Raw genomic sequence first — 55534 nt, forward strand, 5'->3', positions numbered from 1 at the left:
CCGCTTTACGCGGCCTATCACGCGCTGGTCGAGGCGCGGCAAAGGCGCCAGCCGCTTGATCTGGACCTGCCCGAGCGCAAGGTGGTTCTGAGTGACGAGGGCAAGGTTCTGTCGGTCAATTTCGCCGACCGGCTGGATGCCCACAAGCTGATCGAGGAATTCATGGTGCTGGCCAATGTGGCCGCCGCCGAGACGCTGATCGCGCGCAAGTCGCCGCTGCTGTTCCGGGTGCATGAGGAACCGTCACCCGAAAAGCTGGAGACGTTGCGCGACGTGGCCGAGGCAGCGGGCCTGACACTGGCCAAGGGGCAGGTGCTCAAGACCGCGCATCTCAATGCACTGTTGCACGCGGCGGGCAATACCGATCACGCCGAGGTCATCAACATGTCGACCTTGCGCGCGATGATGCAGGCCTATTACGCGCCGTCGAATTTCGGGCATTTCGGACTGGCGCTGCAGGCCTATGCGCATTTTACCTCGCCGATCCGGCGTTATGCCGATCTGGTGGTGCACCGCGCGCTGATTTCGGCGCATGGCTGGGGCGATGACGGGCTGCGGCCTGCAGATATCGAGCAGCTGGATGGCACCGCGCAGCATATTTCCGAAACCGAGCGACGCTCGATGGTGGCCGAACGCGACACCAATGACCGTTACCTGGCGGCGTTCCTGTCGGAGCGCGTGGGTGAGGAATTCACCGGCCGGATCAGTGGCATCGCCAAGTTCGGCGCCTTCGTGCGGCTGGACGAGACCGGGGCGGATGGGCTGATTCCGGTGCGCAGCCTCGGGCGGGAATTCTTTCATTTCGACCGCGATGCCGGGACGCTGATGGGGTCGGATACCGGGCTTACCATCGGGCTTGGCCAGCGGGTCACGGTCAAGCTGTCCGAGGCAGCCCCGGTCACGGGTGGGCTGGCCATGGAGCTGGTCAGCATCGAGGGGGAAACCGTGCGCCGAGGGCCTTCGGGTGCGCGCGGCAAGCCGCCCCGACGCAAGCATGTCAAAGCCAAGCGCAAGGCCGACAAGGTGAAACGCAAGGTCGAACGCAGCCGCCGCTGAGTGCCGCGCGGGCGTTATCGGCGATTCCCCGCATCCCTTGCGCGCACCGCTTCCGATTCGGGCAAATTCAGGCTAGGATCGTCGCAAAACAAACAAAGGCCCGAGCAATGCGTATCCGTCTCCTGACGCTCCCGATTGTGGGGCTTCTTTCAGCAACCCAAAGCCCTGCAGCAGCACCCGAGACATCGCTGAGGCCGCAGCCACGACCCGCGGCGGCGATGATCGAAACCGTTGTGCCGGTGCGCGTGGCGCAGCCGGTTCCGGTGCGCAGCTTGCGCCCGGTGCTGCGACCTGCCGAGCTGCAGAGCGATGCGCAGCTTGTCCGTGTCTCGACCGCAAATGCGTCTTTCGACCGGTGGGTCGCCGGTTTCCGGGGACGGGCATTGGCACAGGGGATCAGTCCACGTGTGTTCGATGCCGCCTTTCGCGGTGTGAGCTACAATAGCGAGGTCGTCCACAAGGACCGCAATCAGGCCGAATTCAAGCGCCAGATCTGGGATTACCTCGACAGTGCGGCGAGCCCTGACCGGGTCCGCAACGGACAGGCGGCCTTGCGCCGACATGCCCGGGCCCTGGCGGCGATCGAACGGGCCTACGGTGTCGAAAAAGAGGTTGTGACCGCGGTCTGGGGCCTTGAGACCGCCTATGGCGAGCGGCGCGGCACGCTTCCGCTTATCGAATCGGTGGCGACATTGGCCTATGACGGGCGGCGTGGTGCGTTCTTTGAGAAACAGTTGATCGCGGCCTTGCAGATCATCCAGGCGGGCGATGTCGATCCGCGCGACATGAAGGGATCCTGGGCTGGTGCGATGGGGCATACCCAGTTCATTCCGACATCCTATCTGGCCTATGCGGTGGATTTCACCGGCGATGGCAAGCGAGACATCTGGTCGGACGATCCCACCGATGCCTTGGCGTCGACGGCGGCCTATCTCAAGCGGTTCGGCTGGACCAAGGGGCAGCCCTGGGGTGTTGAAGTGCGCCTGCCGCGTGGGTTCAATGCGGCGACGGCAAAACGTGACAACCGCAAGATGCCCTCGCAATGGGCGGCGCAGGGCGTGGTCGGGATCGATGGCAGGCCGGTGCCGGATTACGGGCGCGCGGCGATTTTGCTGCCTGCGGGCACGCAGGGCGCGGCCTTCATGATCTTCGACAATTTCCGCGTGATCGAGCGGTACAACAACGCCGATGCCTATGTGATCGGGGTCGGGCATCTGTCGGACCGGATCAAGGGCGGCCCGGAAATTCAGGCGAGTTGGCCGCGTGGCTATGCGCCGCTGAGCTTTGACGAGCGCAAGGAGATGCAGCGCCGTCTCAAGGCCAAGGGATTCGCGCTCGAGAAGATCGATGGCATCATCGGACCGAACACCACGAACGCCATTCGCGCCTATCAGCAGTCGGTCGGAATGGCGCCCGATGGCTTCCCCTCGCAGGACGTTCTGAAGCGTTTGCGCGGGGGCTAAGCACAAAGCCGGCAAAGCACTCGACATTCCCCGGCGCGGCAGTGTTAATGCCGCCATGACCATATCTGCGGCACGTCCCGGCTGGGGCATTTTCTGGATGATCGTAACCGGTGGCTGTTTCGTGACGGTCACGGCTCTCGTCAAGCTTCTGGGGACGCGGATACCCGCGCCCGAGGCGGCGTTTTTGCGGTATCTCCTGGGGCTGGTTTTCCTGATCCCCGTCCTTGGACAGTTGCGCCGGATCAAGCTGGATCGAATGGAATGGACCCTGTTTGCAGGGCGCGGCGTGGTGCATACCATCGCGGTGGCGCTTTGGTTTTTCGCGATGGCGCGCATTCCGATCGCCGATGTGACGGCGATGAATTACCTCGCGCCGATCTATGTCACGCTTGGGGCGGCGTTGTTTCTGGGCGAAAAGCTGGCACTGCGGCGGGTCATGGCTGTGGGTGTCGCGCTGTTGGGGGCGCTCATCATCCTGCGGCCCGGTCTGCGCGAAGTGGGGCCGGGGCATCTGGCGATGCTGTTCACGGCGGTGTTCTTCGGCGCCTCCTACCTGATCGCCAAGCGGATGACCGCCACTGCGAGCCCCGGTATCGTGGTGGCCATGCTGTCGATCACGGTGACGATCGGACTGGCGCCTCTGGCGGCCATGCAATGGGTTACGCCGACATGGGGTGAATTGGCGATCCTGATGGGCGTCGCCTGTTTCGCGACCGCCGGTCATTACACCATGACGCTGGCTTTTCGTGCCGCCCCGCTGGCCGTGACCCAGCCGGTCACCTTCCTGCAGCTCGTGTGGGCGGTTCTTCTGGGCGCGCTGGTGTTTGACGAAGGGGTGGATATCTTCGTGGTTCTAGGCGGCATGGTGATCGTGGGGGCCGTCAGCTTCATCAGTTGGCGCGAGGCTGTGCTGAAACGTCGGGCGATCACGCCCAACGTCTCGGCCACCAAGGTCTGAAGCCGCGCCAGACTTAGCAGCGTGGGTCCAGAAGCTTGGCGAGGATCCGGTTGCGGGTGATCTGCCCCACAAGCGCGCCGTTTTCGATCACGCCGACGGGGGTGTCATGGCCCTGACTGGCCGCCATCACGTCGCGGATCGTCGCCAAGGGGCCAACGGAATGTTCCGGCGTGCCTTGTGCGTCTTCCATGATGTCGCGGGCGCATAGCACGCCGAGCGGGTTCATATGAGCCACGAATTCGGCCACGTAATCGGTCGTGGGGTTGGTGAAGATGTCCTGTGGCGTGCCGCATTGCACGATGCGCCCGCCCTCCATGATCGCGATCCGGTCGCCCAGCTTGAACGCCTCGTCCAGATCGTGACTGACGAAGATGATGGTGCGGTCCAGCTTTTTCTGAAGCTCCAGCAATTCATCCTGCAGATGGGTGCGGATCAGCGGGTCGAGGGCCGAGAACGGCTCGTCCATCAAAAGGATCGGGGCCTCGGTCGCAAAGGCACGCGCGAGGCCGACGCGCTGCTGCATCCCGCCCGACAATTCGGACACCTTACGGTCGGCCCAATCCGACAGGCTGACCAGATCGAGCTGCTTTTCGATGCGCGCCTTGCGCTCAGGGGCGGGGACACCGGCCAGTTCCAGTCCGAGACCGACATTTTCGCGCACGCTGCGCCACGGCAGCAGGCCGAATTGCTGAAAGACCATCGCCACGTGCTTTTGCCGCATCCGGCGCAGGGTGGCGGGGTCGGCATGGGTGACGTCGATCATGCCGGTGCCGTCATTTACATGCACAGCCCCCCGGGTCACCGGGTTGAGGGCGTTGACCGCTCTCAGGAGCGTGGATTTGCCCGATCCGGACAGACCCATCAGCACCACGATCTCCCCTTGCTTCACAGTCAGGTCGCAATCGTGCACGCCGAGCACCTGACCGGTGCTGGCCTGAATCTCTCCGCGCTGTTGTCCCTGATCCATCAGGGGCAGGGCACGCTCGGGATGATCGCCGAACACGATCGAGACAGTGTCGAAATGGACGGCATCGCTCATTGGTCACGCTCCAGTCGCAGCATGCGGTCAAGGATGATGGCGACCACCACGATCATCAGCCCGGATTCGAACCCGAGGGCAATGTTGACCGAGTTGATCGCCCGCAGCACCGGCACTCCAAGCCCGTCGGCGCCGACCAGCGCCGCGATCACAACCATCGACAGCGACAGCATGATCGTCTGGTTCAGCCCGGCCATGATCTGTGGCAACGCATAGGGAAGTTCGACCTTCCATAGAGTCTGACGGGGTGTCGCGCCAAAGGCCTGTGCCGCTTCGAGCAGGGGTTTGGGGGTGGACGAGATGCCCAGATGTGTCAGCCGGATCGGCGCAGGCACCACGAAGATCACGGTCGCGATCAGGCCCGGCACCATGCCGATCCCGAAGAACACGATAGCCGGGATCAGATAGACGAAGGGCGGCAGCGTCTGCATCAGGTCCAGCACCGGGCGCAGCCCCCGATAAAGGCCCGGACGGTGCGCCGTGGCGATGCCGATGGGCACGCCGATCGCCATGCAGAACACGCAGGCCGAGAGGACCAGCGTCAGGCTTTCGGTCATTTCCTCCCAGTAATCCTGATTGAGCACGAACAGGAAACCGAGGGCGACAAAGAGGCAGGTTTTCCAGTTGCGCTGAAAAAGCCAGGTCAGGCCGACAAAAACCCCGATCAGGATCAAGGGATGCGGGGTTTGCAGCACCCACAGAAAAGCATCGATCAGCCCTTCCATCGCCACGGACAGCGCATCAAAGAACAGCGCCGCATTATCCTGAAGCCAAAGAAAGAATATTTCGGCGGCGTCGCCGACGGGAATCTTGTTTTCGGAAAGCCAGTTCACCTGAATCCCTCGTTACTGATGATATCCGGGAGGTGTGGGGGCGGCTTGTCGCCGCCGCCCCCGCCTGTCCTGCGTTTGAATGGGACAGGTCCGTGTCGTTATCGGTGCGATGTCAGAGGCCCAGATCGGCCTTGACCGCGGCCATGGCATCGCCACCGTCAATCGTGGTCACGCCGTCCAGCCATGTTTCAAGGATGCCGGGATTGGCCTGAAGCCACGCGGTCGCCGCCTCGGCGGGATCGGTGCCGTCATTGAGGATCGCGCCCATGATCTCATTTTCCATGGCCAGCGTGAATTCGAGATTCTGCAGCAGCTTGCCGACATTCGGGCATGTCTCGACATAGCCTGCGGAGGTGTTGGTGTAGACCGTCGCACCGCCCAGATCGGGGCCGAACCAGTCATCGCCGCCGGTCAGGTAGGTCATCTCGAAATTGGCGTTCATCGGGTGCGGTTCCCAGCCAAGGAAAATGATCGGCTCGTCGCGGCGTGTGGCGCGGGCGACCTGTGCCAGCATCCCCTGTTCCGAGCTTTCCTTGACCTCGAAATCCGTCAGGCCAAAGGCGCCATCGGCGATCATGTCCATGATGAGGCGGTTGCCGTCATTGCCCGGCTCGATGCCGTAGATCGTGTTGTCCAGTGCCTCGGCATGCTCGACGATCTTGGCGAAATCCGTGATTCCGAGGGCCGCGCCAGCGGCATTGGTGGCAAGCGTATACTTGGCCCCTTCCAGATTGGCGCGCACGGTGTCCACGGTGCCGGCTTCGCGATAGGGGGCGATGTCGCCTTCCATCGTGGGCATCCAGTTGCCGAGGAAAACGTCGATATCGCCCTGCGCCATCGAGGTGTAGGTCACCGGAACGGACAGCACCTTGATGTCGGTCTCATAGCCCAGAGCCTGCAGGACGGTCGTTGTCGCGGCGGTCGTGGCGGTGATGTCGGTCCAGCCGACATCCGAGAATGTGACCGTTTCGCAATTGGCAAGGACGGGTCCGGCTGCAACGGCAAGGGTCGCAGCTGCCAGCGTTGTCTTGAATGTCATCATGTCTTTTCCCCTTCGTTTCGGTTTTCACCAACCGTTCTAAAGTCAGCGCCGGCGCGTGTGGTCGCGCCGGCGCATTTCCGGATCAGGCGGGCCTTTGCGAAAAGGCCCGAGCAGCCGTCAGGCCATCCACCAGCGTTCCATCCAGCGTTCGCCGTCCATCTCCCAGTTCGATGCCATCTCGCCATGCATCACGTCGTCGGATTTGGCCGAGACGTAATTGGCGAACATCGGGATGACGACGCCACCTTGGTTGGAGACGAGATCCTGCATCTCCCAGTACATCTGGCGGCGCTTGTCGTCGTCCAGTTCGGCACGCGCCTTGACCAGAAGTTCGTCGAAGCGCTCGTTGCACCAGAAGCTGTCGTTCCACGATGCGCCGCACTGATAGGCGGTCGAGAACATCTGGTCTTCCACCGGACGCCCGCCCCAATAGACGGCGGTGAACGGCTCTTTCATCCAGACGTCGGACCAGTATCCATCCTTGGGCTCGCGGACGACGTTGACGTTGATCCCTGCCGCCTTGGCCGAGTTCTGGAACAGAACGCCCGCATCCACGGCGCCCGAGAAGGCCGCCTCGGAGGTGTGCAGCGTCACGTCCAGACTGTCGAGACCGGCCTCCTTGAGATAGAACTTGGCCTTGTCCGGATCATAGGTCTTCTGCTCCAGCTCGCTGTTGTAATAGCGCTGTCCCTGACCGATCGGATGGTCATTGCCGACCGAGCCGTAGCCGAACAGGATCTTTTCAACCAGCTCTTCGCGGTTGATGGCATATTTCAGGGCCTGGCGGATGTTGTTGTCCGTGTAGGGATCCTTGTTGGTCGACATGGCGAAGGTGTAATGCTGCGTGCCCGCAAGTGTTTCGACCGTGATGCCCGGCCGGCGCCCCAGCAGATCGGCGGCCTTGAGGTCCACCCGGTCGATCGCGTGCACATCGCCCGACACCAGCGCCGTGGTCCGAGCGTTCTGATCGACGATGGACAGCATTTCGCAGCTGTCGATCCATGCCACGTCGTCGCGCCAATGGTTCGGATTGCGCTCGAAGCTCGAGATCACGCCGGGCTGGAAATTCTTCAGCACATAGCTGCCGCACCCATTGCCGGACTGCCAGTCGATCCCGTCAGCAGTCGCCGGGTGGATCGTCAGGTGATAATCCGACAGAATGAACGGGAAGTCGGCATTGCCGCTCGACAGCTTGAACACGACCGTATCGCTGCCATCCGCCGTAAGCTCGGTGATCGGTGCGACAAGCGGACCGGCGGCCGAGGTCGAGTTCTCGCCGCGATGATGATTGATCGACGCGATCACGTCCTCGACGGTCAGCGGCTTGCCATCGTGAAACGTGACGCCCTGACGGATCTTGAAGCGCCATTCGGTGGCGTCGGCAGAAGCCTCCCAGCTTTCGGCGAGCTCGGGTGCCAGGGTGCCATCGACCGCCACTTCCGTCAGGCGACCGTGGACCGCAAAGCCAAGAGCCAACACGTAGCCGTTGGACCACTGGCCGGGGTTGAGTGTGTCGGTCGTCTGACCATGGCCCTTGGCCACACGCAGGTGACCACCGCGCTTGGGTGCCGCCATAGCGCCGCCCATGGGCAGCGTTGCCAAGAGTGCGCCGGCTGCCGTGGTTTTCATGAATCCGCGACGGTCCAGCATGCCGCCTTTGATGAGTGTCATTTTGTGTCTCCCTGTTTTGTTGCGTCTTGACTGTCGGTCGGGGCGCGTTGGTCCCGTTCCCTTTGGACTTGCCGCTGTTGATCCGACTTCTCCCAAGCCTCAAAGCGACATTCCGCATACATTTCCGACGTTAATATGTCGGTATCATGTAGTGCAACGTGATTGTTCCGGTTTTCGTGTTTTGCGATGTCGCCTTTGATTTTTTATTGATTGACGAGTCAATTAAACACGAATAGGCCTGTGGGGCAACAGCAATTCACAAGTATTGGGGGCGCAGCATGCCCAAGATCGGAATGGAGCCGATTCGTCGGTCTGCCCTGGTCGAGGCGACGATTCATGAAATCGGCCTGCAGGGAACGCTGGACGTGACGGTCAGTCAGATCGCCCGCCGCGCCGGCATGTCCAGTGCGCTGGCGCATCACTATTTCGGGTCCAAGGAGCAGATGTTCGTGGCCGCGATGCGCCATATCCTGACGCTCTACGGAGCCGAGGTGCGTGGTGCGCTGGTGATGGCGAAAACCCCGCGCGATCGGGTCGAGGCGATCATCCGCGCCAGCTTCGCACCGGCGCAGTTCCGCTCCGAGATGGTCTCGGCATGGCTCAACTTCTATGTGCAGGCTCAGAAATCCGAAGATGCCCGACGCCTTTTGCATATCTATCAGCGCCGGCTGCGCTCGAACCTGCATCACGCCATTCGCCAGATCGCGCCGGACAATGCTGCGCGCTTGACCCGTGGGTTGGCGGCGATGATCGACGGGCTCTACATCCGGCAGGCCCTGCGCGTCGAGCCGCTCGAGCCCGAGCGCGCGATCAGCGTGCTGCTGCATTATCTCGATACCACACTCAAGGTCGAAACCGCATGAGCACCCGCCCCAACATCCTGATCTTCATGGTCGATCAACTGAACGGCACGCTGTTTCCGGACGGTCCGGCGGACTGGCTGCATACGCCGAATCTGCGCGGGCTTGCCGACCGGTCGACCCGTTTCGCAAATGCCTATACCGCGTCACCGCTCTGTGCGCCGGGCCGCGCCAGCTTCATGTCCGGGCTCTTGCCGTCGCGCAGCCGGGTCTATGACAACGCGGCCGAATTCGCCGCCGACATCCCCACCTATGCGCATCACCTGCGGCGCGCGGGCTATCACACCTGCCTTTCGGGCAAGATGCATTTTGTCGGACCCGATCAGTTGCACGGGTTCGAAGAGCGCCTGACCACGGATATCTATCCGGCCGATTTCGGCTGGACCCCCGATTACCGCAAACCCGGGGAACGCATCGATTGGTGGTATCACAATCTCGGATCGGTCACCGGCAGCGGCGTGGCCGAGATTTCCAACCAATTGGAATATGACGACGAAGTCGCCTTTAACGCCAGCCGCAAGGTCTATGATCTGGGCCGTGGCCATGACGCGCGGCCCTGGTGCCTGACAGTCAGCTTCACGCACCCGCATGACCCCTATGTGGCGCGGCGCAAATACTGGGATCTCTACGAGAAGAGCGACCATCTTCTGCCCACCGTGCCGGCCATGGCCTACGAGGATCACGACCCGCATTCCAAGCGCATTTTCGACGCCAATGACTGGCGCTCCTTCGACATCACCGAGGCGGATATTCGCCGCTCGCGGCGGGCCTATTTCGCCAATATCTCCTATCTCGATGACAAGATCGGCGAGGTGCTCGCGGCGCTGGACGGCACGCGACAGACCGACAACACGATCATTCTCTTCGTGTCGGATCACGGCGACATGCTGGGCGAGCGTGGATTATGGTTCAAGATGTCCTTCTACGAAGGCGCGTCGCGTGTCCCCTTGATGATCGCGGCGCCCGGGATGGCGCCGGGGCTGGTGCACACCCCGGTCAGCACGCTCGATGTCTGCCCTACCTTGTGTGATCTCGCCGGTGTCTCGATCGACGAAATCGCGCCATGGACCGAAGGATACTCGCTCGTTCCCCTGGCGCAGGGCGGCGCGTCGCGTGCACCCGTGGCCATCGAATATGCCGCCGAGGCCTCGTATGCGCCGCTGGTCTGCCTGCGCGAGGGGCGTTGGAAATTCACCCGTTGCGCACTCGACCCCGATCAGCTCTTCGACCTCGAGACCGACCCACATGAGCTGACCGATCTCGCAGGCGATCCCGCCCATGCGCAGACGCTGCAGCATTTCAGCGACATGGCCGATGCCCGCTGGGATCTTGCCGCGTTCGATGCGCAGGTTCGTGAAAGCCAGGCGCGCCGCTGGATCGTCTACGAGGCGCTGCGTAAGGGCGGCTATTACCCGTGGGATTACCAGCCGCTGCAGAAGGCCAGCGAGCGTTACATGCGCAACCACATGGATCTCAACGTGGTCGAGGAAAATCAGCGATTCCCCCGTGGGGAATGACCCTTTCACTGTTCCCGAAATACTCCCGCCGGAGGCGATATGACATTTGCGACCCAACCCAAGGCCAGCCATTTCGTGAATGGCGCCTATCTCGAAGACACGGCCGGCACGCCGCTCGAGGTGATCTACCCTGCAACCGACACTGTCATCGCGACCCTGCATGAGGCAACGCCGCAGGTTCTGGATCAGGCGATTGCCGGTGCGCAGGTCGCACAAAAACACTGGGCGCGCCTGTCGGGGATGGAGCGTGGCCGCGTCCTGCGCCGTGCCGCTGATATCATGCGCGACTGCAACCACGACCTGTCGGTGCTCGAAACCTATGACACGGGCAAGCCGCTACAGGAAACGCTGGTGGCCGATGCCACAAGCGGCGCGGATGCGCTGGAATATTTCGGCAGTATCGCGGCTGGCTTGACTGGCGAGCATGTTCAACTGTCCGGCGGTGACTGGGCCTATACCATCCGCGAGTCTCTGGGTGTCTGCGCGGGGCTTGGCGCGTGGAACTACCCCACCCAGATCGCCTGCTGGAAGGCGGCACCTGCCTTGGCCTGTGGCAATGCGATGGTGTTCAAACCGTCCGAAACAACCCCGCTTTTGGCCCTGAAAGTGGCTGAGATCCTGATCGAGGCCGGCGCGCCTGCGGGGCTGTTCAACGTGGTGCAGGGGGCGGGTGGCGTCGGCGGGCCGCTGGTGGCCGATCCGCGCATCGCCAAGGTGTCGCTGACCGGATCCGTGCCGACGGGGCGCAAGGTCTATGCCTCGGCGGCGGAGGGCATGAAGCATGTGACGATGGAACTGGGCGGCAAATCGCCCCTGATCGTGTTTGACGACGCTTCGATCGAAGATGCGGTGAGCGGGGCCATACTCGGCAATTTCTACTCCTCGGGTCAGGTCTGTTCCAATGGTACGCGGGTTTTCGTGCACCGCGCCATCAAGGAGGCGTTCGTGACACGCCTTGGCGAGCGTACGGCCAAGGCGGTGATTGGCGATCCGCTGGACGAGGCGACCAGCTTCGGCCCAATGGTCAGCGAGGCGCAATTGCAGATCGTGCTGGGCTATATCGAGAAGGGCCGCGCCGAAGGCGCGCGGCTGATCTGTGGCGGCAACCGCATCGACAAGCCGGGGTCTTGGATCGAACCCACGGTCTTCGCCGATGTCACCGACGACATGACCATCGCCCGCGAGGAAATTTTCGGCCCGGTGCTCAGCGTGCTGGATTTCGACGACGAGGACGAGGTGATCGCCCGTGCCAATGCCACGGACTACGGGCTGTCGGCTGGCGTCTACACCCGCGATCTGCAGCGCGCGCACCGGGTGATCGCCCGGCTCGAGGCGGGCAGTTGCTTCATCAATTCGTATAATGATGCCCCGGTCGAGGTGCCCTTTGGCGGGGTCAAGGCATCGGGCGTGGGGCGCGAGAATTCCAAGGCGGCGATCGCGCATTATTCGCAGCTCAAGTCCGTCTATGTGCGGATGGGCGAAACCGAAGCGCCGTTCTGAGCCCTTGCCGGGTCAGCGCCATCCGGCCCGGACCAAACCGAAAAGATCACGGAGACACCCACCATGGAAGCCGATTACGTCATCGTCGGAGCGGGCAGCGCGGGATGCGCCATGGCCTATCGGCTGAGCGAGGCCGGCAAATCCGTTCTGGTGATCGAACATGGCGGCACCGATGCGGGGCCGTTCATCCAGATGCCCGGCGCCTTGAGCTATCCGATGAACATGAAGCGCTATGACTGGGGCTATCGCACCGAACCCGAGCCGCATCTTAACGGGCGCCGTCTGGCCTGTCCGCGCGGCAAGGTGATCGGTGGCTCCAGCAGCATCAATGGCATGGTCTATGTGCGCGGCCACGCGCGCGATTACGATCACTGGCGCGATCAGGGCGCCGAGGGCTGGGGCTATGCCGATGTGCTGCCCTATTTCAAGCGGCTCGAATCCTGGGATGATGGCGGCCATGGCGGCGATTCTTCATGGCGCGGTCAGCATGGCCCCTTGCATGTCGGGCGCGGGCGCATGGCCAATCCTCTGACCCGCGCCTTCATCGAGGCAGGCGGGCAGACCGGTTATCAGCTGACCGATGATTACAACGGCGCCAAGCAGGAGGGGTTCGGCCCGTTTGAGATGACCGTCTGGAAAGGCCAGCGCTGGTCGGCGGCGAATGCCTATCTGAAACCGGCGCTCAAGCGCGAGAACTGCGATCTGCTGCGCGGTCTGGTGCAGAAGGTGGTGATCGAGAATGGCCGCGCCACCGGGGTCGAGGCGATCATCAAGGGCCGCCGCGAAGTTGTGCGTGCGCGCGCCGAAGTGATCCTTGCGGCGTCCTCGATCAACTCTCCCAAGCTGCTGATGCTGTCGGGGGTCGGTCCGGGGGCGCATCTGGCCGAGCATGGCATCGCATTGGTCGCCGACAGGCCCGGTGTCGGTGCGAACCTGCAGGACCATCTTGAGCTCTATATCCAGATGGCGGCCAGTCAGCCGGTGAGCCTTTACAAATACTGGAACCTCTTTGGCAAGGCATGGGTCGGGGCCAACTGGTTGTTGAACAAGCAGGGGCCGGGGGCATCGAACCAGTTCGAAAGCTGCGGCTTCATCCGGTCGCGTGCCGGTGTGGACTACCCCGATGTGCAGTTCCATTTCCTGCCGATTGCCGTGCGCTATGACGGTCAGGCCGCCGCCGAAGGGCACGGCTTTCAGGCGCATGTCGGCCCGATGCGCAGCCCGTCGCGTGGGTCGGTCACCCTGCGCAGCGCCGATCCCGGCGACGATCCGGTGATCCGCTTCAACTACATGAGTCATGAAGACGACTGGCGTGATTTCCGCACCTGCATCCGACTGACCCGCGAGATCTTCGCGCAGCAGGCGTTCGCGCCTTATGCGCGGCACGAGATTCAGCCCGGCGCCGATGTCCGGAGCGATGATGAGCTTGATGGCTTCATCCGCGAGCATGCCGAAAGCGCCTATCATCCCTGTGGCACCTGCCGCATGGGGCGGCGTGACGATCCGGGCGCCGTGGTCGACAGCGAGGCGCGGGTGATCGGCGTGGATGGTTTGCGCGTGGCCGACAGCAGCATCTTTCCCCGGATCACCAATGGCAATCTCAATGCGCCGTCGATTCTGGTGGGGGAAAAGGTGGCCGATCACGTCCTGGGCCTCCCGCCTCTGGCGCCCGACAATTCAGAGCCTTGGATGCACCCCGATTGGCGGACCTCGCAGCGCTAAAGCGTTTCGCCCAAGTCGAAAAATCGCCCGGTCGCGTGGTCTGGCTTGATCCGTGTCAAGGCCGTTGCGGGGGCGCTGTGCGTATCGTGGAGCGCATATCAGGAAAAGGAGCGCATCCATATGTCTCACACCCCGCACGAACTGCATGAGGAATTTCCCGACAAGGCCGAGAAAATCTCGGCACTCAAGCAAGCTGATGCGCATTTCGCACGGCTGGCCGAGGAATATCACGACCTCAATCGCAAGGTTCACCGTGCCGAGACCAATGTCGAACCGGTGGCCGAACTGGTCGAGGTGGAGATGCGCAAGAAGCGCGCCGCCCTGAAGGATGAGATCTATCAGATGCTGTCAGCCTGACGGGCCGACACCGCAGACGATAGGACACATCCCCTGGCACTCGAAGCGGTCGGCCCTGCCGACCGCTTTTCCATGCGGTCAGCCCACCCTGTAGGGCAGCACATCGCGTTCGTCGGGCATCACCTGAAGCCGTCTTTCCAACGGCGGCACCGAGCGTTGATGGCAGTCGGTCCGCTCGCAGATGCGGCAGGAAATCCCGATCGGCTCAAAGGCGCGGGCGTTGGTCAGGTCCAGATCATCGGCATAGACCAGCGCATCGGCATGTTTCACCTCGCAGCCAAGCGCAATGGCAAAGCGGCGCACTGGTGCGCCGAAACTGCCCCCCGGTTTGCTGACATCGCGCGCAAGGCTGATATAGCGCACCCCGTCCGGCGTTTCGGCCAGCTGCCGCAGGAAGCGACCCGGCGTCTCGAAGGCGCGATGCACGTTCCACAAGGGGCAGGCGCCGCCGAAGCGGGCGAATTGCAGGCGCGTGGCGGAATGGCGCTTGGTGATGGTGCCGGCCTGATCGACGCGCACGAAAAAGAACGGGATGCCCTTGGCGCCGGGGCGCTGCAGGGTGGAAAGCCGGTGGCAGACCTGTTCGATGGATGCGCCGAACCGGTTCGCCAGAATCTCCAGATCGTGCCGCGTGTCCTGTGCCGCCTGCAGGAACGGGCCATAGGGCATGAGCGCTGCCCCGGCAAAGTAATTGGCCAGCCCGATCTTGGCGATGGCGCGGGCCGCGTCCGATTGGAACCGCGCCAGATCCAACGTCGCCTCCAGCAGCTTGTCCTGCGTCAGCAAAGCGACCTGCAGCAGCATCTGGAAGGTGCGTGTCTGTGGCTCGGTATGCGAGGATAGATAGAGCACCTTGGCCTCGCGATCGAACAGTCGCAATTTGCCGCTATCGACCTCGGAGACGGTGATGCCAAGCCCCGCCAGTTTTTCGGTCGCGATGTCGCGCACAGGCCGCCGGGCGCCGTCGGGGAGCGCAAAGCGTTCGGCGGCGCGGTCCATCGCGTCGATGTAATTGTCGCAGTAATGGAAGAAATCGCGCACCTCGTCCCATGGGCTTGGCTGGGTGCGCGAATCCTCGCGGCCAAGAGCCTCGTCCAGACTGGCCAACCGCTCATGGGTCTGGCGATAGGCGCGGTGCAGTTCCAGAAAGGCGCGCGCAAGGGCCGGGGCGTTCGAGGCGGTCAGCCGCAGATCGGCCAGCGGCGGCGGATCATCGGCAAAGACCGGATCGGCCAGCGCCTCGCGCATGTCGCTGACCATGCGTTCGGCATCCCCGGTGCTCAGCTCGGTCACGTCGAAACCGAACTCCTGCGCCAGTGCCAGGACCACCGTGGTGCTGACCGGCCGGTTGTTGTTCTCCATCTGGTTCAGATAGGGCAGCGACACGCCCAGCTTCGTGGCGAAATCCTTCTGCGTAAGGCCGAGCCGCTGACGCGTCTCGCGCAGTTTGGCCCCGGCATACAGCTTTTGCGTGGGCATCCTGGTCTCCGGGATTTGCAGCTTTGCGTTCCTGGCAGGTTAGGTTTGCAAAGCGATCCGCGCAAGAGGGATCAGCCCGCGCCGGGCGGGGTCAGAGCACTGCGCAGCAGCGCCAGCGGATGGGCCTTGAGCGACAGGCGCATCGCGACGTAATCCTCGACCACCTCCTCGCCCAGGGTCATGGCGGGCAGGTGGGCGGCGGGTTCGGTCAGACCTTCGCCATCCATATCGCCTGCAAAAAGCGGCAGCGGCCGGTCACCGGCCAGCGCCTTGGCCTCCCACAGGGCGTCACGGCGGCTGAGCCCAAGCCCTGCGAAGGCATCGGCCTCGGCCAGCCGGGTGACGGTGGCGGGCGGCACACCGGCCCTGCGCCAGACATCGCCCACCTGAAGATATCCGTTGCCGCGCGCGCCGGTGATCCATGCGGCGTCCTCCTCGGCCAGCCCCTTGACCTGCCGGAATCCCAGACGCAGCGCCAGCCCGCCATTGCCATCGGGTTCCATCACGTTGTCCCAATAGCTGGCGTTGATGCAGACCGGGCGCACCGTAACCCCGTGCTCGCGCGCATCGCGCACGATCTGGGCCGGGGCGTAAAAGCCCATCGGCTGCGAATTCAGCAGCGCACAGGCGAAGATGCCGGGGTGGTGGCACTTGATCCATGCGCTGGCATAGACCAGCAGCGCGAAACTGGCGGCATGGCTTTCGGGAAAACCGTAGCTGCCAAAGCCCTCGATCTGCGAAAAGCAGCGCTCGGCGAAATCCATGTCATAGCCGTTGCGCTTCATCCCGCGCAGGAACCGGTCGCGGAATTCGCTGACGCTGCCGTGTTTCTTGAACGTGGCAAGGCTGCGGCGCAGGCGGTCGGCCTCGTCCGGGGAAAACCCCGCGCCGGTGATCGCGATCTGCATCGCCTGTTCCTGAAACAGCGGCACGCCAAGCGTCTTGCCCAGAACGGCGCCCAAGGCGTCTGATGGAAACGAGACCTGCTCCTCGCCGTTGCGGCGGCGGATATAGGGATGGACCATGTCGCCCTGAATGGGACCGGGGCGGATGATCGCCACCTCGATCACCAGATCATAGAAACAGCGGGGCCGCATGCGAGGCAGGAAATTCATCTGCGCGCGGCTTTCCACCTGAAACACGCCCACGCTGTCGGCACGGCACAGCATGTCATAGACGCGCGGATCCTCGGGCGGCAGGGTGGCCAGCGTATGCTCTTGCCCGTGATGCCGGGCCAGCAGCTCAAAGGCCTTGCGGATGCAGGTGAGCATCCCGAGGCTGAGGACATCCACCTTCAGGATGCCAAGCGTGTCGATATCGTCCTTGTCCCAGCAGATCACGGTGCGCTCGGCCATGCTGGCGTTCTCGATCGGCACCAGCTCGTCCAGCCGCCCTTCGGTGATGACGAAGCCGCCGACATGCTGCGACAGATGCCGGGGAAAGCCCTCGATCTCGTCGACCAGTTCCATGGTCTGGCGCAGGCGGCGGTCATCGGGATCAAGGCCGATCTCGCGAATTCGGTCGCGCGCCACCTGCCCCGAGGAAAAGAACCCCCAGAGCTGCGAGGACAGCGCCGATATGGTGTCCTGACTGAGCCCCATGGCGCGGCCCACCTCGCGGATGGCGCGCTTGCCGCGATAATGGATCACCGTGGCGCATAACCCCGCGCGCTGCCGCCCATAGCGCTCATAGATCCACTGGATCACCTCTTCGCGGCGCTCATGTTCGAAATCCACGTCGATATCGGGCGGCTCGTTGCGCGCCTCCGAGACGAATCTCTCGAAGACCATGGTGCCGATTTCCGGGCTGACCGAGGTGACGCCAAGGCAATAGCAGACCACCGAATTGGCCGCCGATCCGCGCCCCTGACACAGGATGTCGCGGGATCGCGCAAAGGCCACCACGTCATGCACGGTCAGGAAATAAGGCTCGTATCCCAGCTTGCCGATCAGGGTCAGTTCATGCTCCAGCATCGCGCGGACCTTGTCGCTCGCCCCATGCGGATAGCGCCAGTCCAACCCCTTCAGCGCGAGCCGCCGCAGACGCTCGGCGGGGGTTTCGCCATGCGCCACCTCGCTGGGATATTCGTAGCGCAGCTCGTCCAGCGAAAAGGCCAGCCGTGCGGCGACCTCACCGGCCTGATGCACCGCGGCCTCGTGCCCGGCGAACAGCCGCAGCATCTCGGCCTCGCTGCGCAGGCGGCACTCGGCATTGGCCAGCGCCGCCCGGCCCAGCTCGTCCACCCGCACCCCCTTGCGGATCGCGGTCATCACATCGGCCAGTTTGCGCCGCCGCCCGTGATGCATCCTCGGACAGGCCGAGGCGAGGGCCGGCAGGCCCAGCCGGTCCGCCAGCTTGGCCAGCCTGTCGAAGCGCGTAGAATCCTGCCCGTCATATTCCGGCGCCATCAGCAGATGCATCTGCGCCCCCAGCCGCCCGACCAGCCGCCGCGCCTGTGCCAGCCAGTCGGCGGCTTGCGCCGGGCCGGGCGGGTGCAGCAGCAATTCCAGCCCCTCGGCGCCCTGCAGCACATCGTCCAGCGTCAGGTGGCAGGCGCCTTTTTCCGTGCGTCGTCTGCCCGTGGTCAGCAATCGGCACAGACTGGCCCAGCCGGTGCGGTCTTGCGGCAGGGCTGTCAGGGTCACGCCCTCGGTCAGGCACAGCCGCGCGGCGGGAATCAGGCAGGGGATATTGGCCCAGTCCGGCCCGTCAGCGGCCAGCCCCTCCGGTGCGGGCGGGCCGATGGGGCCGTCACGCGCCTCAAGCGCCTGCCGCTCGGCCACCTGTCGGCCGATTTCGCGGGCGGCGGCATGGGCGCGCACGATCCCCGCCACCGAATTGTCATCGGCGATGGCGATGGCGGGCAGACCCAGACAGGCGGCACGCTGCACATACTCCTCGGGGTGCGATGCCCCGGTGAGAAAGGTGAAATTCGATGTGATGGACAGCTCGGCAAACATGACAGGACAAGATTATATTCACGTTTTGTTCTTTTGCGAGTCCTGATCTGTCTCATCCCGGCCTTTCAGCCGCTCATCTTCTTAAAGCGTTTCGCGAAAAACCTGACTCACAGATTTTCGCGAAATGCAGTGCTCCGTTCAATCATTGCACGCGTTCCGCCTGTCGCTGATGCCTCAGGTTAAAGGCGGAACGCTTTAGGGAACGGTTTCATTGAAAGGTTTCGGGCGCGCAGGGGCCACCGCGAAAACAGCTCTGCACCCGCTCCAGCGTTTTTTCCGATGGCTCGGGAAAGCCGAAACCGCCGCAGGGCGTGACAGTAAGGCCATAGCCCTCGCCGGTCTGTTCCAGAAATCCCAGATACTTGATCCCCGAACGCGCCCCGGCGCACCACGGGCCAAAGCATTGCGCGTTCAGCGTAATGGGCTGGTCGAAGGGCAGGGTGAAGCCGTCCCGCGTCAGAGCCTGCCCTGTAAGCTGCGCAGGGATAACGGTGTTTGGCGGGGTCTCGTGCTGGCGGTCCATGTCGGCCACTGGCAGCGCCGTTTCGTCGAACACCAGAACGCCGCGCACGATGACATAGGTCTCTTCGGCCTGATCGGCTTCGGCATAGCTGCGCGCGATGTCATGCGGCAGGCAGGACAGCGCCAGCGCCGGACCGGCCATCGCCGTCAGCAGCGCCAACCCCGCCAGCTCGCGGATCACAGCCGGTCTCCGAAGGCCGCAAGCACCCGTTCATAGACGCCGCGCTTGAAGGGCACGATATTGTCCAGCAGCTCTTCGGGCGCCATCCAGCGCCATTCCGAGAATTCCTGATGATCGTCGGCATCGATCCGGACCTGATCGTCGGTGCCGTGAAAGCGCAGCAGGAACCATTTCTGCTCCTGGCCCCGGAACTGCCCTTTCCACAGGCGCGGCACAAGCTCATGCGGCAACTCGTAGAGCAGCCAGTCATCGGTCTCGGCCTCGATGGTGACCAGATCGCGGGTGACGCCGGTTTCTTCCTCCAATTCGCGCAAGGCGGCCTCGCGCGGGTCCTCTCCGGCATCTATGCCACCCTGCGGCATCTGCCACGCCGGGGGCTCATGCGGCTGGCGGTCGATGCGCTGGCCGACAAAGGCATGGCCATTTTCGTTGACCAGCATGACGCCCACATTGCGGCGATAGGGCAGGCGGGCGATGTCTTCGGGTGTCATATCCGGGCCTTTCATTTCGGGCGCCACTTTTGCGAAACCGCGGGCTGCGGGTCAAGCGGGGGCGTAACGCAAACCGCCCGCCGGGCGGGCCGGCGGGCGGATCGTTGGACATCAGCGGCGGCTTACTGTGCCGGGCCACCCAGTGTGGCCAGACCTTTGAGGATGTCGATGGCATAGGCCAGCTGGTAGTCGTCTTCGCGCAGCTTGGCCGAGGCTTCGGCGCGGGCGCGCTCCTCTTCGATCTGCTTGCGCTCGTCCTCGGACAGGCTGTCATTGTCCAGACGCCCGCGCAGATCGGCTTCGAAGCGCGTGCCGCGGGGATTTTCCTCGGTCTCTTCGGTGTCGGGGCTGCGGCGCGGCTGTTCCACGACGATGTCCGGCGAGACGCCAAGCGCCTGAATCGACCGGCCCGACGGCGTGTAGTAGCGCGCCGTAGTCAACCGCATGGCGCCATCGCCGCGCAGGGGCATGACCGTCTGGACCGACCCCTTGCCGAAGCTTTTCGTGCCCACGACGATCGCTCGGTGATGATCCTGCAGCGCACCGGCCACGATCTCGGAGGCCGAAGCAGAGCCGCCGTTGATCAGAACGACAATCGGCTTGCCATTGGCCAGATCGCCCGCCGTGGCGTTGAAGCGCTCGCCATCCTGGGGGTCACGGCTGCGTGTGCTCACGATCTCGCCCTTGTCGAGGAACGCATCCGACACCTTGATCGCCTGGGTCAGCAGGCCGCCGGGATTGTTGCGCAGGTCCAGCACGATGCCACTGACCTTGTCGGCCCCACCGGCCGCTTCGATCTGTTCGGCAAGACCTTCCTCGAGGTTCTTGTAGGTCTGATCGTTGAAGGTCGTGACGCGCAGGATGACCGCATTCTGCTCGGTCCGCGTGCGCACGGCAGTCAGGGTGATCGTGTCGCGGATGATCGACACGTCGAACGGTTCCGCCTCGCCTTCGCGCACCACGGTGATGATGATCTCGCTGCCGACCGGGCCGCGCATCAGGTCGACCGCCTCATCCAGCGTCAGTCCCAGAACGCTTTCACCGTCGACATGGGTGATGAAATCCCCTGCCTCGATCCCGGCATTGTCGGCGGGCGTGCCGTCTATCGGCGAGACGACCTTGACGAAACCGTCTTCCTGCGTGACCTCGATGCCAAGGCCGCCGAATTCGCCACGGGTCTGCACGCGCATGTCAGCGGCATCCTGCGGCGACAGGTAGCTCGAATGCGGATCGAGCGAGGTCAGCATGCCGTTGATGGCCGCCTCGATCAGCTCGCCCTCGTCCACCTCTTCGACATATTGCGAGCGGATACGCTCGAATATGTCGCCGAACAGGTCCAGCTGCTCGTACACATTGGTTTGCTTTTCCGCTTCCTGGGCCAGCAGGGGGGCGGCCACTTGGGTGGTCACAACGATCCCGGCCAGCGTTCCGGCAGCGGCGGCCATAAGGAATTTCTTCATCAATCAGTCATCCTTGTCTGTCCTGAACCACTCCAGAGGATTTACCGGAGTGTTGTTTTCTCTCACTTCAATATAGAGCGTTTCCGTCTGTCTGGCACCCGTCTCCTGACCGGTCCCGGTCAGGATCACATCATCCATATCGGTCGCCCCGCCCATCAGACCAACCGGGCTGCCCCCCGGGATGACCTGTCCGGCTTCACCATAGACCACGTCGAGACCGGCAAGCACCAGCAAAATTCCGGCCTGAGGTTCCAGAATAATCACGTTTCCGTAATCCAGCAGCGGGCCGCGATAGCGCACCGTCGCGGCGGTGGGCGTCGTGACCAAGGACCGAGGCCGCGTCACCATCACAATCCCGGGACGGGTGATTCCGGCGGCGTCGGCCTCTCCGGCGCGTCGCAGGATGCGGCCATCCACCGGCAGGTTGAGTTGCCCCTTGCGGTCCTCGATCCCCGGCAGGCTTCCGGGCACCTCATCCTGGGCGATCTCGTTCAAGCCGCTGGCGAACCCCTCCAGCGTCTCGGTCGAGGCGATCAGCAAAGCGGTCTTGAGCGGGTCTTCGGTAAACCGCCGCGGCAGATCGGTGCGATCGGCAATCGCCTTGCTCAGGGCCGTGCGCGCCTCCTGCACCCCTTCCAGACCGTCGCGCAGCGTGTTGACGGCGCTTTGCTGCAGCGCGCGCAGGATGGTCACCTCTTCCAGTGTCTGGCGCAGATCGGCGGCGCGGGCATTGAGGGCCGGTGTCACGTCCGCCACGATCATCCCCGAGCGTGCCGTGCCCACCGGCCCTGACGGATGCAGCAACAGGACCGGTGCGGGCGTGTCGCCCATGGCCATCAGCACACCCAGAAGCTGGGCCACCTCGTCTTCGCGCGATTGCAGGTCACGGCTCAGGGTTTCTTCGCGGATCGCGGCCCGGCGCAACCCTTCGCGCATTGCCTGCAAACCGTCCTGATAGGCCTGGATGGTCTCGGTCAGTGCCTTGACCCGGTTGCGTGCGCCATCGGCCGCTTCCAGCATCTCGCTGGCCTCTGCAAGACGTTCGGCGGCGGCGCGCGCCGCGTCGGCGGGATCGGTCTGGGCCAAGGCGCCACCGGCTACGAAAACCCATGCCAGCGCCGCAAGCCACCTCATGACAACAGGCTCTTTCCGGTCATTTCCTCGGGCTTGGGCAGGCCCATCAGCTCGAGGATCGTGGGCGCCAGATCGGCCAGCCGGCCCTTGCCAAGCCGTGCCTCCTGCGGTCCGCCCACAAGGATCACCGGCACCGGGTTCAGCGTATGCGCGGTATGCGGCCCTCCGGACTCGGGATCGACCATGACCTCGCAATTGCCATGATCGGCGGTGACGATCATCGCGCCGCCATGGGTCTCGAGCGCGTCCAGAACTTGCCCCAGACCACGATCCACCGCCTCGCAGGCCGCCATCGCCGCCGCGAGATCGCCGGTATGCCCGACCATGTCGGGATTGGCATAGTTGACCACGATCAGATCGTAGCCCTCGGCGATGGCCGCAACCAGATGGTCGGTGACTTCGGCGGCGCTCATTTCAGGTTGCAGGTCGTAGGTGGCCACCTTGGGAGACGGCGCCATGTAGCGGTCTTCGCCGGGTTCGGGGGCTTCCTTGCCGCCGTTCAGGAAGAAGGTGACATGAGGATATTTCTCGGTTTCGGCCAGATGAAACTGCCGCTTGCCCTGTTTGGCGACCCATTCGCCAAGCGTGTTGACGATCTCTCGCGCGGGGAACACGGTCTGCATGAAGGTGTTGTGCAGGTCGGAATATTCGACCATGCCCAAGAGGGCCGCCCAATCGGGACGGGTGCCCGGATCGAAAGCGTCAAAGCCCGGTTCGGCCAACGCACACAGGATTTCGCGCGCGCGATCCGCCCTGAAATTCAAGCAAAAAAGGCCGTCGCCATCCTGTGCGCCGGGATAGTCGCCGATCACGGTGGGTGTCACGAATTCGTCGGTTTCCGAGCGGGCATAGGCGTTGGTCACAGCCGTGCGGGCGGTGCGGGCGCGCGCGCCCTTGGCGTGGATCATCGCCTCATAGGCTTCCTGCACGCGGTCCCAGCGATTGTCCCGGTCCAGCGCGAAATAGCGCCCGATCACCGTGGCGATCCGGACGCCCGGGGCCATCTCGGATTCCAGCCGTTCCAGAAAGCCGCGGGCGGATTTGGGCAGCACGTCGCGCCCGTCCGTGATGGCGTGCAGGGCCACAGGCACACCGGCCTCGGCAATCGCGCGGGTCGCGGCAAGGATGTGATCGAGATGCCCATGCACCCCGCCATCCGATACCAGCCCCATCAGATGCGCCGTCCCGCCCGAGGCTTTCATCGCCCCGATGAAAGCCTTCAAGGACTTGTTTTCAAAGAAACTTCCATCCTCGATCGCAAGGTCGATCTGACCCAGATCCATCGCAACCACGCGGCCTGCGCCAATGTTTGTATGGCCGACTTCGGAATTGCCCATCTGCCCCGTAGGCAAGCCCACATCGGGGCCATGGGTGATCAGGGTGGCATGCGGGCAGGTCTGGATCATCCGGTCGAAATTGGGCGTATCGGCCAGAACGGGCGCGTTGGCCTCGGTCCGGTCGGACAGGCCCCAGCCGTCGAGAATGCACAGGACAACGGGTTTTGCGCTACTCATGTTCTTTGCCTGCTTCCGCCTTGATGAGGGCGTTCTAGCGTTTGTGGGCGGCGGGGTGAAGCGCCGAAAAGCCGCGCCGGGCGCGAATCGGGTTAAATCACTGGGGAAAAGCCAAGCTGCGGCCCTCGGTATCGTGTCGGTATAACGTCGGTATCGCGTCGGTGCTCCTGCGCGGGATAACCGCGATTAATACGGCGCGCGTTGCGCGGCACCCCGTCAGACCCGGTAATTCAGGCCCGGTGATAGGGGCTGCCCGCCAGAATGGAGGCCGCGCGATACAGCTGCTCGGCCAGCATCACCCGCACCAGCATATGCGGCCAGACCATCTTGCCGAAGGACAGGCTGAAATCCGCCCGCTGGCGCAGCGCGGGGTCCAGACCATCGGCGCCGCCGATCACGAAGGCCACATCGCCGCGCCCCTCGTCGCGCCAGCGCGCCAGCAGGTCGGCGAAATCCGGCGAGGGCATCACCTGCCCGCGTTCATCGAGCACCGCGCAGAGCGCGCCTTTGGGCAGGCTGCGGTCCAGAAGCGCCGCTTCGGCCTCCATCCCGCCGCCCTTGCGGTCCTCGACCTCATGCAGCTGAAGCGGGCCAAGCCCCAAGGGCCGGCCCGTTCTGTCGAATCGGGTCTGGTAATCGTCGATCAATGCGCGTTCCGGGCCGGTTTTCATCCGGCCCACCGCGCAGATATGGACGCGCATTCAGCTGTCTGCAGTGGCAGCGGCCCGCGTGGGCAACCACATTTTCTCGAGCTGGTAGAAGTCGCGCACTTCGGGGCGGAAGACATGCACGACAACGTCGCCCGTGTCGATCAACACCCAGTCTCCGGTTTCCTTGCCTTCGATCTTGCTCGACACACCGAATTTCTGCTTGAGCCGTTCGGCCAGCTTTTCGGCGATCGACGAGACCTGACGCGATGACCGCCCCGAGCAGATCACCATGTAGTCGCACATGGCGGATTTGCCGCGCAGGTCGATCTGCACGATCTCTTCGGCCTTGTCGTCGTCGAGTGAGGTAAGGATGCAGTCAAGCTGTGCTTCGCTTGTCACGTCCAGAATGGGCGCCATCAGAGGCCCCCCTTGTTCAGCGGCTCCAGCCGCATCAACCGTAAAAGACAGGACATGGTCCTCCTTCGTTGCACACCGTTGAGCCCCGGTGCCGGGCGTAAGTCAAATCTAGCAACAGAAAGGGGATATTTCAATGAATGCATTGCAGGGCCGGGTGCATCGGCCAAGCGATGCCTGCCGGGGCCGACCCGGAGTCAGTCCGAGCCGCCATGCGCGGTGGTTGTCCTCACCTCGGACCCTTCGAGAAGTGTCACCTCGCGCTGCGGGAACGGGATCGAAATGCCGTTGTCGCGGAACGCATCCCAAAGCGCCAGAAAGACATTGCCCCGGATGTTGGTCAGCCCGCCCGTCGGGTCCCTGATCCAGAAGCGCAGGATGTAATCCACACTGCTGTCGCCGAAGCCCACGATATGGCAGACCGGCGGCTTGAACTCGAGCACACGGTCCACGCTCTTGGTGGCCTCCACGGCGATGCGCCGGACCTTGTGGGGATCGTCGGAATAGGCGGTGCCGAAATGGATATCCAGCCGCACGTATTCATCCGAATGCGACCAGTTCACCACCTGTCCGGTAATCAGATCCTCGTTCGGAATGAGGTATTCGCGGCCATCGCGGGTGGTGATCGACACATAGCGCGCCCCCAGGCTGTTGATCCAGCCGAAGGTCTCGCCAAGTGAAATCACGTCGCCCGGCTTGATCGACCGATCCAGCAAAAGGATCACGCCCGACACAAGGTTCGACACCACCTTTTGCAGACCAAAGCCAAGCCCCACGCCAATGGCACCCGACAGCACCGCAAGCCCGGTGAGGTCCACGCCCACGGCGCGCAGCCCGATGAAAAACGCTGCACCATAGAGCATGACCTGCAGCAGCTTCACGGCCAGCACTTGCATCGAGGGCGAAATCTCGTCGTTGCGGCGGATTTGCGCGGCGGTGACCCGCGACACGAAGCGCGCTGCGAACAGCAGCACGGCCACCACCGCGACCGCCTGCAGCACCATCCACAGCGACAGGCGCATTCCCGCCAGTTGAATGGCGGCACTGTCCAGCAGGCCGCGCGCCTCGTCGGTCAGGCCCAGAATGCCAAGCGTCACCCATGTCCAGGCGGCATAGCGCACCACGGCGCGCAGAAACCCGTTGAGGATGAACCGCGTGATGAGCGCGATCAGCAGCCATGCCAGCGCCAGTTCGCCCGCGATCGACAGCAGGTAGGATCGGCTGGGCCATGTGGTCAGTTGCAGCACGAAGACCAGTGGCCAGATCATTAGCACGAACAGGATCAGCCGCAGGCGCCGATGCATCAGGACCAGAAACCGCATCCGCCATTTGGGCCAGCCCTCGCGGCCGCGCATCCAGGCGTGCAGATATGGCCCGAGCAGCCGCGCCATCAGATGCGCGGTCACGAACAGCCCAAGCGCGATACCCACCTGATAGGTGTTCGATGGCCGCATCAGGTGATCCAGAAGGGTCTGGGCCTGATCCCAAAGACCTATCGCGATGTCCTGAGGTGCCGGAAGCGTTTCGGGTTCCATTCCGGCAAGACTGCCACGGGGGCGGGTCCGGCGGCAAGCCTGCTCTGGACAAGCCCCCCCAAGCACGGTCATTTTCGCGCCACACCAGAGGGAGACTGTCATGACCACCGCGCTTTTCACCCATACCGATTGCCTGGATCATCTCACGCCGCAGGGCCACCCCGAACAGGTGGCGCGGCTGAGCCATGTCCTGGCCGCGCTGGAGGGGCGCGATCTGATGCGGGCCGAGGCGCCGCTTGCCTCGGAGGAGGATCTGCGCCTGTGCCATCCGCAGTCGCATATCGACCGGGTGCGCGCCGCCGTGCCCGATGAGGGGATCGTGCAGCTCGATGCTGATACCTGGATGTCGCCCGGCTCGCTTGACGCGGCGCTGCGCGGTGTGGGCGGTGCGCTGGCGGCGGTGGATGCGGTGCTGGGCGGTCAGGCGGGCAACGCCTTTGTCGCGACCCGCCCGCCCGGGCACCACGCCGAAACCGAGCGCACCATGGGGTTTTGCCTGTTTGGCACGGTGGCCATCGCGGCACGGCACGCGATGGAACGTCACGGGCTATCCCGTGTCGCAGTGGTGGATTTCGACGTGCATCACGGCAACGGGACACAGGATCTTCTGTGGTCCGAGGCGCGCAGCCTGTTCGTGTCCTCGCACCAGTCGCCGCTCTGGCCCGGCACCGGCACCCCGGACGAGACGGGCGCGCATGGCAATGTCCTGAACCTGCCGCTTGCGCCGCGCAGCGACGGGGCGGTGTTTCGCGCCGCCTATGAGGACCGGGTCTTTCCCGCGATCGAGGCGTTCGCGCCCGAGCTGATCCTGATCTCGGCGGGGTTCGATGCGCATCATGCCGATCCGCTGGCCGAGCTTAACCTGACCGAGGCCGATTTCGAGTGGGTCACCGGGCGGCTCTGCGATCTGGCACAGGCCCATTGCGGCGGGCGCGTGGTGTCCTGTCTGGAAGGGGGCTACGATCTGCAGGCGCTGGCCGCCAGTGCCGCGGCGCATGTCGATGTGCTGATCGCGCGCGGCTGATCCTTCGGGGCCGGTCTGGCCGGGCGCGCCGAGCATGTCGCCCGGTCTTGCCTCCGGCGCGGCAAAGTGCCACTGATGCCGTCCGAACACCGCCCGATCTGCGGCCTTCTGAAAAGGATGACACCATGCGCGCCGGACTTGGCCTGTTGTGCCTCGCGTATGTTCTGAGCCAGTTTTTCCGGGCGTTTCTCGCCGTTCTCAGCCCCTTGCTCGAGCGTGATATCGGCGCGCGGCCCGACGATCTGGCCTTTGCCTCGGGGCTTTGGTTCATCGCCTTCGCCGCGATGCAATTGCCGGTGGGCTGGGCGCTGGACCGGATCGGACCGCGGCGCACGGCGTCCGTCCTGTTGCTGATCGGCGGCGGTGGCGGCGCGGCGGTCTTTGCGCTGGCGCAGGGGCCGGCCCATATCAACATCGCGATGCTGCTGATCGGGGTGGGCTGTTCGCCCGTGCTGATGGCGTCCTATTACATCTTCGCGCGGCAATTCGCGCCGGCGCGGTTCGCCACGCTGGCGGCGCTGATGCTGGGGGTGGGGTCGGTGGGCAATCTCGTGGCCTCCTACCCGATGGCGCTGGCGGCCGAGACGATGGGCTGGCGCGCGGCGCTGGGCGGGCTCGCGCTGGTGTCGGCGGGGGTGGCTGTTGGGCTTGCGGTCTTCGTGCGCGATCCGCCCGCGGCCGAGGGGGACACAAAAGGCTCGCTGCTGGATCTGCTGCGGATGCCGGCCTTGTGGGCGATCTTTCCGCTGATGTTCGTGGGCTATGCGCCCTCGGCGGCGGTGCGGGGGCTGTGGATGGGGCCCTATCTGGGCGATGTCTTTGCGCTGAGCACGGCACAGATCGGTCAGGCGACGCTGGTGATGGGCGTGGCGATGATCTGCGGCACGCTCTGCTATGGCCCGCTGGACCGGATCTTCGGCACCCATAAATGGGTGATCTTCACCGGAAACCTGTTTGCGGCCGGAGCGGCGCTGGCGCTGGCGGCGACGGTGGGGCAGGGCGTTGTGCTGTCGATCGCGCTATGTGCCGCGATGGGCTTTTTCGGCGCCTCTTTCCCGGTGCTGATCGCTCATGCGCGCACCTTCTTTCCGGCGCATCTGGCGGGGCGGGGCGTCACGCTTCTGAACCTCTTCGGGATTGGTGGCGTTGGGGTGGCGCAATTCGTCTCCGGGCCGGTCCATGCAGCGGGGCAGGCCGCAGGCGATCCCATTGCGGGCTATGTGCTTCTCTTCGGGTTTTTCGGCCTCGTGCATCTGGCCGGGACGCTGATCTACCTCGCCAGCCGCGACAACCGAAGCTGACGCGCCCCCTTTCAATCACCTGGGGAAGCGTATATGTCCCCGGCTCCGAAACCTCTTGTGAATCCGGAGATTGAAAAATGGGGTACAAGGTCGTCGTCGTGGGCGCCACGGGCAATGTGGGCCGCGAAATGCTGAACATCCTGGCCGAGCGCCAGTTCCCGGTGGACGAGATCGCGGCACTCGCCTCGCGCCGTTCGCTTGGAACCGAGGTGAGCTTTGGCGACCAGACCCTCAAGACCAAGGATCTCGACGCGTTCGATTTCACTGGCTGGGATATCGCGCTTTTCGCCATCGGCTCGGACGCCACCAAGATCCATGCGCCGAAAGCCGCCGCAGCGGGCTGCGTGGTGATCGATAACTCGTCGCTCTATCGCTATGATCCGGACGTGCCGCTGGTCGTGCCTGAGGTCAATCCCGAGGCGGTGGACGGCTATGCCAAGAAGAACATCATCGCCAACCCCAACTGCTCGACCGCGCAGATGGTCGTGGCGCTCAAGCCCCTGCATGACCGCGCGCGCATCAAGCGCGTGGTGGTCAGCACCTATCAGTCGGTGTCGGGTGCTGGCAAGGATGGCATCGACGAGCTCTGGGATCAGACCAAGTCGGTCTACAACCCCACCTCCGAAGTGCCGCCCAAGACCTTCCAGAAGCAGATCGCCTTCAACGTCATTCCGCATATCGACGTCTTCATGGAAGACGGCTCGACCAAGGAAGAATGGAAGATGGTCGCCGAGACCAAGAAGATCGTCGATCCCTCGATCAAGGTCACCGCGACCTGTGTGCGGGTGCCGGTTTTCGTCGGTCACTCCGAGGCGATCAACCTCGAGTTCGAAGAGTTTCTGGACGAGGACGAGGCGCGCGACATCCTGCGCGAGGCGCCGGGGATCATGGTGATCGACAAGCGCGAAAGCGGCGGTTACGTGACGCCGGTGGAATGCGTCGGCGATTTTGCCACCTTCATCAGCCGCATCCGTCAGGACACCACGATCGAGAATGGTCTCAACCTGTGGTGCGTCAGCGACAACCTGCGCAAGGGGGCTGCCCTCAACGCGGTGCAGATCGCCGAGACCCTTGGCAAGCGGGTGCTGAAAAAGGGCTGATCCTCAGCACGGTTCGATCACGTCGACATCGGTATCGGGCGTCCCTTCGGGGGCGCCCGTTTCGGTTTGCGCTTGGGGATGGGCCGCGCTGCTGCCTTGCGGCAGATGGCGGGCGATCAGGTGGCCGTGCGGGTGGTCAGGGAAGGGCGCACCGAAGCGGCGCATCAGCCGCGCATAGCTGAACCCCAGTTCGGACGCCTTGCAGATGCGCCTGTCGCCGGGCCAGTCATGAAGGGCCAGCCCGCCGCCCGAGGCGCGCAGGACGTAGCCCTTGGCCTGCAATCGCGCCTGCAGGTCTTCCCAGCCGGTCGCATGGGCGAGATCGTCCGCGAGGCGGGCCCGCAAGGGGGCGACAAGCCGTTCATCCGCCCTGATGGGCGGTCTCGCATGGGCGCGGGTGATTTCGCGCGCCAGAAGATCGCGCACCAGTTGCCCGACCGTCACGTCGCGCTGCCGTGCCAGCGCGCTGGCCGCGCGCAGCATGTCGACATGCATTTTCATCTCGATCCGTTCCAGCATGACGCCTCATCCCGCATGATTCCGCCAGACTGCCGCATCATGGTTAGCAAAGCATGAATCCGCGTCCCGTGGCACAGCGCCCTTGCCATCCGCCGCCATGCGGGGGGATAGTCGGCCGAGCTCCACAGCGATCCCGAGACCCCGAGGAGGTGTCCCCATGCGCGCCCTTGCCTGCCTTTTGATTGTCGCACCCGTCCTTGCATGGGCCGAGGATATCCCCGTCACCAGCCGGGTCACCGATGTCACGCTCTATCCGCAGGGCGGCACGGTCATCCGCGAGGCGGGTTTTGCCGCGCCGCAGGGCAGCCACCGGCTGATCCTCACCGATCTGCCGGTCTCGGTCCCGCTGTCGTCGGTGCGCGTCTCGGTCGAGGGGGCACAGCTCAATGACATCGCGCTGCGCGACGATGACGTGCCGCCGCGCAGCGCCGAAGAGACCGCAGCCCTGCAAGCGGCCCGCGCCGAGGTGGCGCGTCTGGAGGCCGCGTTGCGCGATGCCGAAGCCGGGGTCGAGGCGATCCGCCTCGAAGAAGAGGCGGCCGTGGCGCGTGTGGCCTTTCTGGATCAGCTGGGCACGTCTCGGGCGCTGGCGGGGATGGACCCCGCCGCGCTGCGCGATCTGGTCACGATGATCGGACAAGAGGGGCTGGCCGCGCGGCAAGCCGCGCTCGAGGCCCGCCAGCGCGCCGATGCCGCCGACCGTGGGCTTGGCGATCTGCGCGACGATCTGGAGGAGGCCCGCGCCGCCCTGCGCGCGCTGGTGCCCGAGGATGCCGCGCGCGCCATGCTGGCCGTCGCGATCACCGCTGATGCCGACACGCAAGGCATGGTGCGGGTGGCCTATACTGTGCCCGATGCGGGCTGGCAGCCGGCCTATGATGTTCGGCTCGACCGTGACGCTGCGCGCCTGAGCATCGCGCGCGGCGCATTCCTGCAGCAATCCACCGGCGAGAACTGGCAGGATGTGGCGCTGACCCTGTCCACCAGCCGCCCGTCCGAGCAGACCGCCCCCTCCGAGATCTGGCCCTGGCTGCGCCGGGTCTTCGATCCCGATCAGATGCAGCCCAAGACCCTGTCGCGCGGTGCCGAGGCGTCCTTCGACAGCGCCGCACCGCAGGCCGAGTCCATGGCCGCCCCAGCCCCTGCCATGATCACACAGGCCGCGCCGGAATTCGACGGGCTGTCGGTGCGCTATGTCTATCCCGGGACGGTCTCGGTTGCGTCGGGTGCCGACCGGGTGCGCGTGGACCTTGGGCTGATCGAGCGGCCCGCCGATCCCATCGCCCGCGCCGTGCCGCTTCTCGATGACCGCGCCTTCCTCATGGCGGGGTTCACCAATGATGACCGCGAGCTGATCCTGCCCACCGACGAGGCGCGCTTCTATCTGGATGAGCGGTTCGTGGGCCAGCGCCCGATCGCGATGATCCCGGCGGGCGCCGAGGCCGAGCTGTCGTTTGGCCCCATCGACGGTTTGCGCCTCACCCGCATGATCCCGTCGCGTGAAGAGGGCGGGCGCGGGGTGTTCACCGCCTCCAATGCGCTCGAGGAAACCATCCGGATCGAGGTCGAGAACCTGACCGCCGAGCCGTGGCCGCTGCGCGTGCTCGACAGGGTGCCCTATTCCGAACAACAGGAGCTCGAGATCGACTGGACCGCCGCGCCGCGCCCTGCCGCGCAGGATGTGGACGGCAAGCGCGGCGTGCTGGAATGGCGCTTCACGCTGGAGCCCGCCGCCACGCAGGAGATCGTTCTGGATTACACGCTGGAATGGCCCGAAGGAAAGCTGCTGCGCTGAATGTCCGCGCCAGTGCACGACCATGCCGAAAGGATCGCCCGATGATGACCGAAGACCGCCTGCGCGCGCTTTATGGCGCGGTCAGCCCGCGCGCCGCCGTCAAGGTGCTGGACCGGCTGGACAGCCATTGCCGCGCCTTTGTCGGCGCCTCTCCGTTCATGGTGCTGGGGACCAGCGATGGGACGACGCTCGATGTCTCGCCCAAGGGCGATCCGGCGGGGTTCGTGCAGGTCGAGGATGATCGGCACCTGCTGATCCCCGACCGTCCCGGCAACAACCGGCTGGACGGGCTTCTGAACATCCTGCGCCATCCGCAGGTGGCGCTGATTTTCCTGATCCCGTCGGTGGATGAAACCCTTCGGGTCAATGGCCATGCCACGATCCATGACGATGCCGATCTGTGTGCGCGCTGTGCGCTCAGGGGGCGGGTGCCGAAAACCGTGCTGCGCGTGCGCATCGACGAGGCCTATCTGCATTGTGGCAAGGCGCCGATGCGCGCCGGTCTCTGGGCGCCTGACAGCTGGCCCTCGGACCGGCCCGTGGCGACGCTCAATGAAATCCTGCGCGATCAGGTGGGCATCGCCCCCGAGGATCTCTCGCAACAGGCGGTCGAGGCGGGGTATCGGCGCACGCTCTATTGATCTCTTGTGGAGCGCTTGTTGACGGCGCGACCACCGCTTCAGATCGGAACGAACCCGCCCGTACTGGGGCTGTATTGCTCGACGCCGCCTTCGCCGATCTCGTGCCACAGGCCATGCAAGGTCAATGTGCCCGCCTTGACCGCTTCGGCCACGAAGGGAAAGGTCATCAGGTTTTCCAGCGAGACGACGACCGCCTCTTTTTCCAGCGCGCTGCGTTGCTGGCCTTCGTCGGCGATGTCCTTCACCCGCTCATAGCCGGGGCGCAGGATGTCCATCCAGCGGCCCACGAAGCTGGATTTCTCCTCCAGTGCGGGGGCCTTGCCGCTGCACATATCCAGACAGCCCTGCACGCCGCCGCAATTGGAATGACCCATCACGATCACATGTGCGACCTTCAGCGCGGTGACCGCGTATTCCACCGCCGCCGAGGTGCCGTGCTGCTGCCCGTCGGGTTTGTGCGGCGGCACCAGATTGGCGATATTGCGGTGAATGAAGAACTCGCCCTGATCGGCCCCGAAGATCGAGGTGACATGCACCCGGCTGTCACAGCACGAAATCATCATCGCGCGCGGGTGCTGCCCGTCTTCCGCCAGTCTGCGATACCAGGCCTGGTTCTCGGCATAGGCGGTCGCTTTCCAGCCGTGGTAGCGATGCACCAGATAGGTGGGCAGGGGGCGGGCGTGTTCCATCGTCGTCACTTTGATTTGGGTCTTGCAGGCCCTGATAGTGGCAATTCGCCGCGAATTCGAGAGAGAATATCACTCTGCCTAAAGCATTTGGGAACCTTGGCGCGTCATTCTGCCCTTCGTCGCGTGGGAGCGATGCAAGACCGGGGTGAGACTTTGGAACAAGTGACCTTACTGAAACAGGCCGAAACCGTTCGGCTGGATTGCGACCGTCTGGACATGCTTGTGTCCCAATTGGGCGAGGCGGCGGCCGAAAACGTGATCTGTCGCGCGCTCGAGGAAGTGGCCGTGCGCCTGTCGCATGCCGAACGCTGCCATCGCGAGGGGCGGCTGGCCGACATGCGCCGCACGGTGCGCAGCCTGATTGCGATCTCCGACCAGATCGGGATGGGCAAACTGGCGCGTTTCGCGGGCCATGTGACTGCCTGTATCGATGAGGGCGATCCCGTCGCCTTGGCGGCGACGCTGGCGCGGCTCTTGCGGATCGGTGAAACCTGCCTTGGCGAAATGTGGGATATCCGCGATCTGAGCATATGACCGCTTGCAGGCGGCGACAGGGCGGATAGGCTGGCGGCAAAAGACCAAACGACAAAGGGACGCGCCCCATGGACCTGACATTCGCCCCCGCCGATTCGGCGGCCATTGCCCTGCATGTGATCGACCAGGGCGGGCTTGACGATTGGCTGGCCGACCAGCCCGACACGGTCACGCGTTGGGTGCGCGCCACAGGGTTCGCGGCCCAGCTTGGCAGCGTGGTCCTGATCCCCGATGCGCAGGGCGGCATCGCCATGGCGCTGGCGGGATACGGCACGCCCGAGACGCGCGCGCGGGGCCGCTTCCATCTGGCGGGGGCGGCGGCGCACCTTCCCGAAGGCACCTATGCCCTGCACGGGCTTGATCCTGCGCGCGCCGCCGAGGAATCGCTTGGCTGGCTCTTGTCGCATTACAGCTTCGACCGCTACCGCGCGCAAAAGCACAGCACCGCGCGGCTGATCGCCCCCGAGGGTGTGGATGCCGCCCGGATCGAATCCATCGCCGCCGGTGAGGCGCTGACCCGCGATCTCATCAACATCCCCGCCTCGGATATGGGACCGGCGGAACTGGAAGGGGCCTGTGCCACGCTCGCCACCCGCCATGGCGCGTCGATCGAGGTGATCCGGGGCGAGGCGCTGCTGGATCGGAACTTCCCGATGATCCACACGGTGGGCCGCGCCTCGGCGCGGGCGCCGCGGCTGATCGACATGCGGTGGGGCGACAGCGGGCCTGCGCTGACGCTGGTGGGCAAGGGCGTGTGTTTCGACACGGGCGGGCTGAACCTCAAGCCCGGCTCCAGCATGGGGTTGATGAAAAAGGACATGGGTGGGGCTGCCACCGTGCTGGGACTGGCGCAGATGATCATGGATCTGCGCCTGCCGCTGCAGTTGCGCGTGCTGGTCCCGGCGGTGGAAAATGCCGTCTCGGGCAGCGCCTTCCGGCCCGGTGATATCCTCACCGCGCGCAATGGCCTGACGGTCGAGATCAACAACACAGATGCCGAAGGCCGTCTGGTGCTGGCCGATGCCCTGTCCTACGCCGCCGAGGAAACGCCCGACCTGATGGTGTCGATGGCCACCCTGACCGGGGCGGCGCGCGTGGCGGCTGGGCCTGATCTCTCGCCCTATTTCACCGATGACGCGGCGCTCTCGCAGGCGTTGGATCAGGCGGCGGCACAGGTGGCCGATCCGGTCTGGCGTCTGCCCTTCCATACGCCTTACGAGGCGATGATCGAACCGGGCATCGCCGATCTCGATAACGCGCCCTCGGGTGGCTTTGCCGGGGCGATCACCGCGGCGCTGTTCCTGCGCCGCTTCGCCGGAACCGGGCGCTATGCCCATTTCGACATCTATGGATGGAACCCGACGCCCGCGCCCGCCCGCCCCAAGGGCGGTGTCGGCATGGGCGCGCGCGCGCTGCTTGCCGCACTCCCGGACGTGCTCAAGCTGTGACCGACCGCCGGCGCCTCCATTCCAACGGGCGCGTCGCCGACGCAGCCCTTGTCGGTCAGGTCGAGGCCGATCTCTTCGTCGAGGGCGAGGACCGTCAGGTGATCCAGCCCACCGCCGCGATCCTGGACGCGCCGGGGGGCGCGCGATTGCGCGAACTGGTCTATGGCGAGGGTGTCCGCCTGCTCGAAGAGAGGGGCGGCCATGTGTTCGGCTATGCGCTGCGCGATGGCTATGCCGGCTATATCGCAAGCGCGGCGCTGGCCCGCCCCTCGCATCCCGTCACGCATGTGGTGTCGGTGCGCATGACGCAGGCGCTGAGTGCTGCGGATTTCAAGACCGGGACCGAGTGCCTGGCCCTCAGCCTCGGTGCGCGGGTCCATGTCTCGGTGCAGGAGGGGCGCTGGTCCCGCCTCATGACACCACAGGGGCCGCTTTATGTGCCGCGTGTGCATCTGCGCCCGGTGGACACCCCCGAGGAGGACCCGGTCAGCGTGGCCGAACGGTTGATCGGCACGCCCTATCTGTGGGGCGGCAACTCGGCCATGGGCATCGACTGTTCGGGGCTGGTGCAACTGGCCTGCCTGGCCTGCGGCATCACCTGCCCCGGCGACAGCGACATGCAGGCCGCCGAGCTGGGTCAGCCCCTGCCAATCGATGCGCCCCTGCGGCGCGGCGATCTGTTGTTCTGGAAAGGGCATGTCGGCTGGGTGTCGGACGCAGACACGCTCTTGCATGCCAACGCGTATCACATGGCCGTGGCATACGAGCCGCTGGCACAGGCCATCGACAGGATCGCGGCGCAGGGCGATGGCCCGGTGACCGCGCGCAAACGACTTGGAGGATCATGATGTCGGACGCCTTCTTTCATCCCGTTTCGGGGCTGGATCTGCCGCGCTTTGCCGGGGTGCCCAGCTTCATGCGGTTGCCCCATGTGGCGCCGGGGCATGAGCGCTTCGCCGATGTCGATATCGGCCTGATCGGGGTGCCTTGGGATTCGGGCACCACCAACCGTCCCGGCCCGCGCCACGGCCCTCGTCAGTTGCGCGACGCCTCGACGATGATCCGCGCGCAGCACCCCACCAGCGGGATGCGCCCGTTCGAGACGGTGAATTGCGCCGATCTGGGCGATGTCGGGCCGAACCCCGCCGACATCATCGACTCGATGACCCGGATCACCGCCTTTTACGACGGGATCAAGTTCGCCGGGATCATCCCGATGACGGCGGGCGGCGATCACCTGTCCTCGCTGCCGATCCTGCGCGCTTTGGCAAGGGACGCGCCTCTGGGCATGGTCCATTTCGACAGCCATACGGACCTGTACCATTCGTATTTCGGCGGCACGATGTATACCCATGGCACGCCCTTCCGCCGCGCGGTGGAAGAGGGTCTGCTGGACCCGCGGCGCGTCGTCCAGATCGGCTTGCGCGGCACGATGTATGACACCGAAGATCGCGATTTCGCCGCCGCCAACGGCATCCGCCTCATCCTGATCGAAGAGTTCCACGCCCGTGGCGTCGAGGATGTGATGGCCGAAGCCCGCGAGATCGTGGGCGATGGCGCCACCTATGTGAGCTACGATATCGACTTCGTCGATCCCACCTTCGCCCCTGGCACCGGCACCCCCGAGGTGGGCGGGCCAAACTCCTATCAGGCGCTGCAGGTGGTGCGTGCGCTCGAGGGGCTCGATATCGTCGGCGCCGACATGGTCGAGGTCTCTCCGCCCTTCGATCCATCGGGCGGCACGGCGTTTCTCGGCGTGTCGATCATGTTCGAGCTGATCTGCGTGATGGCGGCCCGCATCGCCGCTTCCCGTTAGACCGGAATAGCGGGGCGGGGGCCTCAGGCGCCCGCCAGCCGCACCAGAACCACCGCAGCCCCGCCGATATGGGCCAGCGTGATCGCGACGGACAGGCCGTGCAGCCATTTGAACCGGCGCTTTTCCCCGGCATCGGTGGCGGCATTGATTGCGGGCATCAGGATTTGCCGTGCATAGATCGTGCTCAGAACGATCGCCGCCATGATCCCGGCGCCCAGAAGATCGTTCAGCGCCAGCAGCACCGCCGCCAACATGGCGCAGGCCAGCACGAACAGATAGAAATGCGGAAAGGCTTTTCGGATCAGCGGTCCCGCCGTCTCGCCCGGCAGGGCGCTGAAGACGAAGGCGGCGAAGCCGAAGGCATAAAGCACCATGCCGCCGAAAAGCAGCGCGGTGATCAGAAGGGCGGCGATCTCCATGGGAGTGTCCTCCGTGCGGGTTGCTCGGTGGACGTAGGACAGCCGGTCGGGCCGGCCAGAGGCCGCGTCACTCCACCGCGCGGATCAGCTTGCGCTCCAGCACGCGCAGCACGGTGCGCAGGTCGTGACCGCGCTTGAGCACCTGCCCATCCATGCCGATCACCGCATATTGTCCCTGCCGGTTGCGCAGGCGCGGGCGCTTTTCGATCCGGTAGAGCGGGTGTTCGGCGGTTCTGCGAAAGACCGAGAAGATCGCCACATCGCGCAGACAGGAAATGCCGTAATCGCGCCATTCCCCGGCGGCGACCATGCGACCGTAAACCGACAGGATCACGCTCAGCTCCGTGCGGTGGAAAGCCACCGGTTCCGGGGCGCCACGGGCCGGAAACTGGGAAGGCGATTGAAACGTCATGCTGCAGAGTTGCGCCGCGCCGCGCGCAAATCAAGACAATTCGTGCGCGCCGCTGGACAGGATTTTTTTCGCAGAAAAAAACCATCTGGGAAAATTCGCGAATTTTCTCGGCCCCCAAGCCGCCGATCACGCGAACCTGCCATGACAAAACCAGCCCGAACTCAAGGCCGCGCCATGGGCATAGAACAGCCACAGCCGGTCGCCCCGCGCAGTGGTCACCTGCCAGTAGTCGCGCACCCCGCTGCGCCAATCGGGCTCGTCCAGCCACCATTCCGGCGCGATGCGCTCCGGGCCTGTGGCGCCGATCAGATCATGCGCGCGCCCGCGCCAGCGAAAGCGATCGGGCGGGGTGGGGCGGTCGGGTGCCATCACCGGCTCGGGGCGGCACATCATCAGCGGGCGCGGCACGGGTGGCGCGGGCCAGCCTGTCGCCGGCTCTGACCAGGCGGCCGCCAGCACCTGCGCGGTCTTTTCCGGGATATGGCTGCTGGCGGGATGACGCCGGGTGATCGCCTCCAGCCCGATCCGTCCGCCGATCCGGCCCATCAGGTCTTCCAGCCCCGTGTCGCCCGCCATCCGCGCGCGGGCCGCCTCGGTCGCGCCGACATGGCCCGTGACAGTGCGTGCATGCACCGGTTCGGTCTGCACCGCTTCAAGGCGCAGGATGTCGATGCCGAAGCCCGCGTCGATCTCCTCCAGCTTCATCGCCAGAAGCGGGCGGATGCGCTCGGGCGCCTGTGCCGCGCGTGCCAGCCCCAGCTCGACGCTCTGCACCGTGTCATCCACCCGCCACGCCTGCAGCCGGACACGGCGCGCGCCCTGCCCCCTGTCGCGCAGCCGCTCGCACAGGCGGGGCAGCAGCCGGTCCAGCGCGGCCAGGATATCCTCGGTCATCCCGATCGGCTCGGGCAGGGTCAGCCGGGTGGCGAAATGCGGCGCTTCGCGCTGCGGCGAGACGGGTTCGGGCACCGCGCCAAGCGCCTGATCCAGCCGCATCACCAGCCCCCGGCCGAACCGCCGCGCCAGCGGCGCGCGCGGCTGGCCCGTCAGATCGCCCACCCGGCGCAGTCCCAGCCGGCCCAGTTGCGCCACCGTCTCGGGGTCCAGCCGCAGGGCCGCCACCGGCAGATCGGCCAGCGCGCCATGGGTCTGTCCCGGCGGGGCGATGCGCGGGGCGATACCGCCCCCCTGCGCCATCGGCGCGGTGCCGCCGCGCTCCCAGTGGCGGCGCTTGGCGGCCCGCGACCGCGTGGCGCGCGCCTCCTGGTCGATGGCATCGCCCGACCGCTCATGCCCCGGCGCGCGGCCCGCATAGCGCGCCAGCGCCCATGCCGCGCCCACCGTATCGGCCAGCCCGCAGCAGGCCGTCAGGCCAAAGGCTCCCGCCTCCTGCGCCAGCCGCTCCACCAGCGCCGCCTCGCCCCCGAAAAGATGCGCGCAGCCGGTGATATCAAGCGCCAGCCCGTCCTCTCCCTGTGCCGCAACCCAGGGCGAGAAGTGCCCCGCCCACCGCACAAGGGCTTGCAGAAACGCGGCCTCTGCCTGTGCGTTCCGCGTCCGCGTCACCAGCCCCGCACACATGGCATGGGCATCGCGCAACGGCTGGTCCGCGCGCAGCCCCATCGCTGCGGCCTTCGCCGACAGGGACGACAGGATCTGCGTCTGCCCGGTCTGATCGACCACGGCAAAGGGCAGGTCATGACCCTCCCCGATCCGGCGCAACAGGCGCTCGGCTCCGAGGCGGGGAAACCAGACGGACAGAATACGACGGGCGGGCATGGCAGCATATGTTCACTATTTGTTCCATATCTAGGCCGCCCAATGCCCCGAGTCGAGTCCCGATGCGCCGCGCCTCATCCGCACCACAGCCGGGCGATCCGCCCCGCCGCGTCCAGCTCCACATTCAGCCGCTCGGGCCGGTGATCCATCGTCATCATCGCGCCGGGCGGCAGCACCCGGACCGGGCCCTCGAGCGCCATGCCGTCCAAGGCCTCGCCCGGCTGGCCACGCAGCATCTGCAGCGCCCCGGCGCCGCATGCGTCCGGTAGCGCGGGCGTCTCCTGCATGCAGCCCGCCAGCATCAGCCCCGCCAGCCCCGCCATTATCCGCCGTCGCATGACATCCCTCCCCAAGGCCCCGATCCTGTCGCCCCTCGCTGGCCCACGCCATCATTGAAACCCGGCGCGCTTTGCCGCAAAGTCCCCGGAAACCGGAACGAGAGGACATCCCAATGCGTACCACAGCTGCCGTCGCCGTCGAAGCGGGCAAACCGCTCGAGATCATGGATGTGAACCTGGACGGCCCCAAGGCGGGCGAAGTCCTGGTCGAGGTCAAGGCCACGGGCCTGTGCCACACAGATGATTTCACCCTCTCGGGCGCCGATCCCGAAGGGCTCTTTCCCGCGATTCTGGGCCATGAAGGCGCCGGCGTCGTGGTCGAGGTCGGCCCCGGCGTCACCAGCCTCGAGGTGGGCGATCACGTGATTCCGCTCTACACGCCGGAATGCCGGACATGCGACTACTGCCTCAACCCCAAGACCAACCTGTGCCAGTCGATCCGCGCGACCCAAGGTCAAGGCCTGATGCCCGATGGCACCTCGCGCTTTTCCATGCTCGATGGCACGCCGATCCTGCATTACATGGGCTGTTCGACCTTCGCCAACCATACGGTTCTGCCGGAAATCGCACTGGCCAAGGTGCGCCGCGACGCGCCCTTCGACAAGATCTGCTATATCGGCTGCGGCGTCACCACCGGCATCGGGGCCGTCATCAACACCGCCAAGGTGGAAATCGGCAGCCGCGCCATCGTCTTCGGGCTTGGCGGCATCGGCCTCAACGTGATCCAGGGCCTGCGCCTTGCGGGGGCCGATCAGATCGTCGGCGTCGATCTCAACCCCGGCAAGGTCGAGATGGCCACCCGCTTCGGCATGACCGATTTCGTCAACCCGACCGAAGTCGAGGGCGATCTGGTCGCGCATCTCGTGGCACTGACCGGCGGCGGCGGCGATTACACCTTCGATGCCACCGGCAATGTCGGCGTGATGCGCACAGCGCTCGAATCCGCGCATAAGGGCTGGGGCGAATCGATCATCATCGGCGTGGCCCCTGCCGGTGCCGAGATCTCCACCCGCCCCTTCCAGCTGGTTACCGGCCGCGTCTGGAAAGGCACCGCCTTCGGCGGCGCGCGCGGGCGCACGGATGTGCCCAAGATCGTCGACTGGTACATGGACGGCAAGATCGAGATCGACCCGATGATCACCCATACGCTCAAGCTCGACGAGATCAACAAGGGCTTCGACATGATGCATGCGGGCGAATCGATCCGCAGCGTCGTGGTCTACTGATCTGTCATCGGCCCTGATCCCGCGTGGGTCAGGGCCAGTGTCAGAACCAGTCTCAGGGCCGGGTCTGCACAGGCGCCTGTGCGCCGTCGCAGATTGCATCATGCGCGCGACCGGTTACCTGTTATCGCAACTTCATCGACAGCCCGCCTTTCAGAAGGACGCAGCACATGAGCGACACCAACAGCTACACGCCCCCCAAAGTCTGGACATGGCAAGCCGAATCGGGCGGCCGCTTCGCCTCGATCAACCGGCCCATCGCGGGTGCCACCCATGACAAGGACCTGCCGGTGGGCGAGCACCCGTTCCAGCTCTATTCGATGGGCACCCCCAACGGGGTCAAGGTCACCGTGATGTTCGAAGAGCTTCTCGCCGCGGGCCATGACGCCGAATACGATGCCTGGCTCATCCGCATCACCGAAGGCGACCAGTTCTCCAGCGGCTTTGTCGAGATCAACCCCAATTCCAAGATCCCCGCGCTGGTGGACCGGACCGGGGCAGAACCGCTTCGGGTGTTCGAATCCGGCTCGATCCTGCTGCATCTGGCCGAGAAATTCGGTGCTTTCCTGCCCGCCTCCGGCCCCGCCCGCACCGAGGTTCTGAACTGGCTCTTCTGGCAGATGGGCAGCGCGCCCTATCTGGGCGGCGGTTTCGGTCATTTCTACCAATACGCGCCCGAGAAATGGCAGTATCCGATCGATCGCTTCACCATGGAAACCAAGCGTCAGCTCGATGTGCTCGACCGCCAGCTGGCCGAGCGGCCCTTCATCGCCGGTGACGCCTATTCCATCGCGGACATGGCGATCTGGCCCTGGTATGGCAACCTGGTGCTCGGGCGCCAATATGGCGACGCGGCCACCTTCCTCGAGGCCGACAGCTATGAAAACGTGATGGCCTGGGCGAAAAAGCTCGATGCCCGCCCGGCGGTGCAGCGGGGCCGCATGGTCAACCGCACCAGCGGCGCGCCGCATGAGCAATTGCTGGAACGTCACGCCGCATCGGATTTCGACACCCGCACCCAGGACAAGATCGGCACGCCCGACTGATCCGCCACCGCACCCCCTTGGGGAAAGGACGCGCCATGCCCGACCGAACGCCTCTTCTGGCCGTCCTGATCGACGCCGACAATACCTCGCCGAAATGGACCCGTGCGATCTTCGAAGAGATCGCCGCCATCGGCGAGGCCAGCGTGCGCCGCTGCTATGGCGATTTCTCATCCCAGCAAATGAGCGGCTGGAACAAGGTGCAGGCCGAATTCGGCCTCGTCCCGCATCACCAGCCCGCCAATACCGTGGGCAAGAACGCCTCGGATATCGCTCTGGTGATCGACGCGATGGACCTGATGCATTCGGGCCGCTTCGACGGTTTCGTTCTGGTCAGTTCCGACAGCGATTTCACCCGGCTTGCCAGCCGCATCCGCGAACAGGGGCTCGAGGTCTACGGCATCGGCGCCCGCAAGACCCCCGAGGCGTTCCGCAAGGCCTGCAAACGGTTCATCTATCTTGAAAACCTCGGCACCGAAGGCGCTGAAACGCCCGCGCCCAACGCGGGCAAGAACCTCACCGAAGCGCGCGACCTGCTGTTTCGCGCCATGGACAGCATCGATCAGGACAGCGACTGGTATGCGCTCGGCCGTCTCGGCCAGCAGGTCACCGCCGCCAATCCCGATTTCGACACCCGCACCTATGGGCACCGCAAGCTCAGCGATCTGGTGGCCGCGATCAAGGTTCTGGAAACCCGCCGTGAGGGCAATCACCTCTATGTGCGCCGGGTCGACTGAGCCGGGGTTTCTTCTGGCCTGAAATATCCCGGGGGAGTCGGTGAAATCCCCCTCTTCGGGGATTTCAACGGCGGGGGCTGGCCCCCTTTTCCCCGATCAGCCCCTTCTCAATTCATCAGCCCGGCATGGCGCAGCGCGTCATCCACCAGCGCGCGGGTCGGATCGGTCAGCCCCACCAGCGGCGAGCGCACCTCTTCGCTGCACAGCCCCAGCCGCGACATGGCGTATTTCGCCCCCACCAGCCCCGGCTCCTTGAAGATCGCCAGATGCAGCGGCATCAGCCGGTCCTGCAGCTCCAGTGCCCGGGCATAATCGCCCGCCAGCGTCGCCTCCTGCACCTGCGCCACCAGCTTCGGCGCCACATTGGCCGTGACCGAGATCACGCCTTGGCCGCCTTGCGCGTTGAAGCCATGCGCGGTGGCATCCTCGCCCGAGATCTGCGCGAAATCCGGCCCGCAGGTGATGCGCTGCTGGCTCACGCGCGCCAGATCGCCGGTGGCGTCCTTGACGCCCACGATCCTCGGCAGACGGGCCAGCTGCCCCATGGTCTCGGGCGTCATGTCCACGACCGACCGGCCGGGGATGTTGTAGATGATGATCGGCAAGTCGCAGCAATCGTGCAGGGCCGTGAAATGCGCGATCAGCCCGGCTTGGGTGGGCTTGTTGTAATAGGGCGTCACCACCAAAGCCGCATCCGCGCCGACCTTGTGGGCGTGCTGCATGAAGCGGATCGATTCCAGCGTGTTGTTGCTGCCTGCGCCCGCGATCACCGGCACCCGGCCCGCGACGGCGCGCACCACTTCCTCGACCACGGTCTCGTGCTCTTCATGGGTGAGCGTCGGGCTTTCGCCCGTCGTGCCCACAGGCACCAGCCCGTTGCTGCCCTCGCCGATATGCCATTCGACAAGTTTCTTCAGCGTGTCCAGATCCAGCTCGCCGTTCTTGAACGGCGTGACCAGGGCAGGAAAAGATCCTTTGAACATGACACGCTCCTTTTGTTTCCATCGTTCCTCGGGGCCTTGGCACCCGACCGGCCTTGATCCGCGTGCGGCCCCGGCAAGGGTCCGCCAGCCTGCCGAGTTTGTGAATGGACGACAGCGCCGCGCGGGCTTAGGCTGGCGCTGTCTATCCTTCGCCTTTGCGGGAAATGCAAGTGATGTTGCGCGTTCTTTGCCTTGTTCTGGGGGTGGCCTGCCTTGCCGCGCCGGCCCTTGCGGCCGATCCGCGGCCCGCGGCGCCGCGCCCACTGGCCAGCGCCCTTCATGCGATGGAGGGCGGACGATGGGACGTGGCCGCGCGTCTTGCCGCCCGCGACGGTCCCGCCGCCGAGGTGCTGATCGAATGGTATCGCCTGAGCGCCGGTCTCGGCACGCCCGCCGAGGTGCTGGCGTTTCTGTCCGATCATCCCGAGTGGCCCGGCCTCGATTACCTGCGCCGCCAGTCCGAAGAGGCGTTGGCCGATACCGGCACCGACGCGCAGATCCTGCAATTCTTCTCGGGTGGCGTCCTGCCCCAGACCGGCGCCGGCGCTTTGGCCCATGCCCGCGTCCTGATGGCCGAGGACCGCATCGGCGAGGCCGAGGCGACTCTGGCGCTCGCCTGGCTGACGATGGATCTCACCGATGAACAGCATGACGCCTTCATCGACGCGCATGGCCCCTTGCTCGCGCAGCACCATGTCACCCGGCTTGACATGGCGCTCTGGCGCGGCTTGCGCGATGTGCGCAAGATGCTGCCTCTGGTGCCCGAAGACCGTGCAACGGTCGCCCGCCTGCGCGCCGCCATTCAGGATGGCACAAGCAGCGCCTCGGACATCCCCGAGCGGCTGCGCGATGATCCGCTCCTGACCCATGCGCTCTTCATGCGGCACCTCGACCGGGGCGAGAGTGAACAGGCCATCGCCGTCATCCTCAAGCAAAGCCGCGCCGAGATCGGTTTGGGCGAGCCTGACAGGTGGTCGGGCTGGCGGCGCTATCTGGCGCGGGCGCAGATGCGCGATGACAACCCCCAGACCGCCTATGCGCTGGCCGCGCAGCATGGGCTGGTCAGCGGGTCGTCCTACGCCGATCTGGAATGGCTCTCGGGCTATCTGGCGATGACCTATCTGGGCGATCCGGCTCTGGCGCTCGACCATTTCCAGCGGTTTCGCGCCTCGGTGGATTCGCCGATTTCGCTTGGCCGTGCAGGCTACTGGATCGGCCGCGCCCAAGAGGCGCTCGGCGATCCCGAAGCCGCGCAAATCGCTTATCGTCAGGGGGCCGCGCATCAGACCAGCTTTTATGGCCTGCTGGCCGCCGAAAAGGCCGGGGTGTCCGCCGATCCCGCCCTCGCCGGGGCGCAGGACTGGCCCGACTGGCGGCAGGCCGGGTTCGTGCAGACCCCGCTTTACAAGGCCGCCGTTCTGGCGCTGGCCGCGAACGAGTTGAACCTCGCCGAACGCCTCTTCGTGCAGCTCTCGAGCACGCAGGATCTGCAGGGTCTTGGACAGATGGGCGACATGCTGGCCGATCTGGGCCAGCCGCATCTGCAGGTCATGCTGGGCAAGGCCGCAGCACAGCGCAGCATCGTGATCGAGGCGCCCTATTACGCGCTGCACCCGATGACCGAGCTCGATCTGCTGATGCCGATGGAGCTGGCCCTCGCCATCGCCCGCCGCGAAAGCGAATTCGATCACCGCGTGGTCAGCGGCGCGGGCGCCATGGGCCTGATGCAGCTGATGCCCGGCACCGCCTCGGACGTGGCGCGCGCCCTTGGCGAGACCGATCACAGCGATTCGCGCGTGCTCAATGACTGGCGCTACAACGCGCGGCTTGGCGATGTCTATCTCGCCGGTCTCGCCCGAACCTTCGGCGGCAATGTCGTGATGATGTCGGCGGGCTACAATGCCGGTCCCGGTCGTCCCACGCGCTGGATGGAAGAGCGTGGCGATCCGCGCAAGGGCGACATGGACGTGATCGACTGGATCGAGCACATTCCCTTCCGCGAAACCCGCAATTACGTCATGCGCGTCGCCGAAAGCCTGCCGGTCTATCGCGCCCGTCTGGGCCAGCCGCCCCACCCGGTGCCGTTCTCGCAGGAATTGACGGGGGACACCCTGCGCCCCCCGTCCGAGTGATCGCGCCTCAGAACGCCTTGCGCCAGGACACCATCGCCGACCAGTCGCGCCTCAGCTGCACGCCGTTCACCTTCTGATAGGCGGGCAGGCCGACCTCCATTCCGATCCGGTGGCCTTTCAGCGCGCCGCTTGGCGGGGTCAGCTCGGCACCCAGATAGGCGGTCACCGTCTCGCCGCCATAATTGGCCGGGTCGCTGCCCGGCATCGGGCCGCGAATGAACGGATCGATCCCCCGGATGCGGCCCTGGCTCGTGGCCTCCAGCCGCGCCGAATAGCTGAACCACGGCGACGGCTTGTAGCTCGCCCAGGCAGTGACCGAAGCCACATCCCCAAGCGTGTAGCCCGCCGAATTATCACCCGACCGGATCACGCCGCTGACCTGTGCACCCCAGTTCAGCCGCCCCTTGCCGCTGCTCCATGTGAGCGACGGCTTCAGGTCCAATGTGCCCGATCCCAATTGCATCCCATAGGCCATGCGCATCTCGGGCGTCGTGCCCATCGGGCTGAGCATGCGGCCCGTCTCCGAGATCGACCCGGTGGGCAGGCTCGCGCCAATTCCCATATTCAGCGATGTGCGCCCTTGTTTGTAGAGGCCGATCACCGCGCCGACCGTGATATCGCCCAGACCTTCGGAGCGCATCTTGTTGCTGCCCAGAACCCGCGTCCCCGCCGGCCCCGCATAGGTCGTGGCCGTCATGGATTTCTCGATATAGGGCACCATCGCCATCAGCGTGACCCGGTCCGACGCGCCATACATCGCGCTGAACATATGCATCTGCATGTCCATCTCTTCGGGGATCACCCGCAGGGTCGGCGGCTGCATCGGCAGTCCGAAAAACCTGTTCGGCACGGTCGTGGCCGCAACCGTCGGGTCCAGCCGGGATGTCCCGGTGGCCAGCCCGTCCATCTGCATCATGCCAAAGCTGTAGCCCAGCATCACCTTGCCCTCGGGCATCAGGTGTCGACCCATCACCCCGACCGGGCCATGCATCTGCATATGCATCCCCGGCTTGTCCTTGGCCTCGTGCATCATCGTGCCATCGCCGTGGTCCATCATCTGCGCCTGTGCAGCGCCCGCACTCGTCATCAGCCCCGCACCCATGGCGAGGGCCATCATCCAGTCTCGTGTCATTCTCATATCCCTTGTGCCGGGCTGCCCTCATACCGTGGGGCGCCCGCAATCCTGTCTTTGTGGTTCGGCAAACAGTCAGGCAGGGACAGGCGGCGCGCGCGCGCCATAGGCTTGTGCGGTCTGGCTGGGAACAAGGCTTTCGGCACGGGCCGGGGTCGTGACGCGCGCGACGCGCGCCACCGGCGGCAGCACCGGCCCCGCCAGCCCCGCAAGAGCAAGCGGAATCCCCAGATAGGGGCAGGGATCGCTTTCGGGGACGTCACCGCCCACCGGCTCGCCGTCAAGCGTGACGTAATAGACCCCGCCACCCGAACAGATCGCGATCATGTCGGGATGCGGCGCGCTCACCACGATGGGCGCTGCGATCAGCCGCAGCATCAGCACCAGACCAAGCAGCACGGCCATCAGGCCGCGCAGACCCGTCCGGTCCTGTCGCTCGCGCCGCGTCATCCTCGCCGCCCCTCTGCTGACCGGGCCGGGATTGGCCAAGGTTCCAGTGCTGGAAGGTTATGCCGTGCGATCACGCGTCTGTGAACCCGGGCAAACTGCCGCAGGACCGTCTTGCAACACCCTTACCGCGCCTGCCGCTGCCGCCAGAGCGTGAACAGCCCCGCCCCCACGATCAACGCGGCCCCAAGCGCGACGTTCATCTCAATCGTCTCGCTGAACACCAAGATCCCCAGCGTGCTGGCAAACACCAGCTGCAGATAGGCGAAGGGCTGCACCGAACTGGCCTCGGCCACCTCGTAGCACTTGATCAGCGTGTAATGCCCAAGTGCGCCTGTCACGCACAGCGCCGCCATCCACACCCAATCGGGCCGGCTCATCGGCTCCCAGAACCACAGGCCCACCGCCGTCATGGCCACCGATCCCACCGTCCCCGTCCAGAAGAACGAGGTCGCGGCACTGTCCTTGCGCGCCACATAGCGCGTCAGCAACCCGTAAAGCGCAAACATCAGCGCCGCCATCAGCGGCACCGCCGCCTCGATCTGGAAGACGCCGAATCCCGGCTTGAGGATGATCGTCACCCCGACGAACCCCACCCCGATCGCCACCCATCGCCGCCAGCCCACCCGCTCGCCCAGCACCGGCCCCGACAGCGCCGCGATCAGCAGCGGGTAGCAGGCAAAGACCGCGTGGCTTTCCACCAGCCCCAGCATGGTAAAGCCAAAGATCATCACGCAGATCTCGGTCACAAGAAGCAGCGCGCGAAACCCCTGCATCAGCGGTTGTTCGGTCCTTGCCGCCGCGCGCAGGCCGCCAGCCTTTCGGGCCGCCACGGCAATCACGAAGGCGGCAAAGAACCAATAGCGGATCATCACCACCATCAGCACGTTGTATTCCCCCGCCAGATGGCGCGAAATACCGTCCTGCACGGCGAAAATGAAAGTGGTCGCCACCATCAGCATGATGCCAAGGCGGGTGTTCTGTTCGGTCATGAGGGGCCTTTCACGGCACGTGTCATATGCCTCTTGCGGCCATATCCCGGCACGCGGCTGACTGCAAACCCCGCATCCTGCAGACCCCGGCGCACGAAGCCTGCAGCGGTATAGCTCGCGGCCGTGCCATCCGGTGCGGTATGCGCAAACACCTCCCGCATCAGGCGCGGCTCCCACAATTCAGGGTTCTTCGCGGGTGAAAACCCGTCCAGATACCATGCGTCCGCGTGGCCGTCCCATGTGCGCAGCGTCTCGCGCGCATCGCCCTCGATCAGCCGAAACTCCAGATCGGGCAGGCGCAGCTCTCGCGCGCCGGCCTGCCAATGGCCGGCAAGCTCGGCGGCGATCCCGGCCAACTCGGCAAAGCCTGCCTGCGCGCGGATCATGTCATCCGCCGCCATCGGAAACGCCTCGAAACTGGTGAAGCGCAGCACGCCCAAGGTGCCCGCCTCGCGCCATTCCGCGAGCGTGGTCAGCAGGTTCAGCCCGGTCCCGAATCCCAGCTCCGCCACATGAAACCCGTCGCGAAACCGCTCCGGCAGGTCATTGCCCCCCAGAAACACATGCCGGGTTTCCTCCAGCCCGTTCTCCAGGCTGTAATAGGGATCGTCGAACCGCATCGAGACCGGGACACCGCCCTCGCGCCATTCCAGTTCCGCCTTGCGCTCGTCCATGATCCCGTTCCGCTCCCGGACTGCGTTTTTGCGCCCGCCCGCGTATCCAGCCGGTGGGCAGCGCCGCCCCCCTGTGCCATAACCGCCACGACAATGGCTGTGGCGCAAGGGAATGGCAATGGCGGACGTGACGGTGATGGGCGCGGGCATTTTCGGCCTCTCGGTGGCATGGGCCTGCCTTGGCCGTGGCGTCTCGGTGCAGGTGATCGATCCGCATGGCCCGGGCGCGGGCGCTTCGGGTGGCGTCGTAGGCGCGCTGGCGCCTCATGTGCCGGAAAACTGGAACGACAAGAAGGCGTTCCAGTTCGACAGCCTGATGATGGCCGAAGATTTCTGGGCGGGCGTGCAGGACGCCTCGGGCCTCTCGCCCGGTTATGCGCGTCTTGGCCGGTTGCAGCCCGTGCCCGACGATCACGCCCTCGATCTGGCTCAGACCCGCGCCGCGGGCGCGCGCACCCTCTGGCAGGGGCAGGCCGACTGGGAGGTGATCCGCGCCGACACGCTCGACTGGGCGCCGCTCACCCCGACCGGCTGGCTCATTCGCGACACGCTCACCGCACGTCTGCATCCGCGCCTTGCCTGTGCAGCACTTGCCGCCGCGATCACCGCGCGCGGCGGCAAGGTGTTGGCCGAGGGCGCTCTCTCCGGCTCTGTCGTCTGGGCCACCGGGGTGGCCGACCTTGACGCGCTGACGGCCCATCGCGGGCGCATGGTCGGAAACGGGGTCAAGGGGCAGGGCGCCGTGCTGGCCCATGCCGCGCCGGACCAACCGCAGCTTTTCGCCGACACGGTGCATATCGTCCCGCATGAGGACGGCACCACCGCCATCGGCTCCACCTCCGAGCGGGACTATGACGATCCCGCCACCACCGACGAGCAGCTTCACGCCGTGATCGCCCGCGCCCGCGCCGCCGTTCCGGCCCTGCGCGATGCGCCGGTGATCGAACGGTGGGCCGGGGTGCGTCCGCGCACCCGGTCGCGCGCGCCAATGCTCGGGGCGCACCCGCTGCATGAGGGTCAGTTCATCGCCAATGGCGGGTTCAAGATCGGCTTCGGCATGGCGCCCAAGGTGGCGCAGGTGATGGCCGATCTTGTGCTCGACGGGGTCGACGGGATACCCCCCGATTTCCGCCCCGAGGCCTCGCTTTAGGCCGGTTTGTGTACGGGATGGACACAAATTCGGGGGAACGCGCCGGGTTTCGTCCCAAACGCGCGTAGGTTTCGTATGGATCGTACCAAATCAGCGGGCTGTCGCCTCCATGCATTGCCGCCCGTCCGGGCCGCGCACCCATGCCCGCCCATCCGAGCGCCAGCACAGCTCGGCGGTCTCGAAATGCATGAGAGGGGCCGTGGCCCGGAAGGCAAAAGAGGACAGGCCGCCAAGCTCGCGTTCGGCCAGCAGCATCAGCAGTTGCGCCAGCAGCGGACCATGCACCACCAGACCCGCATAACCTTCTATTTCTTTCGTGTAATCAATATCATAGTGGATGCGATGCCCATTGAATGTCAGCGCGGAATAGCGAAAAAGCAGGGTGCTGTCGAAGCTGCGGGTCTCGCAGATATCCTCGTCTTTCGCCGCGTCCGGCGGGGTCGGTTTGGCGGCGTTCGGGTCCGGGTCTTCGCGATAGACAAGGTCTTGCCGGTCGGTAAGGCACAGGATGTCGTCCTGCCAGATCTCATGGCGTAACGTGACAAACCCAAGCGGCCCGCTGCGCCCCTGCTTGTGTTTGGAATTGTCCATATAAGTCAATCGTTTGGCGGTAATTCCCGCGCGCAGGGGCGCGTGGAATTGCATCTCTCCCCCGGCCCACATCCTGCGCGGCAGACCCATATCCGGGATCAGCCCGCCCACCTTCGGATGCCCATCTCTTCCAAGGTTTTCAGGGGGTTGCGGGTCCCAGAAATACAGCTGATGGAAAAAAGGCGGCAGGGCATCGCCGCTCTGGATCGTCCCATCAAGCCCAAGCGCCACCTGCATCGCCCTCGCGCGGGCAGGATCGATCACGTCGGATATCATATGTATCGGCTGGCTCATGACGGCAAGTTAACCCACTGACATAAAAGGAACAATCCTGAAGTGCGTTGGGCGCCCACGGCCCTCTTGCAACCGACATCAGCACTCAAGGATATCGGTTGGACCATCGCTTTTTGCCGCTATCCTCCGGCAAGAGCACAATGGCATTCAGCAGACCATCATCCTCTCTACCGAAAGTCGCAAACCTTTGTTTCAAAACGGAAATCTCGCTTAAGTCACAGCGGCGCGCAGCGCCTCCATGCGCGTTGCCAACACCTTGAGGTAATGCTCATTCGTCAGCGCGCCGCTGTCGTCGAATTCCTTTCCAGCCGCCGCCACACACAGCATTTGTCCCGGCAAAACAAGAGCTTGCAAAGGCGAAAGGCAGCTCAGCACCATGAATTGCCCTGTTTCGCCCCCAGTCCGTCCGGCATTGGCCGACATCACCACGGTCGGCTTGTCCTTGAACGGCATCCCCTCGACCCGGCTGATCCAATCCAGCCCGTTTTTCAGAACGCCGGTGATACTCTTGTTGTATTCGGGCGACGAGATCACGACAGCATCCGCGTCACGGACCTGCTGCGCAAGGGCCTTGACCGCCTGCGGCACACCTTGGGCCTGCTCGAGGTCACCGTCGTAAAGCGGCAGGTTGAGATCAGCCTCCAGCGTTTCGGCAGGGCCGAATGCCGCCTGGGCTTCCTTGAGCAGCATTCGGTTGAAAGATCCTTTGCGCAATGAGCCGCAGATCGTCAGAAGCGTCGGGCTGGACATCTATTTCCCCCTTTGCAGGTTACGTTATTGGCCTTCAACTTGGCACGATCCCGCGGCAAGGCAACAGCACTGCACGCACAGGCGATGTGCGATATGGGTCAACCAGAAAGCCCCGGGCGCGGGAAGCGTCCGGGGCAAGTTGGCCATGTCTTGGCGGGAGGAATGTCTTACCAGTCGCTCGGGCCTTTGTCTGCAAAGGCATGAACAAGGAAGTCGATGAAGGCGCGCACCTTCGGCTGGGTGAACCGGCCGGGCGGATAGACGGCATAGATGCCCTGCGTCTCGACCGGCAGATCGGGAATGACATCCTCGACCAGCCCATCCTGCATCGCCTTGGCATAAAGAAAGCTGGGAAGATACGCGATCCCGAGCCCGGAAATGGCGGCATTGAGAAGCGACTGCCCGTCATTCACCGACAGCCCGCCCGCGGTGCGGACCTGACGTTTCTCGCCGGACGGTGCCGTCAGTTTCCAAACCGAGCCGTTGGCCTGACTGGTGTAATGCAGGAGCCTGTGTTCGTTCAGATCGTCGATCTTGGCCGGGCGCCCGTATTTCTGAAGATAGGCGGGGCTGGCGATCATGCGCTTGGTGGTTTCGGTCAGCTTGCGGGCACGCAGGCTGCTGTCTTCCAACTCTCCGATCCGCACGGCCATGTCGAACCCTTCCGAGATCAGCTCGACATAGCGGTTGTTCAGCACCATGTTGACCGAGATGTCCGGGAATTCCTCGAGGAAACCACCCAGAACCGGGCTCAGATGATTGACGCCGAAATCGGTTGCGACCGATATGCGCAGCAGGCCCGAAGGCGCCGATTGCATGGAACTGACCAAAGCATCCGCCTCGCCAGCATCGTTCAGAACGCGCAAGGCGCGGTCGTAATAGGCCAGACCGATTTCTGTCGGGCTGACGCGGCGTGTCGTTCTGTTCAGAAGGCGGGCGCCAAGCCGAGCCTCAAGCGATGAGACGTGTTTGGACACGGCTGATTTCGAAATGCCCATCTTGCGCGCAGCGTCCGTGAAGCCACCTTGGTCCACGACCGTTGCGAAGGCCTCCATTTCAGTAAGACGATCCATGCTCGTTACCTCTAATTCTTTGACAGATACCGGTATCCCCCGAAAATCGGGCACAACTGGGGCGTCGGGCGGACAATATCTAGGTTTTGTTCTGGATCGTTCGTGGCACGGAAACAAGCACACGAAGGTTTCTCATCATGCGACAGAGATAGCGTTTGCTATCGGAAGGTCACAAGGTCGCGGCCAAGCGGGTGCCCTGATCTATGGCGCGCTTGGCGTCAAGTTCTGCCGCGACATCCGCGCCGCCGATGACATGTGGCACAATCCCGCGCGCCTCGAGCGCATCGGCAAGGCTGCGCTCGGATAGCTGTCCGGCGCAGAGAACAACTGTGTCGACTTCGATCAGGGTCGGGTTTTCCCGCGCCTCGCCTTGGCTGATATGAAGCCCGCTTGCGTCAATGCGTTCGTAATTCACGCCGCTCATCATCTTCACATTCTTCATGCGCAGCGCGGCGCGGTGAATCCAGCCCGTCGTCTTGCCAAGCCGCTTGCCGGGGCGTTCCGCCTTGCGCTGCAGAAGCGTCACCTGTCGTGCTGGGGCTTCGGGCCTTGGGCCTTCCGGCGCCAGGCCGCCGCGCGATATGGCCGGGTCACCCACGCCCCACTCGGTTTTCCAGGCCTCGAGATCTTCCGTCAGTCCATGGCCGTCATGCACCAGATACTCGGCAACGTCGAAACCGATGCCGCCTGCGCCGACAATAGCCACGCGCTTGCCCACAGGCGCATCCCCTCGCAGCACATCGATATAGGACACCACATTCGGCCCGTCCTGCCCGGGAATGCCGGGATCGCGCGGGATGACCCCGGTGGCGATGATGACCTCGTCAAACCCGTCCAGATCGTCGGCTGTGGCAGCCATACCCAGCTTCAGGGTGATGTCCAGATCGCGGATCATCGTTTCATACCAGTCCACCAGCCCGTGAAATTCTTCCTTGCCGGGGATTTTGCGCGCCATGTTCAACTGACCGCCAAGACGGGTGTCGCGATCGAAGAGGGTCACGGCATGCCCCCGTTCGGCTGCTGTCATGGCTGCGGCAAGGCCTGCAGGGCCCGCACCGACAACCCCAATGGATTTCGGGCGATCGGTTGGCGTGACGGTCAGTTCAGTCTCAAAACAGGCGCGGGGATTGACCAGACAGCTCGAGATCTTGCCACTGAAGGTATGATCCAGACAGGCCTGATTGCAGGCGATGCAAGGGGCGATCGTATCCGCCCGCCCATCGGCCGCCTTGCGCACGAAATCGGGATCGGCAAGGAAAGGCCGGGCCATCGACACCATGTCGGCGCAGCCTTCGGCCAGAACCTGTTCGGCAACCTGCGGCGTATTGATCCGGTTCGAGGTGATGACCGGAATGCCCACTTTCCCCATCAGCTTGCGGGTGACCCATGCAAAGGCCGCGCGCGGCACCGATGTGGCGATGGTGGGAATACGTGCCTCGTGCCAGCCGATCCCGGTGTTGATGATGCTGGCCCCGGCCTCTTCGACCCTTTGGGCAAGTTCGATCACTTCGTCGAAGGTCGAGCCATCGGGCACAAGATCAATCATCGACAGCCGGTAGATCACGATGAAATCCGACCCCACGGCGGCGCGCACGCGGCGCACCACCTCGAGCGGCAGGCGCATGCGATTTTCATAGCTGCCGCCCCATCGGTCGCTGCGCCTGTTGGTGTGAGTGACGAGGAACTGGTTGAGGAAATAGCCTTCGGACCCCATGATCTCGACCCCGTCATAGCCTGCCTCGCGGGCGCGGGCGGCGGCGGTGGCGATGTCGGCGATCTGCTTTTCGATCCCGTCCTCGTCCAGCTCTTTCGGGGCAAAGGGCGAGATCGGCGACTTCACCGGGGACGGGCCGACACAATCGGGGCTATAGGCATAGCGGCCCGCATGGAGAATCTGCATCGCGATGCGCCCGCCCGCATCATGCACGCGATCGGTCACATGACGATGATTGGCGATATCCTCGGGGGTATAAAGCCCTGCGGCCCCCGGAAAGACGCCGCCCTCCCGGTTGGGCGCCATGCCACCGGTCACCATCAGGCCGACACCGCCGCGCGCGCGTGTCGCGTAGAATTCCGCGACGCGGGTCCAGTCCTTGGTTTCCTCCAGCCCGGTATGCATCGACCCCATGAGGACGCGGTT

51 protein-coding genes (1 of these 51 cut by a window edge) are annotated in these 55534 nt (G+C 64.9%); 22 read left to right on the forward strand and 29 right to left on the reverse strand.

All coding sequences use genetic code 11. The annotated features are described in order from the left end of the window. The 3 genes from RAZWK3B_RS13915 to RAZWK3B_RS13925 form a co-directional block, all read left to right on the forward strand. The coding region (locus RAZWK3B_RS13915; RefSeq protein ID WP_007816194.1) for an RNB domain-containing ribonuclease at positions 1-1056 on the forward strand (1056 nt) is incomplete at its 5' end. A gap of 107 nt (positions 1057-1163) precedes the next feature. Then, positions 1164-2519 carry a lytic murein transglycosylase gene (locus RAZWK3B_RS13920; RefSeq protein ID WP_037295915.1) on the forward strand — a complete coding sequence of 452 codons (1356 nt, stop codon included), beginning with the start codon at positions 1164-1166 and terminating at the stop codon, positions 2517-2519. A 55-nt stretch (positions 2520-2574) separates the two neighbouring features. Next, entirely contained in the window at positions 2575-3477 is a 903-nt protein-coding gene (locus RAZWK3B_RS13925; RefSeq protein ID WP_007816198.1) for a DMT family transporter, read from the forward strand. Positions 3478-3490: 13 nt separating this feature from the next. Here the strand turns inward: RAZWK3B_RS13925 and choV are convergent, their stop codons facing one another. From choV to RAZWK3B_RS13945, 4 genes are all read right to left on the reverse strand, one after another. Further along, entirely contained in the window at positions 3491-4516 is a 1026-nt protein-coding gene (gene choV, locus RAZWK3B_RS13930) for a choline ABC transporter ATP-binding protein (protein WP_007816200.1), read from the reverse strand. Then, complete coding sequence (choW, locus tag RAZWK3B_RS13935; protein WP_007816203.1) at positions 4513-5349, reverse strand: choline ABC transporter permease subunit; 837 nt, start codon at positions 5347-5349, stop codon at positions 4513-4515. Before choW ends, choV begins: the two co-directional genes overlap by 4 nt. A 112-nt stretch (positions 5350-5461) precedes the next feature. Further along, positions 5462-6388, reverse strand: a complete 927-nt coding sequence (gene choX, locus RAZWK3B_RS13940; protein ID WP_037295960.1) for a choline ABC transporter substrate-binding protein — start codon at positions 6386-6388, stop codon at positions 5462-5464. Positions 6389-6508: 120 nt separating this feature from the next. Continuing rightward, positions 6509-8062 carry an ABC transporter substrate-binding protein gene (locus RAZWK3B_RS13945; RefSeq protein ID WP_007816206.1) on the reverse strand — a complete coding sequence of 518 codons (1554 nt, stop codon included), beginning with the start codon at positions 8060-8062 and terminating at the stop codon, positions 6509-6511. Between the two features lie 278 nt (positions 8063-8340). On the opposite strand from RAZWK3B_RS13945, the gene betI reads away from it, so the two are divergent. The 5 genes from betI (at position 8341) to RAZWK3B_RS13970 (ending at position 14018) form a co-directional block, all read left to right on the forward strand. After that, positions 8341-8925, forward strand: a complete 585-nt coding sequence (betI, locus tag RAZWK3B_RS13950) for a transcriptional regulator BetI (RefSeq protein ID WP_007816208.1) — start codon at positions 8341-8343, stop codon at positions 8923-8925. Further along, positions 8922-10439 (forward strand): choline-sulfatase, encoded by a 1518-nt coding sequence (gene betC, locus RAZWK3B_RS13955; protein WP_007816210.1) that lies wholly within the window; start codon positions 8922-8924, stop codon positions 10437-10439. Before betI ends, betC begins: the two co-directional genes overlap by 4 nt. A 39-nt stretch (positions 10440-10478) precedes the next feature. Continuing rightward, on the forward strand, positions 10479-11939 hold the full coding sequence (gene betB, locus RAZWK3B_RS13960; protein WP_007816212.1) for a betaine-aldehyde dehydrogenase: 1461 nt from the start codon (positions 10479-10481) through the stop codon (positions 11937-11939). A gap of 63 nt (positions 11940-12002) precedes the next feature. Beyond that, positions 12003-13661, forward strand: a complete 1659-nt coding sequence (gene betA, locus RAZWK3B_RS13965; RefSeq protein ID WP_007816214.1) for a choline dehydrogenase — start codon at positions 12003-12005, stop codon at positions 13659-13661. Positions 13662-13781: 120 nt separating this feature from the next. Beyond that, positions 13782-14018 carry an HP1242/YdcH family protein gene (locus tag RAZWK3B_RS13970; RefSeq protein ID WP_007816217.1) on the forward strand — a complete coding sequence of 79 codons (237 nt, stop codon included), beginning with the start codon at positions 13782-13784 and terminating at the stop codon, positions 14016-14018. A gap of 78 nt (positions 14019-14096) precedes the next feature. Here the strand turns inward: RAZWK3B_RS13970 and RAZWK3B_RS13975 are convergent, their stop codons facing one another. The 10 genes from RAZWK3B_RS13975 to RAZWK3B_RS14020 all read right to left on the reverse strand — a co-directional run bounded on the left by RAZWK3B_RS13975 (position 14097) and on the right by RAZWK3B_RS14020 (position 26358). Then, complete coding sequence (locus tag RAZWK3B_RS13975) at positions 14097-15497, reverse strand: helix-turn-helix domain-containing protein (RefSeq protein ID WP_007816219.1); 1401 nt, start codon at positions 15495-15497, stop codon at positions 14097-14099. Positions 15498-15568: 71 nt separating this feature from the next. Next, the gene (locus RAZWK3B_RS13980; RefSeq protein ID WP_007816221.1) at positions 15569-18457 is read right to left on the reverse strand and encodes an error-prone DNA polymerase; all 2889 of its coding nucleotides are present in this window, start codon (positions 18455-18457) and stop codon (positions 15569-15571) included. Between the two features lie 208 nt (positions 18458-18665). Next, positions 18666-19160, reverse strand: coding sequence for a hypothetical protein (locus tag RAZWK3B_RS13985; protein WP_007816222.1), 495 nt, complete (start codon positions 19158-19160; stop codon positions 18666-18668). Next, on the reverse strand, positions 19157-19651 hold the full coding sequence (locus RAZWK3B_RS13990; RefSeq protein ID WP_007816224.1) for an RNA pyrophosphohydrolase: 495 nt from the start codon (positions 19649-19651) through the stop codon (positions 19157-19159). Before RAZWK3B_RS13990 ends, RAZWK3B_RS13985 begins: the two co-directional genes overlap by 4 nt. 122 nt (positions 19652-19773) lie before the next feature. After that, on the reverse strand, positions 19774-21111 hold the full coding sequence (locus tag RAZWK3B_RS13995) for a S41 family peptidase (RefSeq protein ID WP_007816226.1): 1338 nt from the start codon (positions 21109-21111) through the stop codon (positions 19774-19776). 3 nt (positions 21112-21114) lie between these two features. Further along, a complete protein-coding gene (locus RAZWK3B_RS14000) occupies positions 21115-22245 on the reverse strand; it encodes a murein hydrolase activator EnvC family protein (protein WP_007816228.1) in 1131 nt (376 codons plus the stop codon). Next, positions 22242-23759, reverse strand: a complete 1518-nt coding sequence (gpmI, locus tag RAZWK3B_RS14005) for a 2,3-bisphosphoglycerate-independent phosphoglycerate mutase (RefSeq protein WP_007816230.1) — start codon at positions 23757-23759, stop codon at positions 22242-22244. Before gpmI ends, RAZWK3B_RS14000 begins: the two co-directional genes overlap by 4 nt. A 230-nt stretch (positions 23760-23989) precedes the next feature. Continuing rightward, positions 23990-24460, reverse strand: coding sequence for a 23S rRNA (pseudouridine(1915)-N(3))-methyltransferase RlmH (gene rlmH, locus RAZWK3B_RS14010; protein WP_007816234.1), 471 nt, complete (start codon positions 24458-24460; stop codon positions 23990-23992). Continuing rightward, entirely contained in the window at positions 24461-24826 is a 366-nt protein-coding gene (gene rsfS / locus RAZWK3B_RS14015; RefSeq protein WP_007816236.1) for a ribosome silencing factor, read from the reverse strand. Positions 24827-25020: 194 nt separating this feature from the next. After that, positions 25021-26358, reverse strand: coding sequence for a mechanosensitive ion channel family protein (locus tag RAZWK3B_RS14020; RefSeq protein WP_007816238.1), 1338 nt, complete (start codon positions 26356-26358; stop codon positions 25021-25023). Positions 26359-26458: 100 nt separating this feature from the next. Between RAZWK3B_RS14020 and RAZWK3B_RS14025 the strand changes: the two genes are divergently transcribed. From RAZWK3B_RS14025 to RAZWK3B_RS14035, 3 genes are all read left to right on the forward strand, one after another. Continuing rightward, on the forward strand, positions 26459-27382 hold the full coding sequence (locus RAZWK3B_RS14025) for a histone deacetylase family protein (protein WP_007816240.1): 924 nt from the start codon (positions 26459-26461) through the stop codon (positions 27380-27382). 125 nt (positions 27383-27507) lie between these two features. Beyond that, entirely contained in the window at positions 27508-28683 is a 1176-nt protein-coding gene (locus RAZWK3B_RS14030) for an MFS transporter (RefSeq protein ID WP_007816242.1), read from the forward strand. Between the two features lie 77 nt (positions 28684-28760). Continuing rightward, positions 28761-29783, forward strand: a complete 1023-nt coding sequence (locus RAZWK3B_RS14035) for an aspartate-semialdehyde dehydrogenase (RefSeq protein ID WP_007816244.1) — start codon at positions 28761-28763, stop codon at positions 29781-29783. A gap of 3 nt (positions 29784-29786) precedes the next feature. On the opposite strand, the gene RAZWK3B_RS14040 is transcribed toward RAZWK3B_RS14035, so the two are convergent. After that, the gene (locus tag RAZWK3B_RS14040) at positions 29787-30302 is read right to left on the reverse strand and encodes a hypothetical protein (RefSeq protein WP_007816245.1); all 516 of its coding nucleotides are present in this window, start codon (positions 30300-30302) and stop codon (positions 29787-29789) included. A gap of 157 nt (positions 30303-30459) precedes the next feature. Here RAZWK3B_RS14040 and RAZWK3B_RS14045 point away from each other — a divergent pair, with 157 nt between their 5' ends. Together RAZWK3B_RS14045 and RAZWK3B_RS14050 are read left to right on the forward strand one after the other, a co-directional pair. Further along, positions 30460-32097, forward strand: coding sequence for a DUF4139 domain-containing protein (locus RAZWK3B_RS14045; protein WP_007816248.1), 1638 nt, complete (start codon positions 30460-30462; stop codon positions 32095-32097). Between the two features lie 44 nt (positions 32098-32141). Beyond that, complete coding sequence (locus tag RAZWK3B_RS14050; RefSeq protein ID WP_157132272.1) at positions 32142-32738, forward strand: pyridoxamine 5'-phosphate oxidase family protein; 597 nt, start codon at positions 32142-32144, stop codon at positions 32736-32738. Positions 32739-32776: 38 nt separating this feature from the next. Here RAZWK3B_RS14050 and RAZWK3B_RS14055 read toward each other — a convergent pair whose 3' ends face one another. Continuing rightward, positions 32777-33427 carry a carbonic anhydrase gene (locus tag RAZWK3B_RS14055; RefSeq protein ID WP_007816253.1) on the reverse strand — a complete coding sequence of 217 codons (651 nt, stop codon included), beginning with the start codon at positions 33425-33427 and terminating at the stop codon, positions 32777-32779. 132 nt (positions 33428-33559) lie between these two features. Between RAZWK3B_RS14055 and RAZWK3B_RS14060 the strand changes: the two genes are divergently transcribed. The 4 genes from RAZWK3B_RS14060 to speB all read left to right on the forward strand — a co-directional run bounded on the left by RAZWK3B_RS14060 (position 33560) and on the right by speB (position 37225). Continuing rightward, positions 33560-33961, forward strand: a complete 402-nt coding sequence (locus RAZWK3B_RS14060; protein ID WP_007816255.1) for a hypothetical protein — start codon at positions 33560-33562, stop codon at positions 33959-33961. 68 nt (positions 33962-34029) lie between these two features. Next, positions 34030-35409 carry a leucyl aminopeptidase family protein gene (locus RAZWK3B_RS14065; protein ID WP_007816257.1) on the forward strand — a complete coding sequence of 460 codons (1380 nt, stop codon included), beginning with the start codon at positions 34030-34032 and terminating at the stop codon, positions 35407-35409. After that, positions 35406-36257: a C40 family peptidase gene (locus tag RAZWK3B_RS14070; protein WP_007816259.1), complete on the forward strand. Its 852-nt coding sequence runs from the start codon at positions 35406-35408 to the stop codon at positions 36255-36257. Before RAZWK3B_RS14065 ends, RAZWK3B_RS14070 begins: the two co-directional genes overlap by 4 nt. Next, positions 36254-37225, forward strand: coding sequence for an agmatinase (speB, locus tag RAZWK3B_RS14075; protein WP_037295916.1), 972 nt, complete (start codon positions 36254-36256; stop codon positions 37223-37225). The genes RAZWK3B_RS14070 and speB overlap by 4 nt, the downstream gene beginning before the upstream one ends. 23 nt (positions 37226-37248) lie before the next feature. Here speB and RAZWK3B_RS14080 read toward each other — a convergent pair whose 3' ends face one another. From RAZWK3B_RS14080 to RAZWK3B_RS14095, 4 genes are all read right to left on the reverse strand, one after another. Continuing rightward, positions 37249-37644, reverse strand: coding sequence for a DUF4149 domain-containing protein (locus tag RAZWK3B_RS14080; RefSeq protein ID WP_007816262.1), 396 nt, complete (start codon positions 37642-37644; stop codon positions 37249-37251). Between the two features lie 67 nt (positions 37645-37711). Beyond that, positions 37712-38056: a DUF2794 domain-containing protein gene (locus RAZWK3B_RS14085; RefSeq protein ID WP_007816263.1), complete on the reverse strand. Its 345-nt coding sequence runs from the start codon at positions 38054-38056 to the stop codon at positions 37712-37714. Between the two features lie 126 nt (positions 38057-38182). Then, positions 38183-39835 (reverse strand): Y-family DNA polymerase, encoded by a 1653-nt coding sequence (locus RAZWK3B_RS14090; RefSeq protein WP_007816267.1) that lies wholly within the window; start codon positions 39833-39835, stop codon positions 38183-38185. 74 nt (positions 39836-39909) lie between these two features. Then, a complete protein-coding gene (locus RAZWK3B_RS14095; protein WP_037295918.1) occupies positions 39910-40173 on the reverse strand; it encodes an I78 family peptidase inhibitor in 264 nt (87 codons plus the stop codon). Positions 40174-40286: 113 nt separating this feature from the next. Here RAZWK3B_RS14095 and RAZWK3B_RS14100 point away from each other — a divergent pair, with 113 nt between their 5' ends. The 3 genes from RAZWK3B_RS14100 to RAZWK3B_RS14110 all read left to right on the forward strand — a co-directional run bounded on the left by RAZWK3B_RS14100 (position 40287) and on the right by RAZWK3B_RS14110 (position 43176). Further along, on the forward strand, positions 40287-41399 hold the full coding sequence (locus tag RAZWK3B_RS14100) for an S-(hydroxymethyl)glutathione dehydrogenase/class III alcohol dehydrogenase (RefSeq protein WP_007816269.1): 1113 nt from the start codon (positions 40287-40289) through the stop codon (positions 41397-41399). Between the two features lie 167 nt (positions 41400-41566). Beyond that, complete coding sequence (gene yghU / locus RAZWK3B_RS14105) at positions 41567-42442, forward strand: glutathione-dependent disulfide-bond oxidoreductase (RefSeq protein WP_007816270.1); 876 nt, start codon at positions 41567-41569, stop codon at positions 42440-42442. Positions 42443-42477: 35 nt separating this feature from the next. Next, on the forward strand, positions 42478-43176 hold the full coding sequence (locus RAZWK3B_RS14110) for an NYN domain-containing protein (RefSeq protein WP_007816271.1): 699 nt from the start codon (positions 42478-42480) through the stop codon (positions 43174-43176). 107 nt (positions 43177-43283) lie between these two features. Here the strand turns inward: RAZWK3B_RS14110 and dapA are convergent, their stop codons facing one another. Continuing rightward, positions 43284-44159 (reverse strand): 4-hydroxy-tetrahydrodipicolinate synthase, encoded by an 876-nt coding sequence (gene dapA / locus RAZWK3B_RS14115; protein WP_007816272.1) that lies wholly within the window; start codon positions 44157-44159, stop codon positions 43284-43286. 173 nt (positions 44160-44332) lie between these two features. Here dapA and RAZWK3B_RS14120 point away from each other — a divergent pair, with 173 nt between their 5' ends. Beyond that, the gene (locus RAZWK3B_RS14120; RefSeq protein WP_007816273.1) at positions 44333-46291 is read left to right on the forward strand and encodes a lytic transglycosylase domain-containing protein; all 1959 of its coding nucleotides are present in this window, start codon (positions 44333-44335) and stop codon (positions 46289-46291) included. A 7-nt stretch (positions 46292-46298) separates the two neighbouring features. On the opposite strand, the gene RAZWK3B_RS14125 is transcribed toward RAZWK3B_RS14120, so the two are convergent. The 4 genes from RAZWK3B_RS14125 to mnmC2 form a co-directional block, all read right to left on the reverse strand. Continuing rightward, entirely contained in the window at positions 46299-47423 is a 1125-nt protein-coding gene (locus RAZWK3B_RS14125) for a transporter (protein WP_232279542.1), read from the reverse strand. A gap of 75 nt (positions 47424-47498) precedes the next feature. Beyond that, entirely contained in the window at positions 47499-47873 is a 375-nt protein-coding gene (locus RAZWK3B_RS14130; protein WP_007816281.1) for a hypothetical protein, read from the reverse strand. 122 nt (positions 47874-47995) lie between these two features. Beyond that, positions 47996-48862 carry a DMT family transporter gene (locus tag RAZWK3B_RS14135; RefSeq protein ID WP_007816283.1) on the reverse strand — a complete coding sequence of 289 codons (867 nt, stop codon included), beginning with the start codon at positions 48860-48862 and terminating at the stop codon, positions 47996-47998. Then, on the reverse strand, positions 48859-49536 hold the full coding sequence (mnmC2, locus tag RAZWK3B_RS14140; RefSeq protein ID WP_007816285.1) for a tRNA (5-methylaminomethyl-2-thiouridine)(34)-methyltransferase MnmC2: 678 nt from the start codon (positions 49534-49536) through the stop codon (positions 48859-48861). The genes RAZWK3B_RS14135 and mnmC2 overlap by 4 nt, the downstream gene beginning before the upstream one ends. Positions 49537-49654: 118 nt before the next feature. Between mnmC2 and RAZWK3B_RS14145 the strand changes: the two genes are divergently transcribed. After that, positions 49655-50686, forward strand: coding sequence for an NAD(P)/FAD-dependent oxidoreductase (locus tag RAZWK3B_RS14145; RefSeq protein WP_007816287.1), 1032 nt, complete (start codon positions 49655-49657; stop codon positions 50684-50686). Between the two features lie 90 nt (positions 50687-50776). On the opposite strand, the gene RAZWK3B_RS14150 is transcribed toward RAZWK3B_RS14145, so the two are convergent. The 4 genes from RAZWK3B_RS14150 to RAZWK3B_RS14165 all read right to left on the reverse strand — a co-directional run. After that, on the reverse strand, positions 50777-51571 hold the full coding sequence (locus RAZWK3B_RS14150) for an HTD2 family dehydratase (RefSeq protein ID WP_232279543.1): 795 nt from the start codon (positions 51569-51571) through the stop codon (positions 50777-50779). Between the two features lie 210 nt (positions 51572-51781). After that, positions 51782-52321 (reverse strand): NADPH-dependent FMN reductase, encoded by a 540-nt coding sequence (locus RAZWK3B_RS14155; protein WP_007816297.1) that lies wholly within the window; start codon positions 52319-52321, stop codon positions 51782-51784. A gap of 167 nt (positions 52322-52488) precedes the next feature. After that, complete coding sequence (locus tag RAZWK3B_RS14160; RefSeq protein WP_037295921.1) at positions 52489-53394, reverse strand: LysR family transcriptional regulator; 906 nt, start codon at positions 53392-53394, stop codon at positions 52489-52491. A gap of 169 nt (positions 53395-53563) precedes the next feature. Beyond that, on the reverse strand, positions 53564-55534 hold the 3' portion of the coding sequence (locus RAZWK3B_RS14165; RefSeq protein WP_037295923.1) for an NADPH-dependent 2,4-dienoyl-CoA reductase. The gene runs 57 nt beyond the window's last position; only the last 1971 of its 2028 coding nucleotides appear in the window; the start codon falls outside the window, past its right edge — the gene reads right to left on this strand; the stop codon is at positions 53564-53566.

The organism is Roseobacter sp. AzwK-3b (assembly GCF_000170875.1).
Taxonomy (GTDB): Bacteria; Pseudomonadota; Alphaproteobacteria; order Rhodobacterales; family Rhodobacteraceae; genus Roseovarius; species Roseovarius litoreus.

What these genes read in the sequence shown, in the direction of transcription:
- RAZWK3B_RS13920 (WP_037295915.1), top strand. Translation starts at nt 1,164, where the DNA reads ATGCGTATCCGTCTCCTGACGCTCCCGATTGTGGGGCTTCTTTCAGCA.
- RAZWK3B_RS13925 (WP_007816198.1), top strand. Translation starts at nt 2,575, where the DNA reads ATGACCATATCTGCGGCACGTCCCGGCTGGGGCATTTTCTGGATGATC.
- choV (WP_007816200.1), bottom strand. Translation starts at nt 4,516, where the DNA reads ATGAGCGATGCCGTCCATTTCGACACTGTCTCGATCGTGTTCGGCGAT.
- choX (WP_037295960.1), bottom strand. Translation starts at nt 6,388, where the DNA reads ATGACATTCAAGACAACGCTGGCAGCTGCGACCCTTGCCGTTGCAGCC.
- RAZWK3B_RS13945 (WP_007816206.1), bottom strand. Translation starts at nt 8,062, where the DNA reads ATGACACTCATCAAAGGCGGCATGCTGGACCGTCGCGGATTCATGAAA.
- betI (WP_007816208.1), top strand. Translation starts at nt 8,341, where the DNA reads ATGCCCAAGATCGGAATGGAGCCGATTCGTCGGTCTGCCCTGGTCGAG.
- betC (WP_007816210.1), top strand. Translation starts at nt 8,922, where the DNA reads ATGAGCACCCGCCCCAACATCCTGATCTTCATGGTCGATCAACTGAAC.
- betB (WP_007816212.1), top strand. Translation starts at nt 10,479, where the DNA reads ATGACATTTGCGACCCAACCCAAGGCCAGCCATTTCGTGAATGGCGCC.
- betA (WP_007816214.1), top strand. Translation starts at nt 12,003, where the DNA reads ATGGAAGCCGATTACGTCATCGTCGGAGCGGGCAGCGCGGGATGCGCC.
- RAZWK3B_RS13970 (WP_007816217.1), top strand. Translation starts at nt 13,782, where the DNA reads ATGTCTCACACCCCGCACGAACTGCATGAGGAATTTCCCGACAAGGCC.
- RAZWK3B_RS13975 (WP_007816219.1), bottom strand. Translation starts at nt 15,497, where the DNA reads ATGCCCACGCAAAAGCTGTATGCCGGGGCCAAACTGCGCGAGACGCGT.
- RAZWK3B_RS13980 (WP_007816221.1), bottom strand. Translation starts at nt 18,457, where the DNA reads ATGTTTGCCGAGCTGTCCATCACATCGAATTTCACCTTTCTCACCGGG.
- RAZWK3B_RS13990 (WP_007816224.1), bottom strand. Translation starts at nt 19,651, where the DNA reads ATGACACCCGAAGACATCGCCCGCCTGCCCTATCGCCGCAATGTGGGC.
- RAZWK3B_RS13995 (WP_007816226.1), bottom strand. Translation starts at nt 21,111, where the DNA reads ATGAAGAAATTCCTTATGGCCGCCGCTGCCGGAACGCTGGCCGGGATC.
- RAZWK3B_RS14000 (WP_007816228.1), bottom strand. Translation starts at nt 22,245, where the DNA reads ATGAGGTGGCTTGCGGCGCTGGCATGGGTTTTCGTAGCCGGTGGCGCC.
- gpmI (WP_007816230.1), bottom strand. Translation starts at nt 23,759, where the DNA reads ATGAGTAGCGCAAAACCCGTTGTCCTGTGCATTCTCGACGGCTGGGGC.
- rlmH (WP_007816234.1), bottom strand. Translation starts at nt 24,460, where the DNA reads ATGCGCGTCCATATCTGCGCGGTGGGCCGGATGAAAACCGGCCCGGAA.
- rsfS (WP_007816236.1), bottom strand. Translation starts at nt 24,826, where the DNA reads ATGGCGCCCATTCTGGACGTGACAAGCGAAGCACAGCTTGACTGCATC.
- RAZWK3B_RS14020 (WP_007816238.1), bottom strand. Translation starts at nt 26,358, where the DNA reads ATGGAACCCGAAACGCTTCCGGCACCTCAGGACATCGCGATAGGTCTT.
- RAZWK3B_RS14025 (WP_007816240.1), top strand. Translation starts at nt 26,459, where the DNA reads ATGACCACCGCGCTTTTCACCCATACCGATTGCCTGGATCATCTCACG.
- RAZWK3B_RS14030 (WP_007816242.1), top strand. Translation starts at nt 27,508, where the DNA reads ATGCGCGCCGGACTTGGCCTGTTGTGCCTCGCGTATGTTCTGAGCCAG.
- RAZWK3B_RS14035 (WP_007816244.1), top strand. Translation starts at nt 28,761, where the DNA reads ATGGGGTACAAGGTCGTCGTCGTGGGCGCCACGGGCAATGTGGGCCGC.
- RAZWK3B_RS14040 (WP_007816245.1), bottom strand. Translation starts at nt 30,302, where the DNA reads ATGCTGGAACGGATCGAGATGAAAATGCATGTCGACATGCTGCGCGCG.
- RAZWK3B_RS14045 (WP_007816248.1), top strand. Translation starts at nt 30,460, where the DNA reads ATGCGCGCCCTTGCCTGCCTTTTGATTGTCGCACCCGTCCTTGCATGG.
- RAZWK3B_RS14050 (WP_157132272.1), top strand. Translation starts at nt 32,142, where the DNA reads ATGACCGAAGACCGCCTGCGCGCGCTTTATGGCGCGGTCAGCCCGCGC.
- RAZWK3B_RS14055 (WP_007816253.1), bottom strand. Translation starts at nt 33,427, where the DNA reads ATGGAACACGCCCGCCCCCTGCCCACCTATCTGGTGCATCGCTACCAC.
- RAZWK3B_RS14060 (WP_007816255.1), top strand. Translation starts at nt 33,560, where the DNA reads ATGCAAGACCGGGGTGAGACTTTGGAACAAGTGACCTTACTGAAACAG.
- RAZWK3B_RS14065 (WP_007816257.1), top strand. Translation starts at nt 34,030, where the DNA reads ATGGACCTGACATTCGCCCCCGCCGATTCGGCGGCCATTGCCCTGCAT.
- speB (WP_037295916.1), top strand. Translation starts at nt 36,254, where the DNA reads ATGATGTCGGACGCCTTCTTTCATCCCGTTTCGGGGCTGGATCTGCCG.
- RAZWK3B_RS14080 (WP_007816262.1), bottom strand. Translation starts at nt 37,644, where the DNA reads ATGGAGATCGCCGCCCTTCTGATCACCGCGCTGCTTTTCGGCGGCATG.
- RAZWK3B_RS14085 (WP_007816263.1), bottom strand. Translation starts at nt 38,056, where the DNA reads ATGACGTTTCAATCGCCTTCCCAGTTTCCGGCCCGTGGCGCCCCGGAA.
- RAZWK3B_RS14090 (WP_007816267.1), bottom strand. Translation starts at nt 39,835, where the DNA reads ATGCCCGCCCGTCGTATTCTGTCCGTCTGGTTTCCCCGCCTCGGAGCC.
- RAZWK3B_RS14095 (WP_037295918.1), bottom strand. Translation starts at nt 40,173, where the DNA reads ATGCGACGGCGGATAATGGCGGGGCTGGCGGGGCTGATGCTGGCGGGC.
- RAZWK3B_RS14100 (WP_007816269.1), top strand. Translation starts at nt 40,287, where the DNA reads ATGCGTACCACAGCTGCCGTCGCCGTCGAAGCGGGCAAACCGCTCGAG.
- yghU (WP_007816270.1), top strand. Translation starts at nt 41,567, where the DNA reads ATGAGCGACACCAACAGCTACACGCCCCCCAAAGTCTGGACATGGCAA.
- RAZWK3B_RS14110 (WP_007816271.1), top strand. Translation starts at nt 42,478, where the DNA reads ATGCCCGACCGAACGCCTCTTCTGGCCGTCCTGATCGACGCCGACAAT.
- dapA (WP_007816272.1), bottom strand. Translation starts at nt 44,159, where the DNA reads ATGTTCAAAGGATCTTTTCCTGCCCTGGTCACGCCGTTCAAGAACGGC.
- RAZWK3B_RS14120 (WP_007816273.1), top strand. Translation starts at nt 44,333, where the DNA reads ATGTTGCGCGTTCTTTGCCTTGTTCTGGGGGTGGCCTGCCTTGCCGCG.
- RAZWK3B_RS14125 (WP_232279542.1), bottom strand. Translation starts at nt 47,423, where the DNA reads ATGACACGAGACTGGATGATGGCCCTCGCCATGGGTGCGGGGCTGATG.
- RAZWK3B_RS14130 (WP_007816281.1), bottom strand. Translation starts at nt 47,873, where the DNA reads ATGACGCGGCGCGAGCGACAGGACCGGACGGGTCTGCGCGGCCTGATG.
- RAZWK3B_RS14135 (WP_007816283.1), bottom strand. Translation starts at nt 48,862, where the DNA reads ATGACCGAACAGAACACCCGCCTTGGCATCATGCTGATGGTGGCGACC.
- mnmC2 (WP_007816285.1), bottom strand. Translation starts at nt 49,536, where the DNA reads ATGGACGAGCGCAAGGCGGAACTGGAATGGCGCGAGGGCGGTGTCCCG.
- RAZWK3B_RS14145 (WP_007816287.1), top strand. Translation starts at nt 49,655, where the DNA reads ATGGCGGACGTGACGGTGATGGGCGCGGGCATTTTCGGCCTCTCGGTG.
- RAZWK3B_RS14150 (WP_232279543.1), bottom strand. Translation starts at nt 51,571, where the DNA reads ATGAGCCAGCCGATACATATGATATCCGACGTGATCGATCCTGCCCGC.
- RAZWK3B_RS14155 (WP_007816297.1), bottom strand. Translation starts at nt 52,321, where the DNA reads ATGTCCAGCCCGACGCTTCTGACGATCTGCGGCTCATTGCGCAAAGGA.
- RAZWK3B_RS14160 (WP_037295921.1), bottom strand. Translation starts at nt 53,394, where the DNA reads ATGGATCGTCTTACTGAAATGGAGGCCTTCGCAACGGTCGTGGACCAA.